44 protein-coding genes, 1 tRNA gene and 1 other RNA gene are annotated in these 45,655 nt (G+C 35.4%); 12 read left to right on the forward strand and 34 right to left on the reverse strand.

Going from position 1 to position 45,655, the window contains the following annotated elements:
• Together E7480_04970 and E7480_04975 are read right to left on the reverse strand one after the other, a co-directional pair.
• Window positions 1–107 (reverse strand): adenylate kinase (locus E7480_04970; GenBank protein MBE6903941.1); only part of this gene is annotated, 107 nt, incomplete at its 3' end.
• 79 nt (window positions 108–186) lie between these two features.
• Window positions 187–972 carry an epoxyqueuosine reductase gene (locus E7480_04975; protein MBE6903942.1) on the reverse strand — a complete coding sequence of 262 codons (786 nt, stop codon included), beginning with the start codon at window positions 970–972 and terminating at the stop codon, window positions 187–189.
• A gap of 74 nt (window positions 973–1,046) precedes the next feature.
• Between E7480_04975 and E7480_04980 the strand changes: the two genes are divergently transcribed.
• On the forward strand, window positions 1,047–3,332 hold the full coding sequence (locus E7480_04980) for a hypothetical protein (GenBank protein MBE6903943.1): 2,286 nt from the start codon (window positions 1,047–1,049) through the stop codon (window positions 3,330–3,332).
• Window positions 3,333–3,404: 72 nt separating this feature from the next.
• On the opposite strand, the gene radC is transcribed toward E7480_04980, so the two are convergent.
• The 16 genes from radC to miaB all read right to left on the reverse strand — a co-directional run bounded on the left by radC (window position 3,405) and on the right by miaB (window position 20,820).
• Window positions 3,405–4,091, reverse strand: a complete 687-nt coding sequence (gene radC, locus E7480_04985) for a DNA repair protein RadC (GenBank protein ID MBE6903944.1) — start codon at window positions 4,089–4,091, stop codon at window positions 3,405–3,407.
• Between the two features lie 23 nt (window positions 4,092–4,114).
• Window positions 4,115–4,690: an orotate phosphoribosyltransferase gene (locus E7480_04990; protein ID MBE6903945.1), complete on the reverse strand. Its 576-nt coding sequence runs from the start codon at window positions 4,688–4,690 to the stop codon at window positions 4,115–4,117.
• On the reverse strand, window positions 4,683–5,606 hold the full coding sequence (locus tag E7480_04995; GenBank protein ID MBE6903946.1) for an RluA family pseudouridine synthase: 924 nt from the start codon (window positions 5,604–5,606) through the stop codon (window positions 4,683–4,685). The genes E7480_04990 and E7480_04995 overlap by 8 nt, the downstream gene beginning before the upstream one ends.
• Window positions 5,557–6,066, reverse strand: a complete 510-nt coding sequence (lspA, locus tag E7480_05000; protein MBE6903947.1) for a signal peptidase II — start codon at window positions 6,064–6,066, stop codon at window positions 5,557–5,559. The genes E7480_04995 and lspA overlap by 50 nt, the downstream gene beginning before the upstream one ends.
• Before the next feature lie 62 nt (window positions 6,067–6,128).
• On the reverse strand, window positions 6,129–8,915 hold the full coding sequence (ileS, locus tag E7480_05005; GenBank protein ID MBE6903948.1) for an isoleucine--tRNA ligase: 2,787 nt from the start codon (window positions 8,913–8,915) through the stop codon (window positions 6,129–6,131).
• Window positions 8,916–8,944: 29 nt separating this feature from the next.
• Window positions 8,945–9,730 (reverse strand): DivIVA domain-containing protein, encoded by a 786-nt coding sequence (locus E7480_05010; GenBank protein MBE6903949.1) that lies wholly within the window; start codon window positions 9,728–9,730, stop codon window positions 8,945–8,947.
• A 17-nt stretch (window positions 9,731–9,747) separates the two neighbouring features.
• Complete coding sequence (locus tag E7480_05015) at window positions 9,748–10,521, reverse strand: hypothetical protein (GenBank protein MBE6903950.1); 774 nt, start codon at window positions 10,519–10,521, stop codon at window positions 9,748–9,750.
• Between the two features lie 32 nt (window positions 10,522–10,553).
• Window positions 10,554–10,838: a hypothetical protein gene (locus E7480_05020; GenBank protein MBE6903951.1), complete on the reverse strand. Its 285-nt coding sequence runs from the start codon at window positions 10,836–10,838 to the stop codon at window positions 10,554–10,556.
• Between the two features lie 37 nt (window positions 10,839–10,875).
• Entirely contained in the window at window positions 10,876–11,280 is a 405-nt protein-coding gene (locus tag E7480_05025; GenBank protein MBE6903952.1) for a cell division protein SepF, read from the reverse strand.
• Window positions 11,281–11,312: 32 nt separating this feature from the next.
• Complete coding sequence (locus E7480_05030; protein ID MBE6903953.1) at window positions 11,313–12,017, reverse strand: YggS family pyridoxal phosphate-dependent enzyme; 705 nt, start codon at window positions 12,015–12,017, stop codon at window positions 11,313–11,315.
• Window positions 12,018–12,023: 6 nt separating this feature from the next.
• On the reverse strand, window positions 12,024–13,247 hold the full coding sequence (locus tag E7480_05035; GenBank protein ID MBE6903954.1) for a hypothetical protein: 1,224 nt from the start codon (window positions 13,245–13,247) through the stop codon (window positions 12,024–12,026).
• 44 nt (window positions 13,248–13,291) lie between these two features.
• A complete protein-coding gene (miaA, locus tag E7480_05040; GenBank protein MBE6903955.1) occupies window positions 13,292–14,236 on the reverse strand; it encodes a tRNA (adenosine(37)-N6)-dimethylallyltransferase MiaA in 945 nt (314 codons plus the stop codon).
• 209 nt (window positions 14,237–14,445) lie between these two features.
• Window positions 14,446–16,362 carry a DNA mismatch repair endonuclease MutL gene (gene mutL / locus E7480_05045; protein ID MBE6903956.1) on the reverse strand — a complete coding sequence of 639 codons (1,917 nt, stop codon included), beginning with the start codon at window positions 16,360–16,362 and terminating at the stop codon, window positions 14,446–14,448.
• Between the two features lie 22 nt (window positions 16,363–16,384).
• Window positions 16,385–18,988, reverse strand: coding sequence for a DNA mismatch repair protein MutS (gene mutS, locus E7480_05050; GenBank protein ID MBE6903957.1), 2,604 nt, complete (start codon window positions 18,986–18,988; stop codon window positions 16,385–16,387).
• Window positions 18,989–19,024: 36 nt separating this feature from the next.
• Complete coding sequence (locus E7480_05055) at window positions 19,025–19,414, reverse strand: YlbF family regulator (GenBank protein MBE6903958.1); 390 nt, start codon at window positions 19,412–19,414, stop codon at window positions 19,025–19,027.
• Between the two features lie 17 nt (window positions 19,415–19,431).
• The gene (gene miaB / locus E7480_05060) at window positions 19,432–20,820 is read right to left on the reverse strand and encodes a tRNA (N6-isopentenyl adenosine(37)-C2)-methylthiotransferase MiaB (protein ID MBE6903959.1); all 1,389 of its coding nucleotides are present in this window, start codon (window positions 20,818–20,820) and stop codon (window positions 19,432–19,434) included.
• Between the two features lie 145 nt (window positions 20,821–20,965).
• On the opposite strand from miaB, the gene E7480_05065 reads away from it, so the two are divergent.
• From E7480_05065 to ychF, 4 genes are all read left to right on the forward strand, one after another.
• Window positions 20,966–21,529 (forward strand): HPF/RaiA family ribosome-associated protein, encoded by a 564-nt coding sequence (locus tag E7480_05065; GenBank protein ID MBE6903960.1) that lies wholly within the window; start codon window positions 20,966–20,968, stop codon window positions 21,527–21,529.
• Between the two features lie 12 nt (window positions 21,530–21,541).
• A complete protein-coding gene (locus E7480_05070; protein MBE6903961.1) occupies window positions 21,542–21,838 on the forward strand; it encodes a DUF1292 domain-containing protein in 297 nt (98 codons plus the stop codon).
• 3 nt (window positions 21,839–21,841) lie between these two features.
• Window positions 21,842–22,045, forward strand: a non-coding RNA gene (gene ssrS / locus E7480_05075) — 6S RNA.
• Between the two features lie 39 nt (window positions 22,046–22,084).
• The gene (ychF, locus tag E7480_05080) at window positions 22,085–23,179 is read left to right on the forward strand and encodes a redox-regulated ATPase YchF (GenBank protein MBE6903962.1); all 1,095 of its coding nucleotides are present in this window, start codon (window positions 22,085–22,087) and stop codon (window positions 23,177–23,179) included.
• A 59-nt stretch (window positions 23,180–23,238) separates the two neighbouring features.
• Here ychF and E7480_05085 read toward each other — a convergent pair whose 3' ends face one another.
• The 5 genes from E7480_05085 to E7480_05105 are packed head-to-tail and all read right to left on the reverse strand — an operon-like array spanning window position 23,239 to window position 29,234.
• A complete protein-coding gene (locus E7480_05085; GenBank protein ID MBE6903963.1) occupies window positions 23,239–24,447 on the reverse strand; it encodes a U32 family peptidase in 1,209 nt (402 codons plus the stop codon).
• A gap of 15 nt (window positions 24,448–24,462) precedes the next feature.
• Window positions 24,463–25,095, reverse strand: a complete 633-nt coding sequence (locus tag E7480_05090) for an O-methyltransferase (GenBank protein ID MBE6903964.1) — start codon at window positions 25,093–25,095, stop codon at window positions 24,463–24,465.
• Window positions 25,096–25,133: 38 nt separating this feature from the next.
• Window positions 25,134–27,938, reverse strand: a complete 2,805-nt coding sequence (locus E7480_05095) for an N-acetylmuramoyl-L-alanine amidase (protein MBE6903965.1) — start codon at window positions 27,936–27,938, stop codon at window positions 25,134–25,136.
• A 19-nt stretch (window positions 27,939–27,957) separates the two neighbouring features.
• Entirely contained in the window at window positions 27,958–28,854 is an 897-nt protein-coding gene (locus tag E7480_05100) for a nucleotidyltransferase (protein ID MBE6903966.1), read from the reverse strand.
• Window positions 28,851–29,234, reverse strand: a complete 384-nt coding sequence (locus E7480_05105) for a hypothetical protein (GenBank protein ID MBE6903967.1) — start codon at window positions 29,232–29,234, stop codon at window positions 28,851–28,853. Before E7480_05105 ends, E7480_05100 begins: the two co-directional genes overlap by 4 nt.
• A gap of 207 nt (window positions 29,235–29,441) precedes the next feature.
• Here E7480_05105 and E7480_05110 point away from each other — a divergent pair.
• From E7480_05110 to E7480_05130, 5 genes are all read left to right on the forward strand, one after another.
• Window positions 29,442–29,518: transfer RNA gene (locus E7480_05110), tRNA-Arg, on the forward strand.
• Between the two features lie 386 nt (window positions 29,519–29,904).
• Complete coding sequence (locus E7480_05115; GenBank protein ID MBE6903968.1) at window positions 29,905–30,288, forward strand: transcriptional repressor; 384 nt, start codon at window positions 29,905–29,907, stop codon at window positions 30,286–30,288.
• A 31-nt stretch (window positions 30,289–30,319) separates the two neighbouring features.
• Window positions 30,320–30,862, forward strand: a complete 543-nt coding sequence (locus E7480_05120; GenBank protein MBE6903969.1) for an NADH peroxidase — start codon at window positions 30,320–30,322, stop codon at window positions 30,860–30,862.
• Window positions 30,863–30,930: 68 nt separating this feature from the next.
• Window positions 30,931–31,263: a hypothetical protein gene (locus E7480_05125; GenBank protein MBE6903970.1), complete on the forward strand. Its 333-nt coding sequence runs from the start codon at window positions 30,931–30,933 to the stop codon at window positions 31,261–31,263.
• Between the two features lie 266 nt (window positions 31,264–31,529).
• Window positions 31,530–32,162: a sugar O-acetyltransferase gene (locus tag E7480_05130; protein ID MBE6903971.1), complete on the forward strand. Its 633-nt coding sequence runs from the start codon at window positions 31,530–31,532 to the stop codon at window positions 32,160–32,162.
• 82 nt (window positions 32,163–32,244) lie between these two features.
• Here E7480_05130 and E7480_05135 read toward each other — a convergent pair whose 3' ends face one another.
• Complete coding sequence (locus tag E7480_05135; GenBank protein MBE6903972.1) at window positions 32,245–32,562, reverse strand: helix-turn-helix transcriptional regulator; 318 nt, start codon at window positions 32,560–32,562, stop codon at window positions 32,245–32,247.
• A 130-nt stretch (window positions 32,563–32,692) separates the two neighbouring features.
• On the opposite strand from E7480_05135, the gene E7480_05140 reads away from it, so the two are divergent.
• Window positions 32,693–33,916: an SGNH/GDSL hydrolase family protein gene (locus tag E7480_05140; GenBank protein MBE6903973.1), complete on the forward strand. Its 1,224-nt coding sequence runs from the start codon at window positions 32,693–32,695 to the stop codon at window positions 33,914–33,916.
• Window positions 33,917–33,973: 57 nt separating this feature from the next.
• On the opposite strand, the gene E7480_05145 is transcribed toward E7480_05140, so the two are convergent.
• Genes E7480_05145 through pyrB form a run of 7 tightly spaced genes read right to left on the reverse strand, consistent with a single transcriptional unit; the run spans window position 33,974 to window position 40,845 of the window.
• Window positions 33,974–35,974, reverse strand: a complete 2,001-nt coding sequence (locus E7480_05145) for a bifunctional 4-hydroxy-3-methylbut-2-enyl diphosphate reductase/30S ribosomal protein S1 (protein MBE6903974.1) — start codon at window positions 35,972–35,974, stop codon at window positions 33,974–33,976.
• Window positions 35,975–35,994: 20 nt separating this feature from the next.
• Complete coding sequence (locus E7480_05150; GenBank protein MBE6903975.1) at window positions 35,995–36,585, reverse strand: 1-acyl-sn-glycerol-3-phosphate acyltransferase; 591 nt, start codon at window positions 36,583–36,585, stop codon at window positions 35,995–35,997.
• A 45-nt stretch (window positions 36,586–36,630) separates the two neighbouring features.
• Entirely contained in the window at window positions 36,631–37,329 is a 699-nt protein-coding gene (locus tag E7480_05155) for a (d)CMP kinase (protein ID MBE6903976.1), read from the reverse strand.
• 6 nt (window positions 37,330–37,335) lie between these two features.
• On the reverse strand, window positions 37,336–38,550 hold the full coding sequence (locus E7480_05160; GenBank protein MBE6903977.1) for an NAD(P)/FAD-dependent oxidoreductase: 1,215 nt from the start codon (window positions 38,548–38,550) through the stop codon (window positions 37,336–37,338).
• Window positions 38,543–39,409 (reverse strand): MurR/RpiR family transcriptional regulator, encoded by an 867-nt coding sequence (locus E7480_05165; GenBank protein ID MBE6903978.1) that lies wholly within the window; start codon window positions 39,407–39,409, stop codon window positions 38,543–38,545. The genes E7480_05160 and E7480_05165 overlap by 8 nt, the downstream gene beginning before the upstream one ends.
• Window positions 39,406–39,717 (reverse strand): hypothetical protein, encoded by a 312-nt coding sequence (locus E7480_05170; protein ID MBE6903979.1) that lies wholly within the window; start codon window positions 39,715–39,717, stop codon window positions 39,406–39,408. The genes E7480_05165 and E7480_05170 overlap by 4 nt, the downstream gene beginning before the upstream one ends.
• A gap of 48 nt (window positions 39,718–39,765) precedes the next feature.
• Complete coding sequence (pyrB, locus tag E7480_05175; GenBank protein MBE6903980.1) at window positions 39,766–40,845, reverse strand: aspartate carbamoyltransferase; 1,080 nt, start codon at window positions 40,843–40,845, stop codon at window positions 39,766–39,768.
• A 152-nt stretch (window positions 40,846–40,997) separates the two neighbouring features.
• Between pyrB and E7480_05180 the strand changes: the two genes are divergently transcribed.
• Entirely contained in the window at window positions 40,998–41,588 is a 591-nt protein-coding gene (locus E7480_05180; GenBank protein ID MBE6903981.1) for a peptidylprolyl isomerase, read from the forward strand.
• 63 nt (window positions 41,589–41,651) lie between these two features.
• On the opposite strand, the gene E7480_05185 is transcribed toward E7480_05180, so the two are convergent.
• The 3 genes from E7480_05185 to gatA form a co-directional block, all read right to left on the reverse strand.
• Window positions 41,652–42,923: an adenylosuccinate synthase gene (locus tag E7480_05185; protein MBE6903982.1), complete on the reverse strand. Its 1,272-nt coding sequence runs from the start codon at window positions 42,921–42,923 to the stop codon at window positions 41,652–41,654.
• Window positions 42,924–43,158: 235 nt separating this feature from the next.
• Window positions 43,159–44,592, reverse strand: a complete 1,434-nt coding sequence (gene gatB / locus E7480_05190) for an Asp-tRNA(Asn)/Glu-tRNA(Gln) amidotransferase subunit GatB (GenBank protein ID MBE6903983.1) — start codon at window positions 44,590–44,592, stop codon at window positions 43,159–43,161.
• A 32-nt stretch (window positions 44,593–44,624) separates the two neighbouring features.
• The coding region (gene gatA / locus E7480_05195) for an Asp-tRNA(Asn)/Glu-tRNA(Gln) amidotransferase subunit GatA (protein ID MBE6903984.1) at window positions 44,625–45,655 on the reverse strand (1,031 nt) is incomplete at its 5' end.

Here is a 45,655-nt window from a genome sequence, read left to right on the forward strand (position 1 = left end):
ATTTTCAGATGGTCTATTGACAGGTATGGATATTTATATTTTTCGAGCAATTTTTGGGCAAGTGCAGTTTTGCCTGTATGCGATGCTCCTGTAATTAAAATAATCATTATCTCACCTACAAATTCTAATTTATCGGTTAGTTGTATTATAGCATAACTTGACCAACAAACAATGAAAAGCTGTTTTTTAATTGCTTTTTGTTTTAATATTTCTGATAAGAGGTTGTTTGCCTCGCCACGCAAAAGCATATTTGCCGTATTTTTCTTTAAATTCTTTGTTGGTCATATTTTCAAGCTCATTCAGATTTAAAATTATCCTATTATCCCCTGCTACTGCAATTTTTTTATTCATAGGACATACGTTTATACATATATCACAACCCCATATACTATTCCCTTTCAAGAAACATTCTTTTTCAAATTCGGAAAAATCACCCTTTTTCTGACTTATATGAGAAATACATCTTTCTTTATCAAAGCCATTATTTTTCAAAGCTTTTGTAGGGCAACTTTCAATACAAATACCGCAATCAATACAGCTTTGTATATTACCTTCTGTTTCAAAATCCAAATCCGTAACTACAGTACATATATGAACAAAAGAGCCGTATTCTTTTGTTATTATCAAATTATTTTTTCCTATTACTCCTAAAGCACAAAGCGCAGCCGTTTTCACTTCATTTATAGGCGAACTGTCACAAAAGCCAACAAATTTGTTTTGAGTAAATTTTGACCTTACTTCATCTAATGCATTTTTCATCAAACATTCTGCTTTTTTATGATAGTCTTCTGCTTGTGCATATGAAGACATTTCCCCTTTTAAACGCTCATAGGGAAATATACAGCAAATGACACCCTTTGCCTCAAAATCAATAGCTTTATTACACTTTAACAGCGGCAAAACATCTTCAAATGCACAAAATCCTACTAAATTAAATTGTTTTTCAAAAATCGTTTTTAATATTTTTTTCATAGTGAATTTTTCCTTATCTTATTGGGCATAATACAGCTATTCTATAATGGTTATCATTTAAAGGAGTCGATAGCTTGAAAGCAATAATTTTAGCAGGTGGAATGAGCACAAGATTGCGTCCTATTACCTGCACTATACCTAAGCCTATGGCAAAAATTTGCGGAATTCCCGTTATGGAGCGTATCATTGAGCTTTTAAAGGAAAACGGAATAACAGAATGTGCTGTAACACTTCTTTACTTATCCGAAAAAATAAAAGAACATTTCGGAGACGGAAGCAAATACGGAATATCTATAAAATATTTTGAGGAAAAAGCACCATTAGGAACAGCCGGAGGAGCAAAAAGCTGTGAAGGCTTCACTGATGATACTGTTCTAATTATAAGCGGAGATGCAGCTTGTGAGTTTGATTTAAAAAGTGTCATATCCTTTCACAAACGTCAAAAAGCTGATGCAACTATTGTTACTACTCAGGTAGAAGAGCCTTATGAATTTGGAGTAGTTTTAAGTGATGAAGTTGGCTCAGTTACAGGCTTTATTGAAAAACCAAGCGTTCAAAACGCATATTCAAACATTGTGAATGCAGGAATTTATATTATGGAGCCTCAATGCTTCGAGCTTATAGATAAAACACCCTTTGATTTTTCAAAGGATTTATTTCCTTTGATTATGAAAAGAAATTTAAAGCTTTGTGCATACAATGCAAAGGGCTATTGGTGCGATATAGGAACAACAGAAAAATATTTATCCTGCAATATAGATGCTGTTACAGGTAAATATCCTTGTAAGCTTGACGGAGCATCTGTAACACAAGGCGTAACTTCAAAATCAAAAATACCGGAAAATGTTGTTGTAATACCGCCATGTTATATAGGTGAAAACGTTCAAATCGGAAACAATGCTGTTATAGGACAACACAGTATTATTGAAGATAATGTTCAAATCGGCGATAATGCAAGCATTAAAAAAAGTATAATAGGAGAGCACAGCAGAATAGGCTCTTTTTGCGAAATTAGAGGCTCTGTTATTTGTTCTTCGAATATATTAAGTGAAGGTGTGCGTGCTTTTGAAGGAAGCATAATCGGAGATAAATGCACTATAGGAAAAAACGCATTTATTGATAAAGGTGTTAAAATATGGCCGCAAAAAGGTATTCCTTCAAATTGTAGCGTAACACAAGATATTATATGGGGAAACTGCAAAACCTCTGTTTTTGATGATGACGGTCTTTGCGGAAAATACGACAGTATAATAACGCCTTCCGTTGCGGCAAATGCAGGAGTTGCTGTTGCAAGCGCTCTTCAATTCGGCTGTATCGCAGTTGCAGGCAATTCAAAGGAAGACGAAATGCTTTCTGCTGCATTCAGTGCAGGAGTAATGTCTGCAGGTTTAAACGTCTTAAACCTCGATATTTGCCCCGAAAATTTATGGAAATTCTGCATAACCTATTATGGTTGCCGTGCGGGTGCATATTTTAAAAGAACAAATGGTAAAAATATAATTTTCCTTTGCTCTGAAAACGGAATTAAAATTAACAGTGAGCTTGAAAAAAAGATAGAGGTTTGCTTCGAAAATTCAAAAACCGTTTCTCAGAAAATAGGCAAAAAGGAAAACGCTCATTCCTATCATATGCTTTACTCAAATGCCTTAAAAAATTCTGCATTAACTGATTTGAATGGAATTACTGTACAAGTCCACTGCCCTGACACAAGGCTTTATCAAAGCATTACAACTGCACTCAGCGCTTTAGGCTGTGAAATTGCCGATGACGGAATTAGCTTCTTTATTTCCCCCGACGGTAATGAGCTTACCTGCATTGATGAGCGTGGAAGCTTTTATTCAAAAGAATATACAGAAAATTTAGCTATTCTTTGTGATGCTCTTAACGGAAATAAAAAGATAAATATTCCCATAACCGCCCCAAGCATTGTTAAATCAGTGTTAAAAAATACAGGTGCTGATATAATAACAGTAGAGCAAAGCAAAGATATAACAAATCTCAATTCATATTTAGCACATTGTGATGCAGGCTTTGCAATAGTTTGTATTTTAACAGCTAAAAAATTAACTAAAAAGCCGTTATATACCTTATCTAAAAACCTTCCTTCTTTCCACGTTCTTAAAACCACAGTGGAAAGCTCAATAACACCAGGGGCTGCATTAGATATATTCAGGCATCACGGCTATGACAATACTACAACCGATAGCGGTATAAGGATAAATGACCCAAAAGGCATAGTAACTGTTTCCCCTTCAAAAGAAGGTAAAAAATTCATTTTAAAGGTAGAGTCAAAGGATACAGAAACCGCTAAAGAGCTTTGCGCCGATATAAGCGATTTATTAAAGACTAAAGAACAATAAAAAGACAAAAAGCGGCAAGAACAAGAAATCAATTCTTGTAAGCCGCAAAAATGTCTTTATTTTAATTTTTTATCAACCTTTAAGCATATTGCTCTGTGCAAGAGAAACATAATCTCCGTCAGAAGCAAAAATAAAATGGTCAATCAATTTTATTCCCAATTCCAACAAAGTCGCATATAGCTTCTTAGTAGTAGCTACGTCATCTAAAGAAGGAAGCGCTGTTGAAATAGGATGATTATGTGCTATAATAACGCCCGAAGCATTATAATTAAGAGCTGTTTCAACAATCTTTCTTGTGTCTAAGGTTACTGTATTAACATTACCTTTTGCGACTATACTATGTCCTAAAATTGAGCTTTTTGCATCAAGGCATAATAAAGTTATTATTTCATAATCTCTTCCGATAAAAGTCGGAAGCATATATTGTGCTGCGTGGTCAATAGATGTAATAGTTTTTACATTTTTATTTTTCTCTTGATTATATATCTTAGCAACCTCAAGAACAAGCTTTAACTGAGCCGCAGCAACAGGTCCTATACCGTCAACCTTCTGCAATTCTTCTGCGCTTGCTTCAAACACACCGCAAAAACCAAATTTTCTTATAAGCTCGTGTGCAAGCTCATTAGTATCACGTCTGGGTACAGCTCCAAAAAGCAAAAGCTCTAAAATATTATGGAGTTCAAAATCATCTGCTCCGCTTTTCAAAAAACGATTTGCAAGCCTTTGTCTGTGGCCTGCATGAGGATTTTTGTTTTCCATCGTTACTTATGCCTTTCTTATTGCTATATTTTTCTGCTTCCGGGCTTTATTGCAGGAGTTCCTTCCTTACAAAGAGGACACTCATCTGCATCCCATGATTCAACTTCCATTGAAATAACAGCTTGGAAAGGTACTCCGAAATCCATTTTTCCTCCGGTTCTGTCAACAATAGAGCCAACACCTGCTACAACACCGCCGGCTTGTTTAACTATTTCTATTACTTCCTTAACAGAGCCTCCTGTTGTAACAACATCTTCAACAATGAGAACCTTTTCTCCCTCTTTTATCTGGAAGCCTCTTCTCAATGTCATTTTTCCGTCTTCTCTTTCAGCAAAATAATTTCTTACCTTAAGATGACGGGAAACCTCATATGCCATTTGAACAGCGCCCATAGCAGGACCTATAACAACATCAATACCGTAATCGCTGAATTTTTCTGCAAGGTCAGCACAAAGCTCTTCACTGTATTTAGTATTTTGGAATATTTTTGCACATTGAAGATATTTATTGCTGTGTCTTCCAGATGTCAACAAAAAATGACCTTCCAATAAAACTCCTGCTTCTTTTAAAACCTCTAAAATTCTCTCTTTGCTAAGCATTTTTTTCTCTCCTTAAGCTTTTTAATATATTTTCAAAATAATCGGGTAATTGCTCTGAAAATTCTAAGTATTCCCCTGTTATTGGATGAACAAAGCCCACAGTCTGTGCAAACAAGCATTGTCCTTCCAATCCAAATTCATTAGTTTTCCTGCCATAAACATCATCACCTAAAACAGGACAGCCTATAGACGACATATGTACTCTTATCTGATGAGTACGGCCTGTTTCAAGCACGCATTTTACATATGTATATTTATCAAATTTTTCAATAACAGAAAAATGAGTCACTGCCCTTTTTGAATTTACCATTGTTACAGTCATCTTTTTCCTGTCGGTACGGTGTCTGCCTATAGGAGCATTTATTGTACCGCTGTCGGTTTTCGGACATCCGTGAATAATAGCGGCATATTCTCTTTTAAAGCTATGCTCTTTTATTTGCTGTGATAATCCTATATGCGCCGCATCATTTTTAGCAACCATCAATAGACCGCTAGTATTTTTATCAATTCTATGTACTATTCCCGGTCTAATCACTCCGTTTATACCTGAAAGACTGTCTTTACAATGATACAAAAGAGCATTTACAAGCGTTCCTTCATAATTGCCTGCCGCAGGATGAACAACCATTCCACGTGCCTTATTTACAATAAGCAAGTCTTTATCCTCATAAACTATATCCAAAGGAATATTTTGAGGGACAGCTTCCAACTCTTTGGGAGGCTCAAAGAAAATTTCTATTTCATCATTTTCAGAAACTATAAGCTTTTTATCTGCAAGTTTGCCGTTAATAAGTATATTGCCTTCTTCTATAAGCTTTGTAATTTGTGAACGTGAAAACCCTTCGGTAACATCTGAAAGATATTTATCAAGCCTTACTTTCGGGCTGTTCGTCACCTTTATTTTCAGATTTTCCATTTCCAAAATCACCGTCCAAAAACAACAGCCAAATTACACCTAATATTGCCCCTATTACAACGCACATATCAGCAACATTGAAAATAGCCGGACATATAAAATAGATAAGTTTAAAGTTTATAAAATCAACGACATAACCTAAAAGAACTCTGTCTATAAGATTTCCGATGCCGCCGCCTATTATCAGTGCAACACAAATTGTACCAAACTTGCCTTTAATCATTCCTTTAATTAAAGCGAAAACCAAAAAAGCTATAAATACTACTGTTGCCACAATAAATATCCAGCGCTGATTGTCAAGCATTCCAAAGGCTGCACCCTTGTTTTCGGTGTAAGTAAAATTCAAAACATTATTTATCACCGTTATATCCTTATCAGGTGCAAGCAATTTTACAGCAATAAGCTTGGTTATTTGGTCTGCAACAACAGACAAAATAACCACAGCTACCGTTAACAACATCTGAAAATTAAAATACTTTTTTATATTCAAGTGTTCATCAACTCATTTTTATTTTTTGACAATTAGTCAACAACCTCAGCGCAACGTTTGCAAAGTGTAGGATGCTTTTCATTCTTTCCTACTGTATCTGAGAATATCCAGCAACGCTCACATTTTTCGCCGTTTGCCTTCAAAACAGATACGGAAAGATTTTCAAGCTCTCCTTTATATTCACCCTCTGCTCCGTTTATTACTTCGATTTCAGAAACTATAAACGCTGTTGCAAGCTCTTTCTCAACGCTCTTTATAAAGTCATAAAGCTCGTCTTTAGCATAAAGAACAACTTTAGCTTCAAGAGATTTTCCTATAACCTTTGCATTTCTTGCATTTTCAAGAGCCTTTGATACATCATCTCTTATTTCGTGAATTTTATCCCACATTGAAACAGCATCTGCATCAGCTTTAATTTCAAGCTTCTCAGGAATATCATTGTAAAGAACGCTATAATCATTGTCGGAACTTCTGTGAGGCATACAGTTCCAGATTTCCTCACTTGTAAATGCAAGCACAGGTGCAATTAAGCGCTCCATTGTATCGAGAATTATAAACATTGTTGTTTGTGCTGCTCTTCTTAAATATCCGTCTGTTTTTTCACAGTAAAGTCTGTCCTTAAGAACGTCGAGATAGAAGTTAGACATATCAACAACACAGAAATTATGAATAGAATGGAATACTTGATGGAATTCATAAGCTTCATATGCTTTTCTTGTTTTTTCAAGCAAAGCAGAAAGCTTACTCAATGCAAATTTATCAATTGAAAGCAATTTATCCTCTGATACCATATCAGTATCGGGATTGAAATCACTTAGATTGCCCAAGATATATCTTGCTGTATTTCTTATCTTTCTGTAAGCTTCTGAAAGCTGTTTTAAAATATCGGGAGAAATACGGATATCCGCATGATAATCACTTGAAGCAACCCAAAGTCTTAATATATCAGCTCCGTAACCGTCAAAAATCTCCTGAGGCAATATTCCGTTGCCCAAAGATTTAGACATCTTTTTGCCCTCTCCGTCAACAACCCAGCCGTGAGTAACAACTGACTTATAGGGAGCTTCTCCTCTCCAAGCAACAGAGGTCAAAAGAGAAGACTGGAACCAACCTCTATATTGGTCTGCTCCTTCAAGATACATATCTGCAGGCCATTTAAGATTTTCTCTCTCCTCACATACGGCTGCATGAGTAACACCTGAATCAAACCATACGTCCATAATATCGTTTTCTTTTTTGAATTCTCCGCAACCGCACTCGCATACTGTTCCCTCAGGAAGAATATCCTTTGCAGCAGTTGTGTACCAAGCATCAGAGCCTTTTTCTCTGAACAGCTTAGCTACAGACATAATGCTTTCTCTGGTCATCAGCTCTTTACCGCATTTTTCACAATAGAAAATCGGGATAGGAACGCCCCATCTTCTTTGACGGGAGATACACCAGTCCTGTCTGTCTCTAACCATTGAAGTAATTCTGTCCTCGCCCCATTCGGGAATCCACTCTACCTTTTTAATTGCTTCAATAGCCTTATCTTTAATACTTTCAACTGAGCAGAACCACTGTTCTGTAGCTCTGAAGATTATAGGATTTTTACATCTCCAGCAGTGCGGATACTGATGCACTATTTGTTCAAGCGCAAACAAAGCACCTGTCTCTTCCAAATGCTGTGCTATCTCTTTATTAGCAACGTTTATATCAAGACCGCTGAACTGTCCTGCAAGCTCATTCAGCTTGCCTTGGCTGTCAACAGGAACTATTATTTCAAGCTCTTTATAATTTCTGCATACATCATAGTCCTCTACACCATGTCCGGGAGCTGTATGCACGCAGCCTGTACCGCTTTCCAATGTTACGTGGTCTCCCACTATTACAAGAGATTGACGCTCAAGGAAGGGATGCTGAGTTTTCATATACTCAAGCTCGCTTCCTTTGATTGTTCCTATTACCTCATATTCACTTACACCTTTAGCCGCAAAAGCTTTTTCATAAAGCTCTGTTGCCATTACAAAATATTCGCCCTGTGATTTAATAACGGAATATTCAAAATCAGGGCCAACACAAATTGCAACGTTTCCGGGTAAGGTCCAGGTAGTTGTTGTCCAGATAACAAAATATGTCTTATCAAGCTCAGCGCCTAATTTGCTTAAAAGACCCTTATCGTCTGTAACTCTGAATTTTACATATATGGAATGACATTTATCGTCAGCATATTCGATTTCAGCATCAGCAAGCGCTGTCTGACAGTCAGGACACCAATAAACAGGCTTTTTACCCTTATATATATATCCCTTTGTAGCCATTTCGCAGAATATCTCTATTTGCTTTGCTTCAAATTCGGGAAGCAAAGTGATATACGGATTATCCCATTCACCTATAACTCCCAAACGCTTAAACTGCTTTCTCTGGTCATCTAAATAATCCAAAGTAAATTCACGGCATAGCTTTCTTAACTCAACCGGCTCAATGGCGCTTGAGTTTTCTACACCTGCTTTTTTTCTTGCTTTAAGCTCAGTGGGAAGTCCGTGAGTATCCCAACCGGGAACAAAAGGCGCTTTATACCCTGTCATATTCTTATAGCGCACAATAATATCCTTAAGAGCTTTATTAAGTGCTGTTCCCAAATGGATATCTCCGTTTGCATAGGGAGGGCCGTCATGTAAAACAAACAAGGGTTTACCCTCATTCTTTTCCATTAAACCTTCGTATATTTTCTTTTCCTCAAATTCTTTGAGCATTTCGGGTTCTCTTGTAGGTAATGCTGCTCTCATTGAAAAATCGGTTTTCGGTAAATTTAATGTTTGGTTATAATCCTGCGACATAGCTTTTACTTCCTTTTCTATCGTATATATTAGTCTTTTATATTAAAATCAATTTTAACCTGTTCTGTTTCAATTGTATCTTGTAAATCCAATGCTCTACGAACTTTTTCTTTATCTATATATGCTTCGGTAGTTTTTTCTTCAACAGCTTCTTCCTGCTCTGCTTCTTCATTTTCATTACTGTTGTCTTCTACCTCTTCAGTCTCTTCAGCCACTTGCTCATTTTCTATCGGCTCAAGAATAACTCCTTTACTTTCTTCGGGCTTCTCATCAAAAATTTTCTCTTCCTCTTTGGGCTCTTCATAAGTAGGTAAGGAAAGAATTGTCTTTAAATGCTCTTTGTATAGCTCCTGAAGCTTAAGTTTAAAATCGCTTACTTCTTTTTTTATCTGATCAAGAGCTTTTTTCTCTTTTTCTATCTCTTTTTCGTTTTGTGCTTTAAAGTCAGCAAGTCTTTTCTCTTCCTCTTCTCTTTGCTTTGCTGCCTTTTCTTCCACATCGTCAATAAGGTCCTTAGAAACCTTTTCCGCTGCTTCGATTATCTCCTTTGACTTAGCTTCTGCTTCAACAGTTGCTTCATCACGAATTCTTTGAGAATATAAAACAGCATTTTTGATATTTGTTTCCTGAGTGCGATATTCTTCGACTTTTTGCGCCAAAATAGTTAATTTTTTCTTCAAATCTTCGTTTTCATTATAAAGCTTCTCATAGTCTTTTGAAAGGCTAAGTAAAAAATTATCTACTTGCTCCTGATTATAGCCTCCCATAAACGAACCTTTAAATGTTACGTTATCAATATCTGCCGGCTTATACATTTTTATCCCTCTATCTCTTAAATATATTTTCTATAATTTATTTTCAACCTTTCCTTTTTGGTAGGCTGATATTCATCAATAATAAACTTTCCTTTTTTTCTTATGGTTATAACAGCACCGCATTTAACCGGAGTATCTGTTTTTAAAACTTCTTTTCCATCCATCAATACAAGACCTTTTAATACAGCTTCCTGCGCCTTAGTGCGTGAGGTTTCAAGCAAACAGCCTGTTACACAGTCAATTCTCATAGCGCTTGCAAAGCCTGTTTTTTCTTCAAAGGCTTTTTCAAGCTTAGGCAAAGCCTCAAATCCGACTATTTCTAAATTTACTCCAACTCCGCCCACTTTAAAAACATTTTGAATTATGAAATCGGAAACTTCGTTTATGACAGCAATAAAGCAAGCTTTAGGGGTAATTATTATATCCCCTATAGCTTCTCTTTTTATCCCCAATGACATAAGTGTTCCTAAAAAATCACGGTGAGAAAGTCTAGAAAGCTGAGAAGATGAAATGCTGATAATTTTTATAGGCAGCTTTTCACAGTCACAGTAAGTGCTTCCTATAATCGCCATTACCCTATCGCAATCCTGTGCAATACTGTAAAAATTATATTCTTTGAAAAGCGCCTTATTAAAAATATCTTCACAAAGCTTTCTTTGTCTTAAATCTAAAAAAGACGTATATTTCAAGCAATGCTTTCTTTCGCTATCCTTAATCAAGTCAAGTATATGCGCAGCAAAAATTTTATCTTCACTGTCTGCCACAGTCCGTAAAATTTCTTCTCTTCTCATAAAAATTGCCTTTCATTTTACAAACTCAAGCATTAAAACAGACTAAACAGAGGAACTCCCAATATACGTCTTATTGCATCAAGCAAAAGAAACAAAACAATTACGGAAAAATCAATTGGGAAATTTCTTAAAAATTCCGATTTGTTAAGCAACGTACGTATAGGTCTGATTAACGGGTCAAGCAAGGTTTGAACAAACAAATATACTTTTAACGGTCTGCCTGCGAAAATACAGACATATGATAAAATTATATATGCCCACAATAGCACGTCTAAAAAAGAAAAAAACCAGCTTAATGCTACTATAACAAAGTCCATTTCATAATACTCCCGAATGCTGTTTTCCTATTAAAAATTATAAAAACATACTTCCGCTTTCAAGCTCTTCCAATTGTTCTCCGCTGATATCTGAATTACTGGGAACAATTATATATGTTGCAACGGAAACCTTCTTAACCTGTCCTCTGAGTGCAAAAGAAACGCCCGCCAAAAAGTCAATAATTCTGCGAGAGCTTTCCTTTGTTGTGCTTTCAAGATTTAAAACAACTACTTTTTTATCAAGAAGATGGTTTCCGATAGAAAGGCTTTCATCAAACTTTTCAGGCTTACAAATAACAAAAGAAAGCTTTGAGCCTGAAGATTTTCCTTCGGAATCACGTTTCTTAGGAGAAACTTCGGTTTCTTTTTCTTGCTCTACTATGTTCTCTTCGTCCTCCTCGATAAGACCAAATTTGTCCTTAAAAGTATCAAATACGCCCATTTTTAAATCTCCTTTTTTATGTATTATTTATTTTAATTTTTATATTCTCTTTTTCCAAACATAAGGCTTCCGACTCTCACCATATTTGAACCGCATAAAATTGCTTCTTCAAAATCGTTTGACATTCCCATAGATAAAAAGTCCATACTTATATTATCTATGTTTTTTGCCTTTATGTCAATAAATTTCTTATGCATTTTCTTAAAATATTCCACTGTTTTTTCTTTATTTTCACAAACCGGCGGAATTGCCATTAAGCCGCGCACTTTCAAATTTGAAAATTCGGCTGATTTTTTTAAAAATTCTTCTACCTCTTCAAATCCAATTCCTGATTTGTTAATCTCATTTCCGATATTTACTTCAACGAGAATATCCATTGTTTTATTTATTTTAATACATTGTTTATTTATTTCTTCGCAAAGCTTAAAGCTGTCTACAGATTGAATCATACTAACCTTGTCAACAATCTGCTTTACCTTATTTGTTTGAAGATGCCCGATAAAATGACAGGTAAATTTATCTTTTAAAATTTCGTATTTTTCATTAAGCTCCTGCGCTTTATTTTCACCGATTATATCAATTCCTGCTTCTTTCACCTTTAATATACGATGGGCATCAACGGTTTTTGTAACGGCAATAATTGTAATATCCTCGGGATTCTTTCCTACACTTTTTGCAGCTTGAGCAACTTTTTCTTTTATAATCAAAGCATTTTGAATTTCCATATTCATTACCATTTTATCCTATGAAATAATTTTTCCGTCAAAAAGCTCTTTTCCTTCAACAACTATATATTCATTTGGCTGTAAAGCACGTTTTGTTCCTTCCTGAGAAGAAGCTATTATCATATAGTCGTCTTTTGAGAAAAGCACCTTGACCTCTTTGAACTGAATTTGAGAGCCCGCCTGAACATATACTCCCGTAACATCTTCAACCATTCTTACAGCATCTCTGTTAACTCTGTATCCGCTATAAGTATTTGTTATAACGTCAACCTTTTCAAAACGAAGATTGACAAAAGAAGAATCATAGTATTCACACTTAAAAATAATATATATGTTCTCACTGTCAACTTGCTCTGTATGGACAACAACAGCAGGAATGATATCGCTGCTTGCTGATTTTATTCTGAGATTTAAAGTATCATCTACATTATAGCTTTTAAATTCAGACGTCGGAAGCGTCGTAGCATAATACCAATAAAATTCAGTTGCAATTTTTCCGATATAATTTTCAGGCTTATCGGAGCCTTTTTCCAACGCTGATACTGTTAAAAAGGCTTCGTATCCGTTTTCTAACATTTGAGCAGGATTTATAAGATTTTCATAACCGTCAAAATGTGAAGAGAAAAAACCTGATTTTTCAGCCTTAACTGTTCCCGATTTAATATCGGAAGCGCTTTGCAATCCCTTTAGCTGATTTTTTAAATCATTGATATAAGTGTCTATATCTTCAATTTCACCTAAAACAAGCTGCTTTTTTATAAGCAACAGCTGTAATTCGTTTACCTTATTCTGATACTCAGCCATATCTCCCGAAAGCTTCATTTCGTTAATTGAATTAACTGCATTATCAATAGAAATTTCAAGACCTGTTGCATCTGAAAGATAAAGGTCAGTATCGTTTTTACCGCTTTCAAAAAGGGCGATTTTATTTTCAATATCACGAATCTGAGCTCTTTGCTCAGCTGTACCTGTTTTTGAATAAACGGTTGCGATTGTTGAGCTTTTCTTAACTCTCTCCCCGTCACTCAAGCTATATTGAGGAGTACCGCTTACCGACGAACGTATAATTTCTTCAGTTCTGAAGGCTATTCCTTGGGTTTCATAGCTGTCATACGCTGTAAAGCTCTTAAGCTTTTCAGTCTTTATAGGGCTGGAAAACAAAATAAAGCTTTGATATATAAAATAGAAAGCAACAATTAAAATTGCAAGACCTATATAAAGTTTTGCTGTTTTTTTATTCATTTTCTTTCACTTCCGAATTGAAACCTTCGTTTGCTTATATTTTATCATATATTGATGAAACTTTCCACCATATTTTTACAATGCGAAAAAATTTGGTCAAAATCCTTAAATTCATCAATATTAATCCAATTTATGCGTGTATCCTTCTTAAACCAGGTAAGCTGACGCTTGGCATATCTTCTGCTTTCCTGTTTTATTTTGTCGACCGCTTCTTCAAGTCCGATACCGTTTTCAAGATAATCTCTAAGCTCTTTATAGCCTATTGCCTGTATTGCAGTAGATTTTTCCGGTAAATCCATTTCAAAAAGTTCTTTTACTTCCTGCAAAAGTCCATTTTCAAGCATTATATCAACACGTAAATTTATACGTTCATAAAGCTTTTGTCTGTCTGCATAATTAAGACCTATAATAAGAGGTTCGTAAGGGCTTTCTTCAAGCCTTGATTTTTCATTATGCTCGCTCTGAGAAACTCCTGTTACTTTATAAATTTCTAACCCTCTGATAATTCTTTTAACATCGTTCTCGTGAAGTCTTGATGCTACTACAGGGTCAACCTCTCTCAGTTCTTCAAGTAATACTGCTCCGCCTTCATTTTTTGCTCTTTCTTCAAGAAATGCTCTGTACTCATAATCTGCTTTATAGCTTCCTAAATTCACATTATCAATAAAAGAGTTGATATAAAGACCTGTACCGCCCACAAGAAAAGGTAATTTTCCTGATACTGATATTTCTTTCACGGCTTTTTGAGCGTGTTCCTTAAACTTAGCAACGTCAAAGCAATCCCACGGCTCAACAATATCAATAAGATGATGCTTTATCCCCTGCATCTCTTCTTTCGAGGGTTTAGCAGTCCCGATAGTCATATGCTTATATATCTGCATTGAGTCACCGGAAACAACCTCGCCGTTAAAATATTTGCAAAGCTCTATAGAAAGCTTTGTTTTCCCCGTAGCTGTCGGACCGACAATTACAATAATTTTTTGTTTCACTTTATACTCCGTTATAATGATTGTTGTTTGTCGAAACGCTTAAAAGCGTTTCAATAAGCCGATTTCTCGGCTTTGTGCAATTGAATTTTCATACTATTCAATTGCACACGACACTCATTGCAATGGTTATTGGCAAATTTTCTTTGAAAATTTGTTTCAAAATCAAAGATTTTGTGTCGAAACACATATGTTTCGACTAACTATAACCATTATCTTTTAAACATTTTTTCAAGCTTTGTTTTAGTAAGCTCAACCGCAATAGGTCTGCCGTGAGGACAGTATTTTACATTTTCATATTCAAGTACTTTATTTACAAGCTCCTGCTTTTCTTTTTCAGAGGTATAGTATCCTGCTTTGATTGCGGCTTTGCACGCCACAGAATGAAGAATATCGTCTCTGACTTTTAAATCTGCAAGATTTGTCGCACCTCTTACAAGCTTCTGAGCAATTTCGCTTATTGCTGACTCAATATCAGAATATTCCATAAGCTCCGGTACTTCTCTTACTATTACTGTACCAAAGCCAAATTCATCTATATAAAAGCCTAAGCTTTGGAGCTTTTCTTTATTAGACAATAATGCTTCCGATTCTGTTTTCGATAAATTCAAAGTAATGGGCTCTAAAAGAACTTGACTTTCAAAACCGTCTTCACGACTCTTTAGCTGTTCAAAAATTATACGCTCATGCGCCGCATGCTTATCAATTATAAGCGCCTTTTCAGAGTTCTGAGCTATTATATATGTTGAAAATAATTCTCCTGTTACAATATAAGGGTCTGAAAACTCTTTTTCTTTCTGTTCAAGCTCAAGCTGAGTCTGCTTATTTATCTCAATTAAAGGCTCTTCCTTTACAATCGGAGCACTTACAACAGGCTTTTCAAAGCTCTCTTTTTCACGAATTTCTTTTATATCCTCTTTTTTGAGAACATTCCAGGCAATTCCCAAATCATTACCAATTACACCTATCCCGTCAGAGTGTAAAGTGTTTGGCTTTACATACTCTTGAGCATTTATTTCAACTTTAGGAATAACTGTTTGAGCTTTATTTTCCTGAGGAGTGCTTGGAGTTTTAAAAAAGAAATCCTCAATAAAATCATTTTTAGCTTCTTTAGGGCTGTCTATAGTCATTTCAACCCTGCCGCTATCTTTATCAAGTGTACTTTTTACTGCATCACAGATAATATTGAACATCAAAGGCTCGTCAGAAAACTTAACCTGTGCCTTTTGAGGATGAACGTTGACATCTACGTCTTTAGGGTTAATTTTTACATTTAAAACGCAAGCGGGAAATTTTCCTCCCATAACGCTTCCTCTGTAACCATCCTCTAATGCGGCAGAAAAAAGCTTACTTTTTATGCTTCTTGAATTAACAAAAAACAACTGCATATTTCTGTTAGCCTTTGAATAAACAGGCTTTGAAATATATCCCGATACCTCTGTTGAACCGGAAGTAAATTCAACCTCAAGCATAGATGAAGCAAAAAATTTTCCAAAAAGGCTGTAAATTACGCTCATAAGCTTGCCGTCTCCGGCGGTATAGAGAGCTTCTGCTCCATCCTTTATAAACGTAAAGGCAATTTGAGGATTTGAAATAGCTGCATTTTGAACAACTGTTGAAATAAGTGCAGCCTCGGTGCTGTCCTTCTTCAAAAAGGCAAGTCTTGCAGGAGTGTTATAAAAAAGCTCCCTTACAACAACTGTTGTTCCATTTGCACAGCCACACTCTTTTTTATATATCAGCTCATTTCCTTCAACAAGTATATCAGTACCTGTTTGAGAGCTTTCTTCTTTTGTAATAAGCTGAGTTTTAGAAACTGCGCATATACTTGCTAACGCTTCGCCTCTGAAGCCTAAAGTATTTATATTAAATAAATCATCGGCAGTAGAAATTTTGCTTGTAGCGTGTCTTACAAAAGCAGTTTCAGCATCTTCCTTTGACATTCCGCATCCGTTATCTGTTATACGTATGTATTCTTTACCGCCGTTTTTTATTTCGACGGTAATTTTGGTAGCGCCGGAGTCTACAGAATTTTCTATAAGCTCTTTAACCACACAGGAGGGGTTTTCAACGACCTCACCGGCAGCAATAAGCTCCGCTGTTTTTTTATCTAAAACTTTAATTTTCATTGAAATATCCTCCTTTTTTATTTTAAATAATCTCTTTTTTGATTTCGTAAAGCAAATTAAGAGCTTCTATGGGTGATAATACATTTACATCGGTATCTTTAAGCTTTTGAATTATAGTGTCATTTATAGTGCTTTCAAAGGAAATTTGCATATCGTCATCCTCTTCAATATGAACAGCAGTAGATTTTTTCTTTTCGGGAATTTCCTGTTCACTTTCAATGCTTTTTAATATTTCCTTTGCTCTTTCAATAACAGCATTAGGTATTCCTGCAATTTTTGCAACCTCTATACCGTAGCTATCATCTGTTCCGCCTCTGACTATTTTTCTCAAAAAGGTTATATCGTCGCCTTTTTTCTTTACAACTACGTTATAGTTTTTAACCCCTTCAAGCTTTCCTTCCAAATCGGTAAGCTCGTGATAATGAGTAGCAAAAAGAGTTTTAGCGCCTATTTTTTTCTTATCTGCCACATACTCAAGCACAGCTCTTGCTATACTCATTCCGTCAAATGTGCTTGTACCTCTTCCTATCTCGTCAAAAATCAAAAGACTTTTTTTAGTTGCGTTTTTAAGAATATAGGCAACCTCGCTCATTTCTACCATAAAGGTTGACTGACCTGCCGCCAAATCGTCCGAAGCTCCTACTCTTGTAAATATTTTATCTACTATTCCTATTCTTGCATAGCTTGCAGGCACGAAAGAACCTATTTGCGCCATAACAGTTATTATTGCCACCTGACGCATAAAGGTAGATTTACCTGCCATATTAGGTCCTGTAATTATATGTAGATTTTCGTCCTTATTATCCAAATAAATATCATTTGCGACAAACATTGAGCCGCCCAACATTTTTTCGACAACAGGATGCCTGCCATCTTTGATATTTATTATATTTTCACAGTCCATTTCAGGACGTACATAGTTATTTTTTTGAGCTGTTTCCGAGAAAGAACACATAACATCAAGCTTTGCTATACCGTATGCAGCTCTCTGTATTCTTCTTATCTGCGAAGCTATCTTGTTTCTTAAATCAATAAACAGCTCATATTCAAGAGTATAAATACGCTCCTTCGCAGAAAGGATTTTATCCTCAAGTTCTTTGAGCTCCTGAGTTATATATCTTTCGCAATTTGCAAGAGTTTGTTTTCTGATATATTCTTCGGGAACAAGCTCTTTATACGAATTTGTAACCTCTATATAATAGCCAAAAACTCTGTTATAGCTAATTTTGAGATTTTTAATGCCTGTTCTTTCTTTTTCCCTATTTTCTGTTCTTTTTATTACGTCAGAAACATTATTAACTATATCAATAAGTTCGTCTAACTCGCTGTTATATCCCCTTTTAATCATTCCTCCCTCTCTTATTGAGAAAGGAGGTTCTTTGACAATAGCAGAGCCTATAAGCTGTGAAATATCGTCAAGATTATCAATGTCATTGTAAATTTCGTTGATAAGCGCCGTAGTAAAGCCTGATATCATTTTTCTGATATCGGGGAAAAGAGATATAGTTTGATATAAGGACAAAAGGTCCTTTGCATTTGCGCTTCCCAAAGCTATTCTTGACATAAGACGCTCTATATCATAAGTACTGTTAAGGAGCTCTGAAATCTCTTGCCTTGTAATATGATTATCGTTAAGCTCGCTGACTGCATTAAGTCTGTTATTTATAGTAACAATATTTATAAGAGGCTGTTCAATATATTTTTTCATCAAACGGCTTCCCATAGCTGTTTTGGTTCTGTCAAGAACCCATAAAAGAGAGCCTTTTTTCTCTTTATTACGCATAGTTTCGGTAAGTTCAAGATTTCTTCTTGTGGATAAATCAATATCCATTGTCTGCGCTTGTTCGTAAAGCTTAAGCTCGTTTATATGAGATAGCTCTGTTTTTTGTGTATTATTAAGATAATTCAAAAGCACAGCTACAGAATAAATCGCAGGACTCCATTTTTCGAAATCAATATCTTTACATTTATCTTGGAAATGAGAACGAACAATATTTGACGCTTCACTGTCCCCTATTTCCTGAGAAATAGTTTGCATACATTCTAAGCGTTTTGATAGAAAGGCATTTATCTCTTTTATCTTCTGAGTCTGAGAAGTAATAACAACCTCACTGGGCGTAAATTTACCCAGCTCATTTATAATTTTATCGTAACGTTTTTCTGTTATTTGAGTGGCAAAAAGCTCGCCTGTAGATACATCTGCAAAAGTAATTCCTGTCCCGTCAGCTCTTGAAATCAAAGCACATATATAATTATTTTTCTTCTCATCTAAAGCTTCTGTATCAGTGAGAGTACCGGGTGTTACTATCTTAACAACCTCACGTTTAACAAGACCCTTTGCTTGAGAGGGGTCCTCAGTTTGTTCGCATATTGCCACTTTATAGCCTTTATTTACAAGACGGGCAATATATCCGTCGCTACTGTGAAAAGGCACTCCGCACATAGGAGCTCTTTCTTCTTGACCGCAATCTCTGCCTGTCAAAGTCAGCTCCAACTCTTTAGAAGCAAGCTTAGCATCGTCAAAAAACATTTCATAAAAGTCACCTAAGCGATAAAAAAGCACGGTATCTTTATACTGTTCTTTGATTTCTAAATATTGCCTCATCATAGGAGTAAACTCTTTCACAAAAAACACCTCTGTACGTTAATTTTGAAAAATCTTTTAATGACAGCCGCCGCAAGTGCTGCATGAACCGCTGCAGGAGCCGGGCTGTTCACCTGTAATATGATAATTTAAAATTGTGTATACGGAATTTATTAAATCTTCAAATTCTTTAGAAGCTTTTGTAAATTCAGCCATTGTTTCAGACGCCATAATTTCATTGTAAAGCTCTTGCATTTGTGTTTCTATTTGCTTTACTTTTTCATCGTCTCTGTCATCCTTTTGCATTTCGTTGCTTAGTGATATTCTTTTTAAATTAAAATTGCTTATTTTTTCCTGAAGTGCTTCATCTGCTGATTGCTTTTGTTTTAATTCTTCGTATTTTATAAATCTTTCATCAGCTTTTATAAGCTCTCCCAATTCGTTTGCTTTGTCTGTAATAATACTCATTTTCTTTTCTCCTTATTTTAAATAATTTCTCCTATTAATGACCAAGTATTAACCTTGGTAATTTTAACTTCTACATAGCTTCCGATAAGACTTTTATCGGCTTTGAAATTAACCAACTTATTAGCATCTGTTCTTCCGCAAAGAACTGTACTGTCGTTTTTACTTTCGCCTTCACATAATACTCTTACTGTTTTTCCGAAATATTCCTCATTTATTTCCCTGGAAATTTTATTTTGAACCTCAAGAAGCCTGTTAAATCTGTCGTGTTTAACATCATCGGGGATTTGCTCCTCCATTTTATCGGCAGGAGTACCTTTTCTTCTTGAATACAAAAAAGTAAACAAAGTATCATACCTTACTTTTTTTATAAGCTCAAGAGTATCTTGAAAATCCTCTTCTGTTTCACCAGGGAACCCGACAATAATATCACTTGTAAAAACAGGATTTTCTATTTTTTGACGGACATAATCAATTATAGACAAATATCTCTCAGTGTCGTAAACTCTGTTCATAAGCTTTAAAATTCTATCAGAGCCCGATTGAACAGGTAAATGAATATGCTTGGAAACCTTAGAACACTCTGCTACGGCATCAATAAGTTCAAAGGTTAAATCCTTCGGGTGACTTGTCATAAACCTGATTTTAAAATCCCCATCTATTTCATTTATCATTCTCAAAAGCTTTGCAAATGTAATCTCTGTATCAAGGCCTTTTCCGTAAGAGTTAACATTTTGTCCTAAGAGAGTTATATCCTTGCAACCGTCTTTAACAAGAAACGTTATTTCTTTTATAATCTCCTCGGGGTTTCGGCTTCTCTCTCTTCCCCTGGTATACGGAACTATGCAATAGCTGCAAAAATTATTACAGCCGTACATGACTGTTACATATGCTTTAATTTTACTTTCGCGAAGCACGGGAACTTCCTCAGCAATTTTATTTTGAACACTTGTAAGGTCAAAAACTCTCTGATTTTCGGAAATAACCTTATATAAAATCTGGGGAAGATTTGTCATAGTATGAGTGCCGAAGACAAAATCTATATGCTTACATTTTTTCAAAATATATTCTCTTACGTGCTCTTGCTCAGGCATACATCCGCATATACCTATAAGCATATCAGGATTTCTTCTCTTTTGAAGCTTTAAAGCTCCTATATTTCCCAATACCTTTTGCTCTGCACTATCCCTTATAGCACAGGTGTTAAAAATAACAAGGTCAGCCTCAGAAGCCTTAAAGACAATCTCATATCCTATTTTTATCAATATACCTTTAAGCTTCTCGCTATCACTTACGTTTTGCTGACAACCGTATGTTTCCACATAAGCTTTTTTATTGACACAATATTGTCCTAATTTCATTATAAATTCTTGCTGCTCTTGTATAAAATTAAAGCTAAAATCAGACATTGTTTTTATCCAATCCTCTACAAAAAATACAATTACCCATATTATTCAATATTATACCACTTTTAAACGACTTTGTAAAGTTAAAAAAACAGTTGCAAAATATTTCTTATATGGTATAATGTTAATATATTGAATAGATGTTTTTATGTGGCGCCGATATTATATATGGGGTGTAAATATGAAATTTATTTATATAGAAAAAAGCTTTTCTGTTTCAGATAGTGAAAAGCAAAAAATTGAAAACAAATTACTTAAGTTTGAAAAGTTTTTCGAAAACGAATGTGTTACAACGGTTAAATCAATTAAAAATAAATATGATTTTTATGTAACGGAAATCAACATTTTTTGCAACGGAATTGATTTTCGTACAGAGCAGACAGATAAAACTTTATTATCCTCTGTTGACCTTTGTATAGATACTCTTTTCAGACAAATAATAAAAAGCAAAAAGAAGCTTGAAAGAAAATTCAAAAGCAATTTAAATATCTCAGCTGATGAATTTCCCGATGTTCCCTACGAAGAGGATACTTTTGAAATAATTAAAACCAAAAATTTTGATATAAAGCCTATGGATCCCGAAGAAGCTATTTTGCAAATGAATATGATAGGTCATCATTTTTTTGTTTTTTTAAATTCCGAAAACTCTCTTGTAAACGTGGTTTATAAAAGAAAAGACGGAAAATACGGACTTATAAGTCCAAAAATGTAAGGAGAATTTAAAATGAGTGAAGAATTCGGAAATGATATAATCTTTTTCAGCGATGACGACGGTAATGAATATCAAATGGAAGTCGTTGATATGTTAGAGCTTGACGATGCAGTTTATGCAGCGCTTATGCCCGTTGAAGAACCGGAAAGCGAAGAAGACGGAAACTTTGTTGTGCTTCGTGTTGTTGAAGAAGAAAACGGAGACCAATATTTTGAAAGCGTTGACGACGAGGAAACCTTAGATATTATCGCGCAGGAATTTATCCGTCGCAGTGAGGAATACTATAACGAAGAAGATGAACTAAATTAAACCTTTTCCCTGCTATGTACGTGATTTGTAACGCAATTCAAAACCATTGACGAATTAAAGGGACTTCGACTTCTGCAAAGGGTTTGCAGACCTCCCGGCCTATCATTTTGGATAGGTTGGACGAAGGGAGCGCGAGTTTGTGGAGAGATAACCCACCTGTGAGAGCAGGTTTCGGATTTGTTACTTACACGGCTGTGTGGGGATTTTTTATTTTAAAATTTTAAAAAAAACAGGAGCAAATAAATTATGAAACTTGGTATTGTCGGTTTACCTAATGTAGGTAAAAGTACATTATTTAATGCAATAACTAATGCAGGAGCAGAAAGTGCTAACTACCCTTTTTGTACCATTGAGCCAAACGTTGGCATAGTTGCTGTTCCCGATAAAAGATTAGACGTTCTTACAGAGATGTATAATCCCGCTAAAACAACTCACGCAATTATTGAATTTGTTGATATTGCAGGTCTTGTTAAAGGTGCTTCCCGAGGCGAAGGCTTAGGAAATAAATTTCTCTCTCACATAAGAGAGGTTGATGCTATTGTTCACGTTGTAAGATGCTTTGATGACTCTAATATAGTTCACGTTGACGGAAGCATTTCTCCTATACGTGATATGGACACTATAAATTTAGAGCTTATTTTTGCCGATATCGAAATGATTGAACGCCGTATTGACAGAGTTACAAAAGCATTAAAGGGTGATAAGAAATATCAAGCTGAGCTTGATTTACTTGTACGTGTCAAGAAAGCTCTTGAACAGGAACTGCCTGCAAGAAGTGTTGAGACAACTCCCGAAGAGGCTGCTCTTCTTGCTCAGGTATCTCTTTTGACAAACAAGCCTGTAATATATGCAGCAAATATGAGCGAGGACGATTTCGTTAACGGTATAGACAGCAACCCTTATTTCAAAGAGGTATGTAAACGTGCCGAAATCGAAAACGCTGAAGTTCTTCCCATATGCGCTAAAATCGAAGAAGAGCTTTCGGGCATGGATGACGAAGAGAAGCAGATGTTTCTTGAAGAGCTTGGAATTGAGCAATCGGGACTTGACCGTCTTGTGCAAAAAAGCTATTCATTACTCGGACTTATCAGTTATCTTACAGCAGGTGCTCCCGAGGTCAGAGCCTGGACAATTACCAAAGGAACAAAAGCTCCTCAGGCTGCAGGAAAAATACACTCCGATTTTGAAAGAGGCTTTATCAGAGCTGAGGTTATTTCTTATGACGACCTTATCGCTTGCGGTTCAATGACTGCTGCAAAAGAAAAAGGCCTTGTACGCTCAGAAGGAAAAGAATACGTTTTCAAAGACGGAGATATTGTTCTTTTCAGATTTAACGTTTAATTTTACATACAAAAAAGCATTTGTGTTACCTATCGGTTTCACAAATGCTTTTTTTTGCGCTATTTTCTTCTTCTGATAATTGAATGAGGTAATATAGGCTTAGGAGTCTGAACGTGAAGCTCCATTTCAGGATGAAGCGCTTCTTCAAGGATATTGCCATATTTATCTGTCATTTTTTCAAGAATAAACTTAGTTACCTCTCCGCCGGGTTCAAGAATTTCAAGCTCCTCCCCTACTTTAAAACGATTTCTGTGATAACAAAGAACCGTATTATTTTCGGGCTCATATTTTTCTACTAATGCAATTAAATCACATTCTCTTATATAGCTTGAGCTTGCATAGACTTGATTTTGAATACTGTTTCCAAAATAAAAGCCTTTGCAGTATTCTCGGTGGCTGACAGAGCAAACCTCTTCAATAAGCTGAGGATTAAAGGGCTTTCCTGAAAGATAATCATCTATTGCACGTCTGTATGCAGCAGTAATTGTAGCAACATAAAATTCACTTTTTACTCTGCCTTCAATTTTAAATGAAGTAATTCCGCACTCCGCAAGTTTATCTATATGCTCAATCATACATAAATCTTTAGAATTGAGAATAAATGTACCGTTTTCATCTTCGAAAACAGGCATATATTCATTGGGGCGCTTTTCTTCCATAAGAGTATATTTAAAACGGCAAGGCTGAGTGCAATTCCCTCTGTTGGCACTGCGCGCTGTCATATAATCGCTAAGTAAACATCTGCCCGAAAAGGAAACGCACATAGCACCGTGGACAAAAGCCTCAAGCTCAAGGTTTTTATCAGTTTTTGCTCTTATTTCCGCTATCTCTTCAAAGCTTAATTCTCTTGCTAAAACAACACGCTTAGCACCCATTTTATAAAAGGCGTTACAGCTTTCATAATTTAACAAATTTGCCTGTGTTGAAACGTGAATTTCGAGCTTAGGAGCTAATTCTCTGACAGCAGAAAAAAGCCCGAAATCTGTTACTATAACAGCATCTGCTTTTGTCTGCTCTAATTGCTTCAAAAAGTTAGGAAAACGTTTCAAATCATCATTTCTTGCCACAATATTAGTTGTTATATATACTTTTTTATTATGATTATGAGCATATTCTATTCCATATTTCAGCTGTTCAAAATCAGCATTTTCGGAAGCAGTACGCAGTCCAAACATTGTTCCGCCTATATATACAGCATCTGCTCCAAACTGCACTGCAGTTTCAAGCTTATTTATACTGCCCGCAGGCGATAAAAGCTCAATGCTCATTTTAACACCTCTCAATTATTTTTTATAAGATACAGAAAGTCCGTCTCCCAAAGGAAGAATGCTCGTTTTCAACTCAGGATTTTCGGAAATTTCTTTTAAAAACTGCTTTAATCTGTTAACTATTGTTCTGTCACGGCGAACAGCACGTTTTTCATCGGCAATTACTCCGTCAAAAAGAACGTTATCAGCTATAAAAAGTCCGCCCTTGTTAAGAAGCCTTAAGCAATCGGGTAAAAATACAGGATACTGTCCTTTAGCGGCATCAAGAAATACAATATCAAAGCCTGTATCAAGCTCTTTTAAAATATCTGCCGCCTGACCTTCCATTAAAGTTATTCTTTTTTCCTCAAAAGCTTCAAAATTCTTTTTTGCACGCTCTATCATATATGGATATCTGTCAATAGTTATAAGCTTTTCAAGCTGAGGAGATGCATTAACCATAAGCAGTGCCGAAAAGCCTACGCAAGTGCCGATTTCCAATATTTTTGTCGGTTTCTTCAGCATACATAAAAGCTCTAAAAATTCTGCAGTTTCAGGACGTACAATAGGAAGCTGAGCTTCACGGCATTCCTGCTCAAGCTTTGCTAATTTTTCATCTCTCTGAGGAATAAGGCCTCTCAGATATGTTGTTATACATTCATAATTTATAAGACTTTCGTATTCCAAAATATTACCCTTTGCCTTTCTTAAGAATAATACTCTTTAACTGCCGTAAATATTTTTTCTGAAAAATATGCGGAATTATCAACGGCAAATTGATAATCTTTTACGTTTGTTATATAAGCACATTCCACAAGTATTCTCATACCTTCGTGAGAACGAAGACTGTAGAGAGCCTTATATTTACTTCTCCAACCTGCTGAATGTGTTCTTCCTATAGCAGTCAACACCTTTTCCGCTATACCCTGGCTGAAAGGATAATAGTAATATACCTCCGGACCGTATACAGCAGAGCTTGTGCTTGCGTTGTGATGGATACTTATTAAAAGAGTAGGCTGTTGTTTCTCGATTATATCAAAAATTTTATCTTTATTATATTCGTTATTTGTAGTTCTCGAGGTGTAAACAGTTGCACCTGCTTGTTTAAATTTATTTACAAGCTCCTGTGCAACTCTTAGATTAAGAGTTTGCTCCCATACTCCTCCTACACCCTTTGCACCGGGGTCTTTACCTCCATGTCCTGCATCAACAAGAACAGTAAAGCCTTCGCTGAATTTACCTGTACTTTCATTATAAACCGTAGGATTGATAAGGCGTATACAAAGCCTTCCCTGTTCGTCATATTTAGAGGTAAAGCCGTAAAATCTTCCTGCATTTTTCAAATTAAGAGTAAGTCTGCAGGAATTTGAAGAAACATTCGACATAGAAACATTTGAAAGAACAGGATTTTGCGAAACGTTTATACCCCCGTCAAAATTTACGTTATGAAGCAAAAACGAAATAGTTGAAGGATTAAAATTACACGTAAAGTCAAAATATCCCGCTTTTTTATTAAAAGCTTTATAGCTTACATTAAAATCAATCTCAAAAGGCGGTCTTGCCGGTGTATTCATTATAATATCGGTATATTTACCGTTATCCACTACCGAAACAGAAGAGATTTCTCCGTAAAGCTTTTCAGAAGATACGTAAGTTTTACTATCTTTTTTATAAACACGTTTTCCGCTTTTCATCTTCCAATAGCTTAAATCTTCGCCGTCATCAAAGTAAGTAATCTCACCTATAACGTAGTCTTTTGTGCCTTTGGGAAGATAAATATTTATAGGAAGCGCTTTATCAATAACAGATTGCGCCATATCATTGTCAAAGGTTTCCGCTCTTTCAGCCGTTGTTTCAACAATCATATTCTGACCTTCGGTATTGTTAAATATGCTCTCTACAAAGATTTTTCCGCTTACAAGACTTTCGGTAAATCCATTATAAGAAGCAGTTACACGGCAACTTCCTAAGTTTTTTGTTTTTTCACTGTTGTTTTGCTCAACAGCAAAAACAGCTTCAAAAAGTGCGAAGTCATTATCTGCATTTTCCGAATCGTCATCTTCAGCCACATTTTTTTGAGTAAAGGCAATAGTTTTTCCGTTTAAAACACCGCTTACCTTCGCACCGCTTCTTGCATACACACTCATAGCAACGGTTGCACCGGAGGAAACCGTTATATTATTAACTAAAGATAAATCCTTTATAATTCTCAAATAATAAGTTACGTTCAGAGTTACAGTTTTATCCTTATGCGAAAACTCAATAACGTTCTTTCCTTTATTAAGCTTATAATCAACAGAAAACAATCCCTTTTCCGAAGGTTCAATTTTTTCACCATTCATATATAAAGGGAAATTATTATCGCAGCTACCCGAAATAACAATATTTTCTCTTTCTACTGTTATATTGTTTTTAGGTGTTGAAATTTCAAGCTCTATTCCCTTTGTTTCATCATCAATCTGACCTTCAAATTCTAATTTCAGAGCAAGAAGATAATTTTCATTATGTGCTAAAACTTTACTGTCATAAAATACAGTTCCAAAACATTTTTCCAAAGAAAGCGAGCTTTTGTATTCTTCCGCAACATCATAAACCTCGCCCTTAATTTCTTGCTTTAAAACAAAATCAATATCGTCATCAAGAGTTTGAGCATCCTCTTTATTACAAAAAACAGAGTTAAACAACTTTTTTTGCAATAAAGCATCATAATCCGCATAAACAGTAGCTTCGTAATCAAGCATTACAGGTATTCCCGGAGAGACATTCAAAATAGAGCTTATTGCATTTACAGTCGCATTTTCAAGTGCTTTTTTTACATATTCATCAGCACTTGTTTCAGTTAATAGGCACTCCTTTTCACACTCAGGAATTTGAGGAAAATCAAGCTCTGATAAAATATAGCCTTGCGCTTTTATGTCACTGCTCATTCTTGAAAAAATATCCGACATAATCAAAATATTTGAGTATTTGCAAATATTCAAATATCTTTTTTCATTAATAGCTAAATCATTTTTATTGATATAGTTAAGATTTTCAAAGCCAAAGCTTCCATCGGAAACAAGAAAAGCATCAACCTTTAAAAATACATTTATTCCCAAATCATTCGCTTGAGATATAATATCGTTTATAAGCTTTGCATTCTCAGGGATTATTTTTGCTTGACCCGGCTTTGAATAATACATATCCGAAAAATACAGCTCGTAAGGATTAAAATCCGCAACAATACAATTAAAGCCGTTATCCTTTGCAACACTCAATGCGTTTGAAATTGAATTATATGTATTTATAGCATTTACTTTTACGTCATTATTTGCAAACACAGCACGCAACGATGTAACAGAAGAAGAGCTGCCCTGAGGCAGCTCTGAATAATAAAAATCAAGAGCAGTTTTATATTCAAAATTTTCCGATTCCTCGTTACGTATACTGAATTGGCACGAACTTAAAACCATAATAAGTGCAAGTACAAATAAATATACTCTTTTGTACCCGCTTTTACCGTAAAGCTGCATAAATAAGTTTTTCTCCTAATCAATACATTCCTTTGTCAACCATAGCTTTTATAGCGGAAACTACTTGTTCCTTATCCTCTTTATATGTAACTCCATACCATTTGTCATCTGTCTTTAAAACCTTTACATCTGCTTTTCCTTCGCTTATAAGTTCATCTACAACAAAAGGAAGGAAGTATTCGCTTTTAAGCTCATTTCCGCTTTTTTTAAGGAACTCAACAAATCTTATTTTCAATTCATCTAAGAAAGCGTTTGTAAATCCCCAACAATTCATAGACACAAGAGCGTTTTCATCTAAGTCAACCCAATTAACGTCATCTTCGGTATATTGAATAATTCCGTTATTGCGTTGAATTTTAGTACGCTCATTAATATCAGTAAGAATATCGTTTTCGTCAGCAACACAAACACCTCTTGCAACGTGTCCGTTCTCGGTGATTGTGTTTTTCAAAACAAAGCCCGCCATACAAAAATGCTGCTTTTCGCCGTCCTGAGCTTGTGATGTAAGAAAATCATAAATAATAGAAAATGCTTTGGGACCGTAATAATCATCTGCATTTATTACTGCAAAAGGACCTTCGATTTTATCAGCCGCCGCAAGAACTGCGTGCCCTGTTCCCCAAGGCTTTACACGTCCCTCAGGAACACAAAAGCCCTCAGGTAGATTTGTAAGCTCCTGATAAGCATATTCTATTTTCATATGCTTTTCAAGCCTATCCCCTACAGCCTCTTTAAAAAGCTGTTCATTTTCTTTTTTTATCACTATTACAGCCTTTTCAAAGCCTGCTTTTTTAGCATCCATTATAGAAAAATCCATAATGATTTCTCCGTTTGCGCCTATAGGATCAATTTGCTTAAGGCCTCCGTAACGGCTTCCCATACCGGCAGCCATAATAACTAATGTAGGTTTATTCATTTTAAAAGCTCCGTTTCAAATAAATTTTCAATTTCTTGTTTTATCTCTTTCATAGTTTCAATATATGTATCAAGAGAAAAACCGTAAGGATCGGAAATTCCATTTCCCAAAACTATGATTTTATCCTCATACTCAGGAAAATATCCTTTTACAGCGTTCATATGAGCCTTGGAAATACAAGCTACAAGGTCAGCTTCCTGTAAAAGTTCATTGCTTATCGGCTTTGAAATATGTCCGCTCAAATCACAGCCTTCTTCTTTAACTGCCTCGATGGCATTCTCCGTTGCAGGACTTCCTCCGAAAGTCGCTATTCCGCAGCTATCAGCTGACCAATTTAATTTATTCTTTTTTGCAAGCTTATCAAAGAGTACCTTTGCCATAGGACTTCGGCAAGTATTCCCGGTACATACAAAAAGAATTTTTTTCAATCCCTTCACTTTCCTTTAACAACTCTTTTACGCTCTAAATATTTTAACATTTATATAATATAAAATCAAGTATTTACATCAAATATTTCAACTGCCAAATTTTAAAAATTAAAAGCCTTGCAAAAAGAGTCAAAACAATATATAATTACTTATATATATGTGCCCGTAGCTCAGTTGGATAGAGCGTTGGACTCCGACTCCAAAGGCAGTGCGTTCGAATCGCATCGGGCATACCAACAAAAACCCTGATTTGTCTGGTAGACAAATCAGGGTTTTTGAACTAAGTGTGCCTTACGGCACGATAAGCACACCTTCGGTGCACGAAGTGATGCTGCGCATTGTGAAGTGTCTGCGGACGTGAGTGGCACACTTTACTTCACTTCATGCGTAAGCGCGATGCTTCACAGCGGCATTGTCGCTGCTTCACTTGGGCGAAGCCCAAACTTCATTTTTTTAATTTTTTTAAAAAAAGTGTTGACAAACAAAAATTTATATGCTATGATGTAATCACTTAATGATAATGATTATCGTTAAGGGAATAAAAACCAATAAATTGGAGGCATTAAAAAAATAATACGAAAGGAAGATATTTGCATTTTATCCGCTGTATCAAAAAGCGACTATGACAAATCAACGGTACTCACCAAAGCGAGAAGAAATCATCAACAATCTTAAATCAAGATGCGACCACCCTACTGCACAGGAAGTTTTCGCCGAAGTAAAAAACAAGTTTCCAAATATCAGTCTTGCAACTGTTTACCGTAATCTCGGAGAGCTTGCTCAAAGCGGAAACATAACTATCGTAAATGCAGGCGGCGAAGTTCATTTTGACGGTGACTCTACCCCGCACTATCATCTTGTTTGTATTTCATGCGGAAAAATTGAAGATGTTTTCGATTCTACTGCTGCCAAATTTTTAACCGAGGTTACACAAACAAAAGGCTGTACACCTCAATCTGCAGAGCTTATTGTTCGGTATCTCTGTAACTGCTGTAAAAATCAATAAATAAAATTTATATTTAAAAGGAGAAAAAACTATGAAAAAATTTGTATGTACTATCTGCGGTTATACTCACGAAGGAGATTCTGCTCCCGAGGCTTGTCCTCTTTGCAAAGCTCCTGCTGAAAAATTCAAGGAAGCTTCCGACGAAAAGACATGGGCTGCTGAGCACATCATCGGTATTGCTAAGGGTGTAGACCCCAGAATTATTGAAGGTTTAAAAGCTAATTTCGAAGGCGAATGCTGTGAAGTTGGTATGTATCTTGCTATGGCAAGAGCTGCTCACCGTGAAGGATATCCCGAAATCGGACTTTATTGGGAAAAAGCAGCTTACGAAGAGGCTGAGCACGCTGCAAAATTTGCAGAGCTTTTAGGCGAAGTTGTTTCCCCTTCTACAAAAGAAAATCTTGCTGTACGTGTTGATGCTGAAAACGGCGCAACAATGGGCAAATTCGAGCTTGCTAAGCTCGCAAAAGAATTAGGTCTTGATGCAATTCATGACACTGTTCACGAAATGGCTCGTGATGAGGCTCGTCACGGCAAAGCATTTGAGGGACTCCTCAACCGCTACTTCAAATAATATCTGCTTGAAAAATCACATAAGATGTGCTATCATTTTGGTAGCACATCTTTTTTGGGATGATTTAATTGAAAAAGAAAATTATAATTACATCAATTATCACTATTATAATTTTAGTGTTGGCAATAGGTATTTATTGGTATTGTCATCTAACACACTATAAATTTAATGACCGATTTATTATTGGTAGTTCAGCAGAAGAAATTGTCGATAAATATGGGGGTTTTTCTAAACAATGGGTTGACGATAAAACAGGTGAATTAACTCGAGCCTTTTATATGATTCGTGAAAATACCCCTGAACTAATTATGAGTTATGATAACTCCCTTTGGTATGAAATTTATTTTGAAAATGGAATTGCCGTAAAAGTAAACCTGCTCGAAGGTTGGTATGGCGGTTAAACTTTACTGTGATAAAAGTGGGTTTTTGAAAACACAGCCCCAAAACTCCTTGATTTCAAGCGGTTTTTAAGTGCAGTTTCAAGACGAGTTCGTCACGGTAAGGCATTTGAGAGACTTTTGAACAGATACTTTAAATAATAAAATAAATATTAACAATTATATGAAAAGTCACGGTGTAAAATCCGTGCCTTTTATGTAACAAAATAGAATCAATTTTCTCGTGTATACTATCTATCAACAATTAAAACTTATGGAGAAATTTTTAAATGAATAACATTGAACGTCGAAACAAAGGTTTGGCTTATATTGCCGACGAAGCCGTTATAGAAGAATTGTTAAACTGTCGAAAAATTTTGCAAAAATTAAATTTTATGGACAGATGTGATATTGACGGGGTTATGAAAGTAGTTAAAGAATTATTGGGAAAGTCAGAAGAAGCATTTATCAATCCCCCGTTTTATTGTGATTTTGGAACTAATATTGAAGTTGGAAAAAACTTTTTTGCAAACTATAACTGTACAATTTTAGATGTTGCAAAAGTTAAAATCGGCGACAATTGCCAATTAGCTCCCAATGTATCTATCTTTACTGCCGGTCATCCTATACATCCCGATAGCAGAAATTCGGGTTATGAATACGGAAAAGAAATTATCATCGGTGATAATGTATGGATAGGCGGAAATAGTGTAATCTGTCCCGGTGTAACTATTGGCAGTAATGTTGTTATAGGAGCAGGAAGTGTTGTAACAAAGGATATTCCTGATTGGTGTATAGCAGTAGGAAATCCCTGTAAGGTTAAAAGAAAAATCGGAGAAGAAGATAGACGAAAATTATATAAAAACGAAGAATTTGATGAAGAAGCCTGGGAAAACATTGTTAGCCGTGTTTTTTCAAATTGATTACACAGAGCTTTATTTATAATTAATTTTCAAATTTAAAAAGGACACAGATTTTATTCTGTGCCCTTTTTGCTATCATATATTATTTATTTAAACAATATTCAATTAACATGTCTATCATTTTATAATCGACATCTGAGAGGTTAGAAATACGATTCAAAACCGAATTAACATCTTTTTCTGTATGTTTTCCTATTAATATATAGTCAGTACTCACATTAAGTATTTCGCTTATTTTTATCAGATTTTCTATTTTAATTGCCTTATTTCCCCGTTCAAGATTAGAAATCATTTGAATAGAAACATCCATTTTATCAGCAATTTGTTCCTGCGTATAGTTTAATTGTTTTCGTCTGTCACTAATACGAGTACCTATTTCCTTCAGTTTATCAGATGTCATATTTTCACTCCTTGCATTGACTTATGGATATATTATATTACTTCACGGGTTAATTATAAGCATCTTTAGGTTGACATTATTAACCTAAAGATGTATAATTGATTCAAAATTAATATATGGAGTGATTATTTTGAAAGTTTTTTTTAAAAATATAATGCTTTTTTTAACTTTATTAGCATTATTAATTAGTCTTTTTAGTTGCGGTATTAATAGTAATAATTCGAATTCTGCTTATTCCGAATTAAACAATATTATTACGTCCAATTCATCAAGTATTATTTCAAGCAACAGCCAGATTACAAATTCTGATGTTTCTCAAACCTCGCCAGATAATACTACACAATCACAGTCAAGCAATATATCTTCTCAAGAAAAATTTTCTCCTTTAGCTCTGCCATCCAAAATCTATGCTTTTGTCGGTCAACCTATAAAATTATATTTTTTAAATCTTGTTAAATACAATTCTATGGATAATATTGTTTTTAAAGTTGATTCTGAGAACAAAGGAACTGCTTACACTGACCGTTGGGAGTATACGCCCCAAAAGGCTGAAACTATAAATTTAACTATTGCTGTTTACGATAGAGATAATAATATTTTGAATAAAGGAACAACAAAAATTGAAATTAAAGATAAAACTCAAAAAGATAGTCTTTCTATATTAATAATTGGAGATAGTACAATAGCAGCTAATATAGAACCTCAGACCGTACTAAGTCTTGCTAACAATAATAATTACAGCTTAACTATGCTTGGAACCGAAGGAAAGAATTTAAACAAACACGAAGGAAAAAGTGGCTACACTGCTAAAATGTTTGTAGAAACAAAATCTACAACAAGCTGTTCAAACCCATTTTATAATCCTAACACAAAGAAATTTGATTTTTCTTATTATATGCAATCTCAAAGCTATCCAAAAATTGATTGTGTTTCCATACAATTGGGAATTAATGATTTAACTAAATGTACATCAACCCAACATTTAAACAATAATATGAAAACATATTTTGAAAATATGGAATTTATAATAAATAATATTCATTCATACGATTCAAATATTAAAATCATTTGGAATTTAATTTTACCTTGTACCGTTGAACAAGAAAAATTCAATGAGCAATATGGAGAAAACATCTATAAAGCCGAACGCTGTAAATCAAATACATACACGGCTAACCTTAAAATTATTGAAAAATATTCAAATTTAAAGAATGTATTCATAGCACCAACAAACGCATCTTTAGATACAGTTAAAAATATGGAAAAGGGCGGTGTAGGCGCAATACATCCCTCAGCAGCAGGATATACTGAAATAGGAACACTATTATATAGTTTTATTCGTGCAATAAATTAATATAAAAACAGGGCTCGAAGTTTTTACTCCGTGCCCTGTTTTATTTATACGTTATGTTTATTCTTCTGCTGTAGCTTCTTCTGTTGTTTCTGCTTCAACTGTTTCTTCAACTTCTGTTTCAACAGGAGCAACAGGCTCAAGAAGTTCTCTTATTGAAAGAGAAACTTTCTTTGCATTTTCAGCAATATCTGTAATTTTTACAGTTACGTTTTGACCTACCTTGAGGAAGTCTTCAACCTTATTTACTCTTTCGTTAGCAATTTGAGAAATATGAATAAGTCCGTCTATACCGGGGATAATTTCTGCAAATGCTCCGAAAGGAACTATTCTTACAACCTTAACATCAATAACATCACCGACATTATATTTAGCAAGGAACAATGTAACGGGGTTTTCTGCTTCGTTTTTGTAGCCTAAAGAAATACGCTTCTTTTCTGCGTCAAATTCTTTGATGTATACCTCTATATTCTGTCCTATTTCAAGAACTTCAGAGGGGTGCTTAATTCTAAGCCAGGAAAGCTCGGAAATGTGAACAAGACCGTCTACCCCGCCGATATCTACAAAGGCACCGAAGGATGTAAAGGATTTAACAGTACCTGTATATTTCTTTCCAACTTCAATATCTGCAAAGAGCTTTTGCTCATTTTCCTTGCGGATATCTCTTGTTGCTGCTTTGATTGAGCCGATTATCTTCTTTCTTCTGCCTCTGCTTTGAACGTCGATAACCTTCAATTTTACTTTTTGATTAAGAAGAACTGACAAATCTCCGTCTCTTGCAATTCCTGTTTGAGAAGCGGGTACAAAAATATTTACGCCCTTATGACTTGCTATAACACCTGCATTAACATTTTCGGTTACAACAGCATCAATTGTTTCTTTTGACTCAACAGCTGCAGCAACAGTTTCAAAAGCTTTTGCAGACTCAATACGTTTACGAGAAAGCATAACGGTTCCATCAACGTCATTTAAGCGAACAACTTGAACTTCTATTTCATCACCCACCTTAACAGAATCCTCTAATTTTACTGACGGATCTGCTGAAAATTCTGCGGCGGCAATGTAGCCTGCCTGTTTTGCGCCTAGGTCTACCGTGATTTCGTTGGGAGCAACTGCAGTAATGATACCTGTTACAATATCACCATTGCTTATGGGTCTTAATGACTCCTCCAGCGCCTCCTCGAAAGATATTTCGGTAGCTTCGTCCATTGTGTACTTTTCTGACATTGTTTGTAAAACCTCCTTGATTATATCATCAGGTGTTGAAGCACCTGCTGTTATACCAATCCTTTTATATTTTTCCAACCCATCAGGAAGCTCCTTAGCAGTTTCTATATGAAAGCTATTGGGACAATAATAAGAACAAATTTCAAACAGCTTAGTTGTATTTGAACTTTCCTTGCCTCCTATAACAATCATAGCGTCATTTTCTTTAGCGAGCTTTTGAGCTTCATTCTGACGTTCATCGGTTGCAACACATATTGTATCAAAAATTTTTACGTTTGTATATAGTTTTCTTAAATATTCGTTAATTTTTTTCCATTCTTTTTTAGAAAATGTCGTTTGAGCGACCAAAATCGAGTCTTTTTCTACAATTTCTGCATTATTTTCTATCTCTTTTTTTAGTTCTTCTAAGTTTTTAAACACAAAAACATCTTTTGCATAGCTTACTATTCCCTTTACCTCGGGATGCTCAGGATCACCTGCTATAAGAATTTTTTTGTTTTGTTCCTGTTGTTCTTTAACTATTTTATGAATCTTTTTTACAAAAGGACAAGTTGCATCTATATATCTGAAGCTTTTTTCCTGTAATTGATTAAGAATATCTTTTTCTATTCCGTGCGTTCTGATAACAATAAGCTTATCTTTATCAATATTGGAAAAATCTTTTACTGCAAATACATTATTTTTTTCAAGAGAAGCTATCATTTGCGGATTATGAATTATCGGTCCGAGTGTATAAATATCCTGATTTTCTTTTTCAACACAATCCCAAAGAATATCAATTGCTCTGCTTACTCCAAAGCAAAAACCTGCAGATTTGGCAACTGTAATTTTCATATTAAATTAACATACCTTTCTTAACTCAAAGAAAGAGAATTTATGATTTCAAGAATTTTATTGCTTACTTGTGCAAACTCTTCCTTACTTCCATCCTTAAAGCCTAATTCTTCAAAGCTTAAAGGCTTTCCGTAAATAATATCTGTTCTTCTTAAAAAGCCCGGCTTTGTTTTATAAATTATTTTTACAGGAAGAACTGTTGCCTTTGTTTTATAAGCGAGCATAGCAAGTCCCATTTTCGCATCAGCGCTCTCCCCTTCTTCCACACGCTTTCCTTGAGGGAAAATTCCTAAAACGCCGTCATTTTTAAGTATTTTAAGAGATGTTTTTACGGAAGTTAAATCCGCCTTACCTCTTACTACGGGGAAAGCTCCTAAGCATCTTAAAAACCAATTTGCAATCTTATTTTTAAACAGTTCTGCTTTTGCCATATAGTTTATTGTACGGTCTGTTGCAATAGCAAGCACTATAGGGTCAAGCAAGGAGCTGTGATTAGCACATATTATCATTGAACCTTCTACTTTTTGAAGCTGTTCATTATGTCTGTTAACTCTGAAAATAAGCCCTATAAGCCATCCTAAAAAAAGCTTTATCCATTTATACGATTTCAACTGTTTTCCCCCTAATAATGATTGTTGTTTATCGAAGCAGTTTATTTAATTACTGTTTCGACAAACTGTATTCATTATAATCTCATAAAGCATATCTATACACTGCTGTAAATCGTACTGTGTACTGTCAAAAAGTATAGCATCGTCAGCTGCTTTTAAAGGAGCTGTCTTTCTATGAGAATCATTGTAATCCCTTTGAGCAATCTCTTCTTTAAGCTCTTCAAAATTAACCTCAAAGCCTTTTTCGGTAAGTTCTTTATATCTACGTTTTGCACGCTCTTCAACAGATGCAGTTAAAAATATTTTAACCTGTGCATTGGGAAGAATTACCGTACCTATATCTCTTCCGTCCATAAGACAGTTATTCTTTGCGGCAATATCACGCTGTAAAAACAAAAGAAATTCTCTTACCTCAGGAATAGCCGAAACATCCGAAGCCGCCATAGAAGCTGGAGGTGTTCTTATCTCTTCGGAAACATCTTCTCCGTTAAGTATTACACGCTGTGTTCCATTTTCATAAGCAAGTTTTAAATCTATTTGCTCTAAAAGCTCAATTACCTTTTGTGAATCCTTTGTATCCACATTATTTCTAAGAGCATAAATTCCTATTGAACGGTATAATGCACCTGTATCAATATAAACGTATGACATTTTTTTAGCTAAAGCTTTTGCAATAGAGCTTTTTCCTGCACCTGCAGGACCGTCAATTGCAATATTTATTGTTTTCAAATTATTCACCGCCATTTAATATTAAAATTCCATAGCTTTGCCTGCAAGATACCCTGTAGAAAAAGCAATTTGCAGATTAAATCCACCCGTATAGGCATCAACATCTATAATCTCACCTGCAAAATACAGTCCTTCTACAAGCTTTGATTGCATAGTTTTAGGATCAATCTCTTTTACGTTTATTCCGCCTGTTGTAATTATAGCTTCTTCAACGGGACGAAAACCTTTAATATCTACTTTAAAGCCTTTTATACACTCTATAAGCTTTTTTCTCATCTCTTTTGTAAAAGAGTTTATTTTAACTGTGCTGTCAAGTCCTGCTTCTTTTATCAGTACAGGAATGAGAGAGGAGGGCAACAATGCTCTTAAAGCGTTCTGAAGCTCTTTATTTTTATTCTGCTCAAAGTCTCTCAAAATTCGATTTTCAAGCTTTTCATAGCTAAGTCCGGGCTTTAAATCAATTTTTATTGTATATTTTAAGCTTTGCTTCATATGAGAGCTTGCAGATAGAACAAGAGGCCCTGAAATACCGAAATGAGTGAACAGCATTTCTCCCAATTCGTTGTAAAGCTCTTTTGCTTTACCCCTTTCAAACAGGCTTACTGTAACGTTTTTAAGAGATAGTCCCGAAAGTTGTGCACAAAAAGAGTTTTCGCAAACTAAAGGTACAAGAGATGCCCCCAACGGAGTAACAGTATGTCCCAAGCTCTTTGCAAGACGGTATCCATCCCCTGTTGAACCTGTAAGCGGATAGGAAAGTCCACCTGTTGCAATAAGCACTTTATCAAAATGCTCCTTGCCGTTTACCAAAAATCCGTTTTCACTTTCTGAAATAGATTTTACAGGAGTATTAACAACTTTAATATTGCTTTTATTTATATATTTTTTTAAAGCTGAAAGAATATCATTAGAACGGTCAGACTGAGGAAAAACTCTGTTTCCCCTTTCGGTTTTCAGCTCAACACCAAGCTTTGTAAAAAAGTTCATTGTATCAGACGGTGTAAAGCTATTAAAGGCGCTATATAAAAAACGTTTATTAGACACTACGTTTTCAAGGGCTGTTTCAACGTCGCAATTGTTTGTAACGTTGCATCTGCCTTTACCTGTTATAAGCAGTTTCTTTCCTATTCTGTCATTCTTCTCAAAAATTGTAATTTGATTTTCTTTATTTTGAGCTGCCGTTCCTGCTGCCATAAGTCCCGCAGGTCCTGCTCCGATTATACATATCTTATTCATTGTTCAACTTCTCATAAACATCGTATTCGTCCCATACGTTTTCAAGCTTTTCAAAGGATAATGAAACATCTTCTTTTTTAGCCATTGATATTGCTACTATTAACGAATTTATAAGACTTAGAGGAGCAACAAGAGAATCAACAAAGGAAACCATATCACTTCTTGCGGCAAGAACAGTATTCGCATACTGACACATTGGAGAATTTTCTGTATCGGTTATTGCAATTACATTTGCTCCGTTATCGTTAGCAAACTGCATAGCTTTCACTGTACGCTTCGAGTACCTTGGAAAGCTTATACCTATTACAACATCATCTTTGGATACTCTCAGCATTTGTTCAAACATTTCGCTTGCACTTGCAGTATTTACAAGCTTAACATTTTCAAAAATCAAATTAAAGTAAAAATCAATAAAAGCTGCAAGAGGCGCAGAGCTTCTGACACCAATGATATATATTCTTTTTGCTGAAATTATTGATTTTACAGCAGTTGAAAAAGTTTCCTTATCAATATTTTCAAGAGTAAGCCTGATTTTTTCAATATCCGAATTTAAAACGCCCGACAAAACGTCATTTTCATCAATTCTGCTTTTTGCAACCTCGATACGCTGTACTGCAGTCAGTTTATTTTTAATTGTGCTTTGAAGCTCTTTTAAAAATTCCGGATATCCTGCAAAGCCTATTTCCATCGCAAAACGAACAACTGTTGATTCGCTTATGCCAACCGTTGTTCCAAGCTTTGATGCTGTCATATATGCGGCTTTGTCATAATTTTCAAGAATATATTTTGCTATAAGTCTTTGTCCTTTTGAAAAATCGGACATTTTAGACTCTATTACCTTAAATAAATTCTCACTCATTTATTAGCGCATCCTTTTTCAAAGTATCCATTCAAATCAACACAAAAGCCTTCATCAGTATTTTTAAAGCCGTTTTTCTGACAAATATCTATTTCTTCAGTACCGTTATAAAAAACCTTTTTGACACCGTGAAGGTCAAAATAATTTAAAACAGCCTTAAGTAAATTGAACTTCACAAAATCAGAAATAGTTTCGTCTTCAATTTCAAAGCCTACAATACTTTTTGTCAAAATATCATATTTGCACTTTCCCAGTATTTTATCGCCATCAACCATTGAAAAATACTGTTCAAGCTCGTTTTTCTTCATTGTAATCATTTTATCACAAAAGGGACTTACCCTTCCTCCTAATAAAAATTATTCTGCTCTGTAATCACAATATTTGCAAGCCTTTGTTTTTCTTGTTCCGTTAACATCGTAGAAAATTCCGGGTAAGTAAGGCTCGCTTGTTGTTATACATCTGGGATTAGGACACTTAAGAGATTTATCGCCTTTTACCAAGTCGGGTGCATATCTTCCGTTTTCCAGCATTTTTAAAATCAATGCCATTCTGACATACATACCGTAACGAGCCTGAGTAAAATATAAAGCTCGTTTATCATAATCCACTTCATCTGTAATTTCATCTATTTTGGGCAACGGATGAAGAATTGCAAGGTCAGGCTTTGCTTTTTTCATTTTTTCACTATCTAAAACATATACGCCTTTTTGACGGTTGTAAAGCTCTTCGGAAGCAAAACGCTCTTTCTGAATACGTGTCATATATAAAATATCAAGCTTATCTATGCACTCATCAAGAGTGTTAACCTCATAAAATTCGTTTCCTGATGCTTTTAAAATATCTGTTATATATTTAGGTGTTCTTAGTTGGAAGGTTGAGATTAAATAAAATTTATTGTTTTTAAAAAGAGACATAGCCTTTAAAAGTGAATGAACAGTACGGCCGTTCATAAGGTCTCCGCAAAGACCGAAGCTTAAATTTTCAAGGCGTCCCTTCTCTTTGGTAATTGTAAAAAGGTCGGTCATTGTCTGAGTGGGATGCAAATGGCCGCCGTCACCTGCATTGATAACAGGAATCTGAGAATAAAGAGATGCTGCATAAGCTGCTCCCTCATTGGGATTTCTCATAACAGCAATATCTGCATAATTGCTGATAATACGAATTGTATCTTTAAGGTTTTCTCCCTTTGAAACCGATGAATTTCCGGGATTATCAAAGCCTATTACGCTTCCTCCCAAACGAAGCATAGCAGTCTGGAAAGAAAGCATAGTTCTTGTACTCGGCTCATAAAACAAAGTAGCAAGAATTTTTCCTGCACATTTATTTGCATATTTTTCGGGATTTTTTAAAATATCATCTGCTGTTTCATAAATATCATACCACATTTCAAGAGGCATATCGTTAAAATCAATTATATGTTTTATTCCCAACTTTATCTCACCTTTTTATTATAAATTTGTTTCTAATTATTGTACCATTTTTTTATGCTTTTTGCAAGTATTATTCTTGCATTATTCAATATTATTTTTCTTGACATATAAAAGAATTGACATTAAAATATATACAAACAAAGAAAGGAAAAAAGAAAATGAAAAAGCTTATATCTGTTATTACTTTTATTTGCCTTATTTCAATTCTTGTATGCTCCTGTACAAAGGCTTCCGAGCCTGAAACTCCAAAAGAGCTTTTGTCGGGAAAATATAATATTGAAATTACTATTAAGGATTACGGTGTAATTCGCGCAGAGCTTGATGCTGACAGCGCTCCGATTACTGTAACTAATTTCGTAACTCTTGTTAAAGAAAATTTTTATGACGGACTTACATTCCACCGCATAATGTATGATTTTATGATGCAAGGCGGCGCCTCTGAAACTAAATCAGTTAAAACCATAAAGGGTGAATTTGAGTCAAACGGAGTTAAAAATCCTCTTAAGCATACAAGAGGTGCTTTATCTATGGCAAGAACTAATGATCCAAACAGTGCTTCATCTCAGTTCTTTATAGTTCAAAACAAGCATGCCGAGCATCTTGACGGAGATTATGCTGCTTTCGGCTATGTTACAAGCGGAATGGAAATTGTTGATGAAATTTGCAACAAAACTTCTATTCAAGGTGCTAACGGAGCAGTTTTGCCCGTTAATCAGCCTGTTATAGAGTCTATCAGACTTATTGACTGATATTTATTTCAATGCGCAAAAAATCACCATAAGCTCAAAATTGAGTCTATGGTGATTTTATTTTTATCTTTCGAGGTTCTGATCTCTTGCGGGACCAACGCCTACCATTGAAACCTTACATTCAACAAGCTCTTCGATTTTCTTAATATAATCCTTTGCCTTCTGAGGAAGCTCATCAAAGCTCTTGCAAGCAGAAAGGTCACCGTCAAAGCCCTCAAGCTCAACAAATTGAGGAGTACATTTAGCTAATTCTTCAAGATTTGTGGGAAAATTATTATAAATCTTTTCTCCGCATTTATAAGCAACACAAACCTTTAAGGGATGTATTCCGGAAAGAGTATCCATTTTATTAAGCGCAATAGAAGTAAGACCGTTTGTTCTTACTGCGTGGCGCATAATAACAGCATCAAACCAACCGCAACGGCGAGGTCTACCTGTTGTAGTACCAAATTCATTTCCTCTGTTTCTGATAAGGTCGCCTGTCTCATCCTCAAGCTCTGTGGGGAAAGGACCCTTACCTACTCTTGTAGTATATGCCTTAGCAACACCTATAACCTCTTCAATCATTGTAGGTCCTACGCCTGTACCAATACAAGCACCTGCGCTTAAAGGATGTGAAGATGTAACATAGGGATAAGTACCCATATCAAGATCAAGCAATGTTCCCTGTGCACCTTCAAAAAGAATATTTTTGCCCTGCTTATTTGCTTCATAGGTAATAACAGAGCAGTCAGCTATATACTTCTTAAGTCTTTTTCCATACTCTGCGTACTCATCTATTAAATCAGCATAATCTATAGGCTCTGCACCTAAAAATCCGGTAATAAGCTTATTTTTGATTTCAAACATTTCCTTAGCTTTTACTTTGAAAACCTTCTCATCAATAAGGTCGCACATTCTTATACCGGTACGCTCTGCTTTATCCATATAGCAAGGGCCGATACCTCTTTTTGTTGTGCCTATATCAGATGCTCCTCTTGATGCTTCATAAAGACCGTCAAGCTCAATATGATAAGGCATTATAACGTGAGCTCTGGGGTCGATTCTCAAGTTTTCACAAGAATATCCATTAGCTTTAAGACCGTCAATCTCCTGAAGAATAACCTTAGGGTCAATTACCACTCCGCTTCCGATTAAGCAAAGAGTTTCGGGATAAAGAATACCTGAGGGGATAAGGTGAAGCTTATACACCTTACCATTCGCTTCAACAGTATGTCCCGCATTGTTTCCGCCCTGCGAACGAATAACAACATCGGCACGGCTTGCTAAAATATCAATTATTTTTCCTTTTCCTTCGTCGCCCCACTGCGAACCGACAACAACTTTTACAGACATGGATTTGACCTCCGATTTTTTCATTTTATTTGTAAAGACTCTTTTTGACATAATATTTCATATTACAAACAAACCTACAATATTATATCATATTTATAATAGTATACAAGTCCTAAACTGTGCAAAAACTTTAAAGATTAAGGCTGTTTTTTTAATAATATAACAATTTCAAGTATTACAAAGAGAAAAAATAACGCTTTTTGGAATAAATTTCAAAAAAGCGTTATTTGAAAAATTACATATTGCCTATCATTTCAGCAATAAGCTTATTTAAAATTTGAGGATTTGCCTTTCCTTTTGATTCTCGCATTGCCTGTCCTACAAGGAAGCCTATTACGTTTGTTTTACCGTTTTTATAGTCATCTACTACTTTAGGATTTGCATCAAGAATTTTTTGAGCAAGGACTCTTATTTCGTCCTCGTTGCTGTTTTGAACAAGTCCCATTTCTTCTACAAGTGCTTTAGGAGAGCCTCCGTCTGCAAGCATCTTTTCCAAAACTGTCTTAGCAGCTGTTGATGAAATAACCTTAGTTTCGAACAAAACAATAAGCTCAGATAACATTTGAGGAGTAACCTTAACCTGTGTGAAATCGCTGTTTGTTTCGTTCATATACTTGCCCAAATCTGTCAAAATCCAGTTTGCAGATGCTTTTGCAGATGCACCTGCTTTTACGCAAGCTTCAAAATATTCTGCTCTGTCTTTATTTTGTGAAAGAAGATTAGCCTCATATTCGGAGAGTCCCATTTGAGAAATATATCTGTCCATTTTTTCATTGGGAAGCTCAGGAATTTGACAAGCTATGGAATTATACCACTCATCATCTATTATTATCGGACAAAGGTCAGGCTCAGGGAAATATCTGTAATCATGAGCATCTTCCTTAGTTCTCAAAATTATATTTTCGCCCTTCGCATCATCCCAACGTCTTGTTTCCTGGCTTATCACTCCGCCGTTTTCAAGCACTTCAATCTGACGTGCTGCTTCATATTCTATTGCTCTGTATGCAGCTGAAAAAGAGTTTACGTTTTTCATTTCAACTCTTGTACCGAAAGGTTCTCCGGGCTTTCTTACAGAAACGTTTATATCGCAACGTATAGAGCCTTCCTGCATTTTACAGTCTGAAACATCAATGTATTGAAGAATAGATTTTATTGTTTCAAGAAAATCCTTAGCCTCTGCCGCACTTCTGATATCAGGCTCGGTAACGATTTCTATAAGGGGTACTCCGCAACGGTTAAGGTCTACAAGAGAGCCACCGAATCTATCATCGTGAAGAAGCTTTCCCGCATCCTCCTCGATATGTATTCGAGTAATACCCACAGTTTTTTTCTCACCGTTTGAATAGAACTCCACACTACCTTTTTCGCAAAGAGGTACATCGAATTGAGATACCTGGTAAGCTTTAGGTAAATCGGGATAAAAATAATTTTTTCTGTCTTGCTTACTCTTTCTGTTTATTGTGCAATTTACTGCTAATCCCATTTTCATAGCATAGTCTACAACTGTTTTATTTAGCACCGGAAGAGTACCGGGCATTCCTGTACAAATCGGACAGCACTGAGAATTTACTTCATTACCAAACTCGTTTTTGCAGGAGCAATAAATTTTCGTTTTAGTTTTTAACTCACTGTGTATCTCAAGTCCGATTATTGTTTCATAGCTACTCATACTTTATCTTTCCTTTCAATTTGCAAAGCTTATTATAGCTTTGCAGCCATTGCTTTTAACATTCCGGTATTTTTATCGTAAGCATCTGCAACCTTCATTAAGAAACCGTCTTGTCTTTCCTTGCCTATCAGCTGCATACCTATAGGCAATCCCTTACTGTCTTTTCCGCAGGGAGTAACCAATGCAGGAATTCCCGCAATATTTATTGCAACGGTACAGATATCGCTCATATACATTTTTAACGGGTCATCTGTTTTCTCGCCCATTTTAAAGGCTGTTTCAGGTGTTGCAGGGGTAAGAATTACATCAACCTTTTTGAAAGCTTCTTCAAAGTTATTCTTTATCATTTTTCTTGCCTGTAGCGCCTTTTTATAATAAGCATCATAATAACCCGAGCTTAAAACATATGTGCCCAACAGTATTCTGCGCTTAACCTCGTCTCCAAAACCTTCGCTTCTTGTCTTTACATAAAGCTCATTCAAATTAGTAAAATTCTCAGTTCTGTAACCGTATTTAACACCATCAAAGCGAGCAAGGTTTGAAGATGCTTCGGCAGAGGATAAAATATAATAAGTGGGCAATGCAAAATCTGAAAGTGAAAGAGAAATCTCTACCAACTCAGCGCCCATTTTTTCATATGTTTTTGCCGCATTAAGTATTTGCTCTTTTACATCTTTATCTATACCCTCTGAAAAATACTCTTTAGGAAGTCCTATCTTTACGCCCTTTACATTACCGTCAAGGTCTTTTGTAAAATCTTCAAATTTATAATTAAGACTTGTAGAGTCATAGCTGTCATGTCCATATAAGGTATTTGCAACAATAGCCATATCCTCAATAGAACGTGTAAGAGGTCCTATCTGGTCAAGAGAGCTTGCAAAGGCTACAAGACCGTAACGGGAAACTGCTCCATAGGTAGGCTTAAGACCTGCTACACCGCAATAGGAAGCAGGCTGACGGATTGAACCGCCTGTATCAGAGCCTAAGGAAAAGATATTTTCAAAGGCTGCAACGGAAGCTGCAGAACCACCCGAAGAACCTCCGGGAACTCTTTCAAGGTCGT

The sequence above is a fragment of the Oscillospiraceae bacterium genome, from assembly GCA_015067255.1.
GTDB lineage: Bacteria > Bacillota > Clostridia > Oscillospirales > SIG519 > SIG519.

What these genes read in the sequence shown, in the direction of transcription:
- E7480_04975 (MBE6903942.1), bottom strand. Translation starts at nt 972, where the DNA reads ATGAAAAAAATATTAAAAACGATTTTTGAAAAACAATTTAATTTAGTA.
- radC (MBE6903944.1), bottom strand. Translation starts at nt 4,091, where the DNA reads ATGGAAAACAAAAATCCTCATGCAGGCCACAGACAAAGGCTTGCAAAT.
- E7480_04990 (MBE6903945.1), bottom strand. Translation starts at nt 4,690, where the DNA reads ATGCTTAGCAAAGAGAGAATTTTAGAGGTTTTAAAAGAAGCAGGAGTT.
- E7480_04995 (MBE6903946.1), bottom strand. Translation starts at nt 5,606, where the DNA reads ATGGAAAATCTGAAAATAAAGGTGACGAACAGCCCGAAAGTAAGGCTT.
- lspA (MBE6903947.1), bottom strand. Translation starts at nt 6,066, where the DNA reads ATGTTGTTAACGGTAGCTGTGGTTATTTTGTCTGTTGTTGCAGACCAA.
- ileS (MBE6903948.1), bottom strand. Translation starts at nt 8,915, where the DNA reads ATGTCGCAGGATTATAACCAAACATTAAATTTACCGAAAACCGATTTT.
- E7480_05010 (MBE6903949.1), bottom strand. Translation starts at nt 9,730, where the DNA reads ATGTATAAGCCGGCAGATATTGATAACGTAACATTTAAAGGTTCGTTT.
- E7480_05015 (MBE6903950.1), bottom strand. Translation starts at nt 10,521, where the DNA reads ATGAGAAGAGAAGAAATTTTACGGACTGTGGCAGACAGTGAAGATAAA.
- E7480_05020 (MBE6903951.1), bottom strand. Translation starts at nt 10,838, where the DNA reads ATGGACTTTGTTATAGTAGCATTAAGCTGGTTTTTTTCTTTTTTAGAC.
- E7480_05025 (MBE6903952.1), bottom strand. Translation starts at nt 11,280, where the DNA reads ATGGGCGTATTTGATACTTTTAAGGACAAATTTGGTCTTATCGAGGAG.
- E7480_05030 (MBE6903953.1), bottom strand. Translation starts at nt 12,017, where the DNA reads ATGGTAATGAATATGGAAATTCAAAATGCTTTGATTATAAAAGAAAAA.
- E7480_05035 (MBE6903954.1), bottom strand. Translation starts at nt 13,247, where the DNA reads ATGAATAAAAAAACAGCAAAACTTTATATAGGTCTTGCAATTTTAATT.
- mutL (MBE6903956.1), bottom strand. Translation starts at nt 16,362, where the DNA reads ATGAAAATTAAAGTTTTAGATAAAAAAACAGCGGAGCTTATTGCTGCC.
- E7480_05055 (MBE6903958.1), bottom strand. Translation starts at nt 19,414, where the DNA reads ATGAGTATTATTACAGACAAAGCAAACGAATTGGGAGAGCTTATAAAA.
- miaB (MBE6903959.1), bottom strand. Translation starts at nt 20,820, where the DNA reads ATGTCTGATTTTAGCTTTAATTTTATACAAGAGCAGCAAGAATTTATA.
- E7480_05065 (MBE6903960.1), top strand. Translation starts at nt 20,966, where the DNA reads ATGTGGCGCCGATATTATATATGGGGTGTAAATATGAAATTTATTTAT.
- E7480_05070 (MBE6903961.1), top strand. Translation starts at nt 21,542, where the DNA reads ATGAGTGAAGAATTCGGAAATGATATAATCTTTTTCAGCGATGACGAC.
- ychF (MBE6903962.1), top strand. Translation starts at nt 22,085, where the DNA reads ATGAAACTTGGTATTGTCGGTTTACCTAATGTAGGTAAAAGTACATTA.
- E7480_05085 (MBE6903963.1), bottom strand. Translation starts at nt 24,447, where the DNA reads ATGAGCATTGAGCTTTTATCGCCTGCGGGCAGTATAAATAAGCTTGAA.
- E7480_05095 (MBE6903965.1), bottom strand. Translation starts at nt 27,938, where the DNA reads ATGCAGCTTTACGGTAAAAGCGGGTACAAAAGAGTATATTTATTTGTA.
- E7480_05100 (MBE6903966.1), bottom strand. Translation starts at nt 28,854, where the DNA reads ATGAATAAACCTACATTAGTTATTATGGCTGCCGGTATGGGAAGCCGT.
- E7480_05105 (MBE6903967.1), bottom strand. Translation starts at nt 29,234, where the DNA reads ATGGCAAAGGTACTCTTTGATAAGCTTGCAAAAAAGAATAAATTAAAT.
- E7480_05115 (MBE6903968.1), top strand. Translation starts at nt 29,905, where the DNA reads ATGACAAATCAACGGTACTCACCAAAGCGAGAAGAAATCATCAACAAT.
- E7480_05120 (MBE6903969.1), top strand. Translation starts at nt 30,320, where the DNA reads ATGAAAAAATTTGTATGTACTATCTGCGGTTATACTCACGAAGGAGAT.
- E7480_05130 (MBE6903971.1), top strand. Translation starts at nt 31,530, where the DNA reads ATGAATAACATTGAACGTCGAAACAAAGGTTTGGCTTATATTGCCGAC.
- E7480_05135 (MBE6903972.1), bottom strand. Translation starts at nt 32,562, where the DNA reads ATGACATCTGATAAACTGAAGGAAATAGGTACTCGTATTAGTGACAGA.
- E7480_05145 (MBE6903974.1), bottom strand. Translation starts at nt 35,974, where the DNA reads ATGAAAATTACAGTTGCCAAATCTGCAGGTTTTTGCTTTGGAGTAAGC.
- E7480_05155 (MBE6903976.1), bottom strand. Translation starts at nt 37,329, where the DNA reads ATGGCGGTGAATAATTTGAAAACAATAAATATTGCAATTGACGGTCCT.
- E7480_05160 (MBE6903977.1), bottom strand. Translation starts at nt 38,550, where the DNA reads ATGAATAAGATATGTATAATCGGAGCAGGACCTGCGGGACTTATGGCA.
- E7480_05165 (MBE6903978.1), bottom strand. Translation starts at nt 39,409, where the DNA reads ATGAGTGAGAATTTATTTAAGGTAATAGAGTCTAAAATGTCCGATTTT.
- E7480_05170 (MBE6903979.1), bottom strand. Translation starts at nt 39,717, where the DNA reads ATGAAGAAAAACGAGCTTGAACAGTATTTTTCAATGGTTGATGGCGAT.
- E7480_05180 (MBE6903981.1), top strand. Translation starts at nt 40,998, where the DNA reads ATGAAAAAGCTTATATCTGTTATTACTTTTATTTGCCTTATTTCAATT.
- E7480_05185 (MBE6903982.1), bottom strand. Translation starts at nt 42,923, where the DNA reads ATGTCTGTAAAAGTTGTTGTCGGTTCGCAGTGGGGCGACGAAGGAAAA.
- gatB (MBE6903983.1), bottom strand. Translation starts at nt 44,592, where the DNA reads ATGAGTAGCTATGAAACAATAATCGGACTTGAGATACACAGTGAGTTA.